Consider the following 57,671-nt stretch of genomic DNA (forward strand, 5'->3'; position numbering starts at 1 on the left):
CATCGATCCGTGGCTGGTCGGCGTCGGCGTCACCTACAAGTTCTGATTTTTTCAGTTCCTCCCAAGACTGTCATGGCGCCGGCATTCCCGGCGCCATTTTTTTTGGACTGTTTGCGGGTCGCGAAGCTCGGGCTCGGGCCTGTAAAACCGGCGTCGTCCCGGCCTTGAGCCGGGACCCATACGCCGCAGCGGGAGTGAGGAAAGACGCGCTGAGTTACAGCCAGCTTGAGCCGTCACGCAATCCTGTGGTTATGGGTCCCTGCGTTCGCAGGGACGGCACCGATGGTGGGGCAGTCGCGGGTGAATTGACCCGAGGACAGGAGGTGCCCGTCCTACTCTTCCTCGTCGTCCTGCTTCTTGCCGCCGATGGTCTTGAGCTTGGCGAACACGGCGTCGACGTTGAGATCGTCCTCATCGCGGCCCGCCGGCTCGTACTCGTCCTTGCGCGTGGTCTCGGAGGCCGGGAGCAGGGTGGCGCCGCTGTAATTGGCGTCGAGCGGCTTTTCCTTGGCGGCACGCTGGACCTCGAAGTCGAGCTCGATCTGCGAGCACAGGCCGAGCGTCACCGGATCCATCGGCGTCAGCGTCTGCGCGTTCCAATGGGTGCGGTCGCGCACGCTCGCGATCGTGGTCTTGGTGGTGCCGACCAGGCGCATGATCTGGGCGTCCTTGAGCTCGGGATGGTTCCGCACCAGCCAGAGAATGGCGCTCGGGCGCTCGTGGCGGCGCGACACCGGGGTGTAGCGGGGGCCCTTGCGCTTGGGCTGCGGCGGCAGCACCACCTTGCTCTCCTGCAGCCGGAGCCGGTAATTCGGGTCGCGCTCGGCCTTCTCGATCTCCTCGCGGGTGAGCTGCCCGGTCGAGATCGGATCCATGCCCTTGATGCCCTGGGCGGCGTCCCCGTCGGCAATGGCGCGCACCTCCAGCGGGTGCATCTTGGTGAAATCGGCGACCTGGTCGAAGGTCAAGGCGGTATTGTCGACCAGCCACACGGCAGTTGCCTTCGGCATCAGCGGGGCGTTGCTCATGGCAAATCTCCTTTGTGCTCCGCCCCGGCCCTGGAGGCGAAACCTGCGGTCATCGGCGATGACGGGAATTGGCCCTATATAAGCCGTCCCGGGGGCAGGGCGCAATGGCCTGGAGAAAACGGCCTTGACAGCGCTCGAAAGCAGTCCCAAGTCCTACCCAAACGAGTGTCAGACCCAAGTTCTTCGCGTATCGACCGCCCCCGCTTGCCGGCCCGGGGGTCCGTGGTCGCCGAAACCAGCCCGCATAGATCAGCTCAGACCAGCCCCATGGCAGCCAAACCAGACCTCAAAATCGTGCTCTGCTCGCCGCGCGGCTTCTGCGCCGGCGTGGTGCGCGCCATCGACACCGTGGAACGGGCGCTCGCCATCTATGGCGCCCCGGTCTATGTCCGACACGAGATCGTGCACAACAAATACGTCGTCGACAGCCTGAAGACCAAGGGCGCCATCTTCGTCGAGGAACTGGCGGAGATTCCCGACAGTACCAATGCACCGGTGGTGTTCTCGGCCCATGGCGTGCCGAAATCGGTTCCGGCCGAGGCCCAGGCGCGCAACTTCTTCTCCCTGGACGCGACCTGCCCGCTGGTGACCAAGGTCCACCGCGAGGCGGCGATCCACTTCAAGCGCGGCCGCGAGATCCTGCTGATCGGCCATTCGCACCATCCGGAGGTGGTCGGCACCGTCGGCCAGCTTCCGGCCGGCGCCGTGACGCTGATCGAGACCGCCGAGGACGCGGCGACCTTCACCCCGAAAGACCCCAACAACCTCGCTTTCGTCACCCAGACCACGCTGTCGATCGACGACACCAAGGATATCGTCGCGATCCTCAAGGGCCGTTTCCCGAACATCTCGGGCCCCCACAAGGAAGACATCTGCTACGCCACCACCAACCGCCAGCTGGCGGTCAAGAAGGTGGCCCCGGTGGTCGATGCGCTGATCGTGGTCGGTGCGCCGAACTCGTCGAACTCGCAGCGCCTGCGCGAGGTCGCCGAGCGCGAGGGCTGCCCGATTGCCGTGCTGGCGCAGCGCGCCTCGGACATCGACTGGGCGCGCTTCGAGGGCATCAAGAGCCTCGGCATCACAGCCGGCGCCTCGGCGCCGGAGGTGATCGTCGAGGAGATCATGGGCGCCTTTGCCGAGCGCTACGTGCTCCATGTCGAGACGGTCTCTGCGGCGGAAGAGAACGAATTCTTCCCGCTGCCGCGCTCGCTCCGGCCGGAAGCGGCAGCCGAGTAAGTCGGCCGGTTCTTTTCCGCCCTCGGCGGCCTCTCGGCCTTGAACGCGGCGCCCGCATGCGCGATGAAGGGCGCTACGGGCCTGTCCGGTGACGAAGTTCGCATCGGAGAGGCGGGGGCAGGCGAACTTCGATAACTGGGATAGCGCATGGCGGTCTATACCGACGTCGCCGCCGACGAGCTTGCGGATTTCATCAAGACCTACGACATCGGCGAGCTGCTCTCTTACAAGGGCATCGCCGAAGGGGTCGAAAACTCCAACTTCCTGCTCCACACCACCAAGGGCTCCTTCATCCTCACGCTGTACGAGAAGCGCGTGGCGGTGGATGACCTGCCGTATTTTCTGGGCCTGATGGCCCACCTCGCCGAGCGCGGCGTGAGCTGTCCGCAGCCCGCCCGCAACCGCGACGGGGCGGTGTATTCGAGCCTGTCCGGCCGGCCCGCGGCGATCATCAACTTCCTGGAAGGCATGTGGCCGCGCAAGCCGAACGTCACCCACTGCGCCGGCGTCGGCGCGGCGCTGGCGCAGATGCATCTGGCCGGACGCGACTTCCCGCTGGTGCGCAAGAATCCGCTCTCGGTCGCCGGCTGGCGGTCGTTGTTCGCGCAGGCCGCCGACCGCGCCGACACGGTGCAGGCCGGCCTCTCCGCGCTGCTCTCCGCCGAGCTCGATCATCTCGGGCGCTCCTGGCCGACGCATCTGCCGGAAGGCGTCATCCACGCCGACCTGTTCCCGGACAACGTGTTCTTCCTCGGCGACAAGCTCTCGGGGCTGATCGACTTCCCGTTCTCCTGCAACGACATTCTGGCGTATGACGTCGCGATCTGCCTCAACGCCTGGTGCTTCGAGGCCGATCATTCGCTGAACGTCACCAAGGCGCGCGCCTTCTTCAACGCCTATGGCCGCGTCCGGCCGCTGTCGGACGCCGAGCTGGAGGCGCTGCCGCTGCTGGCGCGCGGCGCCGCGATCCGCTTCCTGCTGACGCGGCTGGTGGACTGGCTCAACGTGCCTCCCGGCGCGCTGGTGAAGCCCAAGGATCCGCTCGAATATGTCCGCAAGCTGCGCTTCCACCAGGCGGTGACCAGCGTGCGCGACTATGGCATCGGCGGAGCATTGGCGTGAGCGAGCATCCGGTCGTCAGCATCTACACCGATGGCGCCTGCTCGGGGAATCCGGGGCCGGGCGGCTGGGGCGCGATCCTGCGCTTCGGCGACAACGAAAAAGAGCTGAAGGGCGGCGAGCCGCACACCACCAACAACCGCATGGAGCTGATGGCCGCGATCTCGGCGCTGGAGGCGCTGAAGAAGTCGTGCCAGGTCGAGCTCTACACCGACAGCCAATATGTCCGGCAGGGCATCACCGGATGGATCCACGGCTGGAAGCGCAATGGCTGGAAGACCGCCGACAAGAAGCCGGTCAAGAACGCCGAGCTGTGGCAGCGGCTCGACGCGGCGCTGAAGCCGCACAAGGTCAACTGGCACTGGGTCAAGGGCCACGCGGGCCACCCGGAGAACGAGCGTGCCGATCAGCTCGCACGCGATGGCGTGGCTATGGCCAGGATGCAGAAGAACGTGCGGGGCTGACGGGTTGGTTAACCGAATCATCGCCCCACACTCGACTTTCGTCGCCCGGCTCGAGACCGGGCGATCCAGTACTCACCACCGGTCGTGTTCAATCGGCGTACTGGATATGAATCAGGGCGGGCCCCTAATTTGCACCGCGCCGATGCCAGGTCTCAACTGCCGCTGCGAAGAGCCGCTTATGTTCCTCCGAGTCGAATGCTCGGCGCGGAATCAAGAGGGCATTTCCGTTCTTCCCGGTGATTGTGACTAGCTCAGGCGTCTCTTCGATCGTGGATATCTCTCTCCAGCTCCATGCACGGCTCTTGTTGCCGATCTTGGTGTAGAGGCCATCTTCGCTGGCTGTGAGCTCTCGGTGCTGCGGCTTGAACATCAGCTGTGGGAAAGCGACGAGAAACGCCACGAAAACGCCAGCGGCAAGCAGGCCATAAAGCAGTTTTGCGTAATCATGCGGTGGCCAATGGCCATCCCAAATGAGTGCGAGCGCAATGAAGAAAAGAGCGGAATATGCGTGCAGCACCCAGAGTTTCTTGCGCCAGGCGCGCCAATACCAATCCCAGACCTCAGCCCGAGTACTGGCGTATTTCAGCGTGACGGCCATCTGAACTTTCGACGCTGGCGAGAGGCGGGGCGGGCTGGCGCAGATGTTCGTCGGTGATATCGTCGATGAGCTGCACCGGCGCTCAATCTCACCCGTTAGTCTTATTATTCAACCGTCATCGCCCGGCTTGACCGGGCGATCTAGCACTCACCGGCCGTCGTGTTCTGGCGATAGGCCGAGGCTTACTGGATTCCCCGCTTTCGCGGGGAATGACACTGGTGAGTCGGGAGGCGGTGTGCCTCGTATCGGAGGCCGGCGCGGCTTTACAGCTGCCCGAGCAGCGTGTCGCCGCCGGAGACCTCGACCTTGCCCGGGGCGGCTTCGAGGTTCAGCTTGGTGACCTTGCCGTCCTCGACCAGCATCGAATAGCGCTTGGAGCGGATGCCGAGGCCGGCGCCGGACGCGTCGAGCTCCATGCCGATCGCCTTGGTGAACTCGGCATTGCCGTCGGCCAGGAACACGGCCTCGTCGCGCTGGTCGGTGTCGCGCTTCCAGGCGTTCATGACGAAGGCGTCGTTGACCGAGACGATCGCGATGGTGTCGACGCCCTTGTCCTTCATCGCATAGGCGTTGAGGAAGATGCTGGGCAGATGCATCTTGTGGCAGGTGCCGGTGTAGGCGCCGGGCACCGCGAACAGCGCGACCTTCTTGCCCTTGAAGATGTCGTCGGTGGTTTTGACCTGCGGGCCTTCGCCGGTCATGACGCGGAATTGGGCCTGCGGCAGCTTATCGCCAACCTGGATGGTCATTCGAGTTACTCCTTCCCCTGGATGTGTCTTGCGCGGTGCGCGCTACACTATTCGGCGGGCCGGAAACGGCAACGGCCCGCCGTGATCACGTATCCGTCATCGCACGTCCCTCATCGCGCGCCGGGGCTTGCGGCGCCAATGGACTCAGGCCGCTGCTGCCGGCTTCTTCTTCTCGTCGCGCAGCTCCCGGCGCAGGATCTTGCCGACATTGGTCTTCGGCAGCTCGGTCCTGAACTCGATCTGCTTCGGCACCTTGTAGTTCGTGAGCTGCTCGTGGCAGTGCTTGATGATGTCCTCGGACGTGAGGTTGGGGTCCTTCTTCACCACGAACGCCTTGACGACCTCGCCGGTCTTCTCGTCCGGCAGCCCGATCACGGCGGTCTCCAGCACGCCCGGATGGGTCGCGATGACCTCTTCGACCTCGTTCGGATAGACGTTGAAGCCGGAGACCAGGATCATGTCCTTCTTGCGGTCCACGATCTTGACCGAGCCGTCCGCGGCCATGACGCCGACGTCTCCGGTGCGGAAGAAGCCGTCCGCCGTCATCACCTTGGCGGTCTCGTCGGGACGATTCCAGTAGCCTGCCATCACCTGCGGGCCCTTGGCGCAGATCTCGCCGGGTTGTCCCAGCGGCACTTCGTTGCCGTCGTCGTCGCGGATCGAGAGCCAGGTCGACGGCAGCGGCAGGCCGATGGTGCCGGTGAATTCCGTCGAGGTCGGTACGTTGCAGGTCAGCACCGGTGCGGTCTCCGACAGGCCGTAGCCTTCGGCGATGCTGCAGCCCGTCACCTGCTTCCACTGCTCGGCCACCGGGCGCTGCACGGCCATGCCGCCGCCGTTGGAGACCTTCAGCTTGGAGAAATCGATCTTGCGGAAGTCAGGATGATGCAGCAGGCCGTTGTAGAGCGTGTTGACGGCCGGGAAGGTGGTGACCTGATACTTCATGAGCTCCTTGATGAAGCCGGGGATGTCGCGCGGATTGGGGATCAAGAGATTGGCGCCGCCCGCGCGCACCGCGAGCAGGAAGCAGCAGGTCAGCGCGAAGATGTGGTAGAGCGGCAGCGCACAGACGATCAGCAGCTGATCGACATGCGGCGGCTTGTCCATCACCGGCTGCAGCCACGCATCGTTCTGCAGCACATTGGCGACGACGTTGCGGTGGAGCAGCGTGGCGCCCTTGGAGACGCCGGTGGTGCCGCCGGTATATTGCAGGAAGGCGACGTCGTCTGGACCGATGGTGGGCTTCTGGAAGCGCTTGCCGCGGCCGGCGGCGAGCGCATCGTTGAAGGGGACCGCGCCCGGCAGCGAGAACGCCGGCACCATCTTCTTCAGGCGGCGGACGACGAGGTTGACGATCACGCCCTTGAAGCCGAGCAGGTCGCCCATGCTGGCGACGACGATGTGCTTGACCTGGGTGTGGCCGACCACCTGCTGCACCGTGTGGGCAAAGTTCTCCAGCACGATGATCGCCTCGGCGCCGGAATCCTTGAGCTGGTGCTCGAGCTCGCGCGGCGTGTACAGCGGGTTGACGTTGACGACCGCGTAGCCCGCGCGCAGCACCGCGGAGATCGCGATCGGATATTGCAGCACGTTCGGCATCATCAGCGCGACGCGCGCGCCCTTTGCCAGCCCCAGGCCCTGCAGATAGGCGCCCATCGCGACCGACATATCGTCGAGCTCGCGATAGCTGATCGCCTTGTCCATGCAGATGAAGGCGCGGCGATCGGCGAATTTCCTGAAGCTCTCTTCCAGCAGGTCGACGAGCGACGGGTATTTGCCCGGATCGATATCGGCGGGAACGCCGGCCGGATAGTGCTTGAGCCAGATGCGCTCCATGACCCTTCCTCTCTGATCGTCTCTTGTTCGTCTATCGGCAGCCGCCGGCCTCGCTCGGGCCGGCGGCGCCAATATCGAATTTCCGGCGGTTCAAGGCAAGCGGCCGGCGCGGCGACGAAAGGGGAGGGACGGGCGATCCGGGCCGAGGGCCCGTGCCAATTGCTGGCTGCGGCCGTATGCGCCGCGCGGGATCAGCCGTCCTTCGGCGCGGGCTTGCCGTCCGTCTTCGGCTTTGCGGCAGCCTTGGGTTTGGTGGGCTTGGGCGCGTCGGAGCCGGCTTTTTCCGCCGTTTTTCCGCCGGCTTCGTGCTTGGCGGCGACGTGGCGGGCCGCGCCCGGCTTGGCCTCAGCCGGCTTGGCCTGCGGCTTCGCAGCGGCCTTCGCATCCGCATCGGTCTTGGCGGCGGTCCGGGTCGCCGGCTTGGCGTCCTTCCGGGCGGCGGCATGCGCCTTCTTGCCGCGGTGCTTGGTCGCGGTCTGCGCGTCGGCATCGGCGGCGACGGCGGCGATCAGCGCCGCGCCGGTGCGCGTCGGGCCGGTGTAGACCAGCACCGGCTCGGACGGGGCGGGCGCCGCCGCCAGCAGCTCGGACGGCTTCATGGTCGGCGTCTGCAGGCCGGCGAGCAGGGTGCCGCCGGTCGCTTCGCCGTCCGCACCGGCAACGGTGTCCTCGTCGTCGTCGCTGGCTGGTCGGTGGCGGCGGCCGTTGCACATGTCGTCGCGCAGGTTGGGCGGCGTCGCGTCGACGGGGGCCAGCTGATCGACCGTGCCCAGCGGCGACTTCAGCCAGCTCAGCTGGTTGCCGTTGAAGCCGCGGTCCAGCATCTGGATCGCGCGCACGGCGCGCATCTGTCCCGAGGAGGCGCCGAGCACCACCGCGATCAGGCGCTTGCCGTTGCGGGTCGCCGACGCCACGAGATTGTAGCCGGAGGCGCAGATGAAGCCGGTCTTGAAACCGTCGGCGCCGGGATAGCGCCCGATCAGCTTGTTGAAGTTCTGCACCACGCGGCGGCCGTAGCGGATCGACGGGATGTGGACGAAATATTCGTACTCCGGAAGATCGCGGATGATGGCGCGCGCCAGGATCGCGAGATCACGCGCCGAGGTGATCTGGCCGTCGGCAGGCAGTCCGTTCGGATTCACGTAGCTGGTCTGCGTCATGCCGAGCTTGCGGGCGGTGTCGTTCATCATCGCCGAGAAGCCGTCGATGGAGCCGCCGACGCCCTCGGCCAAGACCACCGCCATGTCATTGGCGGACTTCACCAGCATCATCTTCAGTGCGTTGTCGACGGTGACCTGCGTGCCGGGCCGATAGCCCATCTTCGACGGCGACTGTGATGCCGCGGTCGGTGAGACCGTGAACAGCGTGTCGAGCGTGATCCTGCCGTCCTTGACCGCCTTCAAGGTGACATAGGCCGTCATCAGCTTGGTGACCGATGCAGGGTACCACGGATAGGTCGCGTTCTGCGCCTCCAGCACCTTGCCGGTGTCGGCTTCGACGAGCAGCAGCGCCTCGGCATGGGCCCAGCGCGGCGCGAGCACGAGAGCGGCAGCGAGAGCGATGATCTTGATCGGGGCGTAGCGGAACAACAGGCGAAGCGTCTGCACTGGTCTGGTCCGGTCCTTTGAGACCCGCCTCGCGCGGCGAGGTGGGCAAGCGGGCTTTCGGGTTTCAAGCGTGTCCGGCGCCGCTTTGGTTGCGGCAGGCCGCGAACCTATACCGGCTCGACGCTGGCGAACAGAGGCCAGCCATTCAATTCCACGATGAAAGCGTCCCGCGATCAGGTCTTGACGATGGTGCCGTCGCTCTCGGGCGCTGCGAGAGTCGCGCGCGCGCTCTCCTGCACCATGAACTGGGCCTTCGCGAGTTCCGCGAAGTGGCCGCCCTTGGCGACGAGTTCATCGAACGTTCCGCTTTCGATCACGCGTCCGTTCTCGAACACCAGGATTCGCGTCGCGTTGCGGATGGTCGAGAGCCGGTGTGCGATCACGAAGGTCGTGCGTCCCCTCATCACCTCGTCGAGCGCCGCGTTGAGCTTGGCCTCGGTGACGGCATCGAGCGCGGAGGTCGCCTCGTCGAGAATCAGGATCGGTGGATCCTTCAAGAGGGCACGCGCGATCGAGAGCCGCTGGCGCTCGCCACCGGACAGCATGCGGCCGCGCTCGCCCGCGTTGGTATCGAAACCCTGGTCGGCACGATCGATGAAGTCGAGCGCCTGGGCGCGCGCGGCGGCGGTGCGCAGCTCCTCGTCGGTCGCGTCGGGCTTGCCGACCAAAAGGTTCTCGCGGATCGAGCGGTTGAACAGGAGCGCCTCCTGGAACACGACGCCGATGTTCCGGCGCAGCGCCGCGAGCTTCAATCCGCGCACATCCATGCCGTCGATCTTGATGAAGCCCGACTGCGGGTCGAAGGCGCGATGCAGGAGCGCGATCGCCGTCGACTTGCCGGCGCCGGTCGGGCCGACCAGCGCGATAGTCTGGCCGGGCAGCGCGGTGAAAGTGAGGTCCTCCACCGCCGGCCGCTTGCCGTCGTAGGAGAACGACACATCGTTGAATTCGACCAGGCCCGAGAGTCGGCCGACCTCGATCGCGTCGGGGCGGTCGCGCACGGCCGGCACGGCATCGAGCACGGTGAAGAACTCGGCCAGCCGGGGCGCCTCCATGAACACGTTGTTGATGAAGGACACGACCTGCTCCAGCTTCTGGATCAGCATGGTCGCGAACGACACGAACATCACGATCTCGCCCACCGACGTCAGCCCGGCCTGATGCAGGGCGATGCCGAGCGTGAAGATCGCGAGCACGGTGATGGTGGTCGAGGCACGCGTGATGACCGTCACCAGCGCCCACCAGCCGAGCACCGGCATCTGCACCGACAGCAATTGTCCGGCGACGGTGCGCAGGCCCTGCACCTCGGCATCGATGCGCACGAAGCTCTGCACCAGCGCGACGTTGCCGAGCGCGTCGGAGGCACGCGCCGACAGGTCGCTGTAATGCTCCTCGACCTCGCTCTGCATGCCGTAGGTCTTGCGCACCACCAGCGTCGTCAGCACGGTGAACACGACGCACAGCACGAACAAGAGGATCGCGAGCCGCCAGTTCAGATAGAGCGACAGCGGCAGCAGCACCAGCACCGACATGATCGCGGCGAAGTGCTCGCGGAAGAACGACAGCCACAGCTTCCACAGCGCGTCGGTGCCGTTGATCATCACCTTCATCAGCCGGCCGGAATGGGTGCCGGAATGGAACGTCAGCGGCAGCTGCAAAATGTGCTCGAAATAGCTCGTCAGCACCGCATGGCGCTGCCGGTGCGCCAGCCGGTCGGCCTGCAGCGCGACCCAGGCGCTGGCCAGAATCGTGAACAGGCCGAATCCGGCCCAGGCCGCGAGCAGCGGCCAGGCGGTGCTGGCCGAGGCCTTGCCAGAGAGCGAGTCGACAATGCGTCCGAACAGCACCGGGTCGGCGAACTGCGCCACCGCCAGCGCCAGGTTGGCGATCGCGAGAAACCAGCCGAGCCGCGCCTCCTTTCCGAGCAGATGGAGCACGCGGGCATAGATGCGGAGCAGGGACATGGCGGGGCGCTTCGTGTCGGCAGTTGGAATCAGCGCTGGGCGCGCGGCACCATGTTAGCAAGGGAACGGCCGCCGCGGCGAGCGCTCAGTTGACGAGCCGGCTGTCGGCGGGCGGCAGGAAGCTGTCGTCGAAGATGTCGGCGGGTTGCGGACGCTTGTGGTGGAATTTGCCGTCCTCCGCGAGCTGGTCGAGGGCCCGCTCGAACCGGGCGGGCTCGATGCTGCCGATGCCATCGCGGCGGACGTCCGGCGTCAGCACGTTGTCGACGAGCACGCTCTGCAGTCGCTGCAGCTCGAGCTCGCGGGAGCCGTCATCCATCCGGCTCACCACGTCGGCGATCGCGCCGGCAGGGTCCTTGATGGCAAGCTGGAGCCCCGATGTCAGCGCGCGCAGGAAGCCCTTCACCGCCGCCGGCTGCTTGGCCGCAAAGCCGGGATTGACGATCACCGCATGGCCATAGGCCTCGCAGCCATAATCAGCGAAGCGCAGCACCGCGAGATCGGCGGCGGGCACGCCGCGGTCGCGCAGATTGATCGCCGAGAGATACGAGAAGCCGCTGACGGCATCGACCTGGCCGGCGGACAGGATCGGCTCGCGCACGGCCGCGCCAACGCGCGACAGCTTGATGGTCTCGGGCCTGAGATGGTTGTGCCTCACGACCGCCGGCCACAGCCGGATCGAGAGATCGCCCTCGGCGACGCCGAGCGTCTTGCCTTCGATGTCGCCGAGCCCGTTGATGCCGCGACTCCTGCGCGCGATGATCGCATAAGGCGCCCTGTTGAACAGCACGAACACGGCCTTGACCGGCTGGCTGTTCGACGCGTCGCGATAGCGGATCAGCTCGTTGATGTCGGCGAGCGCCATGTCGGTCTCGCCGGAGGCCACCCGCGCGATCGCATCGGGAGAGCCCTTGGCCGTGGTGATGGTGACGGTCACGCCCTCGGTGGCGAACAGCCCGCGGCTGGCGGCGAGGACCAGTGGCGCCATGCTGCCATCGAGCGGCCGATCCAGCGCGAACATGACGGCGACCGGACGTTTCGGCTCCTCCGCTGCGGCTTCCTCTCTCGACAGGCATGAGGGCACGACGAAGGCGGCGAGGAGCGCCAAGGCAAGCAGGGTGACGGGTCGTCGCATGCGCATCATGTCACGCCGGTATTCGCAGGCCGTACCGGTCTTGTCACGCCGGTATTCTAATCAGTTCGCCGGCCATCGCGGGATCGAGATGTCAATTTCGTGACAGCGTCGCGGTGTCGCTGCCGCTCGGGGCCGGCGGTGCCTGATCATGTCGGATCGAATGTGAACGGTCCATGAGCAAGGCCTGCGGCGATTTGCGGCTTCGACTCCGGGTTTCGCGAGGGGAACTGTGGGCGCAGTTCGCGAGTTGGTACCCGAGATTAGATCGTACGGAGGATCCACATGATCGCACAGCGCGGAAGTTTTTCACGCTTTGGCCGTGCTACCGTCCTGGCGACGGTGGCCGCGGTGACTTTGACGGCCGTGCAGCCGACACTCGCCTTTGCCGGCTCCGCGCCGGCCGAGAAGGGCGTCGTCGCCAAGACGGCCAATGATGGCGGCCTGACCGATGTCAGCGCGCGCCGGCGCCACTATCGCGGCAATGGTGGCGCGGCGGCTGCGGCGGCGTTCGCCGGGATCGTCGGCACCGGACTTGCCATCGCGGCGACGCAGAACCGCCGCTCCTACTACGAGGACAACTATTACTATGGCCGGCCGGCCTATTATGGCTACGGACCGCGCTATCAGTATTACGGCGGCGGCCCCTATTACGGTGGCGGCTATTACCATCACCCGCATTGGTGATGTGAGATCGGACGAAACGATCCGCCGGCCGCCGTGCCGGCGGATTTTTTCTTGCCTGCCGCGAACGTTAATATGCGGACCATCGAATTTAACTATTGTGGCCAGATGACTGATTCGATCGATCGGCTCTATCGCGCTGTCCTGGCGGCCAGGGATCTCGACCCCGCGCGATCGCGCACGGCCAAGCTGATGCAGCAGGGCACGGCCAAGATGGCCAAGAAGCTCGCCGAGGAGGCGATCGAGGTTGCGATCGATGCCGTCGGCGGCGACGCCCAGGCCGTGGTGCGCGAAAGCGCCGACCTGATCTACAATCTGGCCGTGCTGTGGGCCGAGCTCGATGTCCAGCCCGAGGACGTCTGGCGCGAGATGGAACGGCGCGAGCTGATGCTCGGCATCGCCGAGAAGCTGCCGAAATCGCCGGTGAAGGTCGCCAAGGCCGCGCCCGGACGGGTGGCGGGGCGACCGATCGTCGCGGCCGAAAGCCGGACCATCCGCAAGCGGCACTAGTGTGGCGGTCCGATTCGGGTCGACATATGGACCATGGACAAATCCTGCCCGGTTTGCTTCATCGCCAGCATGCTCAGACGGATCTACGACTGGTGTATCGACGCCGCCCACAAGCCGCATGCCATGTGGATCATGGCCGCGGTTGCCTTCGCCGAAAGCTCGTTCTTTCCGGTGCCACCGGATGTGATGCTGATCCCGATGTCGCTGGCGAAGCCGCAGCGGGCGTGGCTGTTCGCCGGCGTCTGCACCGCGGCCTCGGTGGCGGGCGGCCTGGTCGGTTATGCCATCGGCGCGCTGCTCTACGACTCCCTCGGCCATTGGCTGATCCAGCTCTACGGCCTCGGCGACAAGGTCGAGGCGTTCCGTGCCTCCTACGCCGAGTGGGGCGCCGTCATCATCCTGGTGAAGGGATTGACGCCGATCCCCTACAAGCTGGTCACGATCACGTCGGGCTTCGCCGGCTACAATCTCTTTCTGTTCGTCGTCTGCTCGATCATCGCGCGCGGCGGCCGCTTTTTCATCGCCGCGATATTGCTCAACCGCTATGGCGAATGGATCAGGGTGCGCATCGAGAAGCATCTCGGCCTGTGGGTGGCGATCGGCGCGGCCGTGCTGGTGGCCGGATTCGTCATCGCCGTGAAGCTGATCTGATGCGGCCGCTGCGCCCGGGGCTGGGGGCAGGCGCGGCGCTGCTCGCCGTCGTCTCGGTTCTCTCCGCCGCCGCGGCATGGGCGCAAACGACGCCTTCCTTGGGGCTGCGAGAAGCGCCGCAACAGCCACCGCAGCAGGCGCGTGCCGTCCAGCCTGCGCCGCCTTCCAGTCCGGGTCTGGTGGAGGAGCTCGGCAAGCTGTTCGAGAAGATGTCGATCATTCCGCTGAAGCCTTCGGGCGATGCCCGCGCCGAGCCGCCGGCGGCCGGCAGCGATCCCACCGGCGCTGCCGCGGATCAGCCCGCTGCGACACCGGTGCAGCCCGGTGGCCCGGTCGCGCCGAAGGGCGGCGCCGACGTGCTGAAGGAGACCGGCGAGACCTTGTCGCGCCTCGCCCAGCCCTCGAGCATGATCTCCGGCCGCTCGGTCTGCCCGATCGCCGCCAACGGCACGCCGGATTGCAAGCTCGGCGCCGACCGGTTGTGCCAGGGCAAGGGTTACAAGGAAGGCAAGAGCCTCAACACCGATTCTGCGGAGACCTGCTCGGCGCGGGTGCTGATCCCCGGTCGCGAGCGCAAGCCGGGCGATTGCCGGACGGACACCTACGTGACCTCGGCGCTCTGCCAATGACGCCGGCACGCCAGCGTCTCAACGCAAGACCCTGGTCCGGCTTTTCCGGTCCCTCTGCGAGCGAATTGCCATCACGGCATGATGTCGGGCATGCTCGCGATCACGAGTGTTTCCGCATTTCAACGCAAGAGGAATTCCCATCCATGTCCATGCCCGCCTTGTTCAAGGGCCGCCTGACGATCCCGGTGATCGGCTCGCCGCTGTTCATCATCTCCGTGCCCGACCTGGTGATCGCGCAGTGCAAGGCCGGCGTGGTCGGTTCGTTTCCGGCGCTCAACGCGCGGCCGGCCGCGCTGCTCGACGAATGGCTGGCGCGCATCACGGAGGAGCTCGCTGCCTATGACCGGGCGCATCCGGAACGCCCGTCGGCGCCGTTCGCCGTCAACCAGATCGTGCATCGTTCCAACAACCGGCTCGAGCAGGATCTCGCGCTGTGCGAGAAGTACAAGGTGCCGATGATGATCACCTCGCTCGGCGCGCGCGAGGAGCTGAACCAGGCGGCGCACGGCTGGGGCGGCATCGTCTTCCACGACGTCATCAACCAGACCTTCGCGCACAAGGCGATCGAGAAGGGCGCCGACGGCTTGATCCTGGTCGCGGCGGGCGCCGGTGGACATGCCGGCACGATCTCGCCGTTTGCCTTCGTGGCGGAGACGCGGAGCTGGTTCGATGGCCCGATCGCGCTGTCGGGCGCGATCGGGAACGGCCGCGCCATCCGTGCCGCGCGCGTGCTCGGCGCCGACTTCGCCTATATCGGCTCGGCCTTCATCGCCACCAAGGAGGCGAATGCGGTCGAAGGCTACAAGCAGATGATCACCAGCTCGGGCGCCGACGACATCGTCTATTCGAACCTGTTCACCGGCGTGCACGGCAACTATTTGAAGCCGTCGATCGTCGCAGCCGGCCTCGATCCGGACAATCTCCCGACCTCCGATCCGTCGAAGATGAGCTTCGGCACCGACGCCTCGGGCGAGCGCGCCAAGCCGAAGGCATGGAAGGAGATCTGGGGCTCAGGGCAGGGCATCGGCGCCATCAAGGACGTGCTGCCCGCCGCCGAGCTGATCGCGCGCTTCAAGAAGGAATATGACGAGGCAATCGATCCGCCGCTCTAAGCGGCTCCGCGACGGACAAAAGAAAAGCGCGGCAGCCAGGGCTGTCGCGCTTTTTTGTTGAGGTCGCAACAAGCGGGCGGGCTATTCCAGCTCGATCGCCTGGAACTTGCCGCGCTCGTCGAGCGCCGTGCCCCAGATCTTATGCGAGGCCTGGTGTTCGGCGCGGCCGAAGCCGAGCTTGGCGCCGAGACCGAGATCGATGTCACGCATGTTTTCCAGCGTGTCGATCAGCGCCTCGGTGTCGAGCTGCGGGCCAACCCGGCGCAGCGCCTGGACCAGCACGTTGGCCGAGACGTAGCCTTCGAACGACACGTAGGACGGTGCCTCGCCCGGGAAGTACTTCTCGAGCGCGCTCTTGTATTCGAGCACGGCGCTCGAATAGCCGCCGACGGCCGGCACCACCTGGGTGACGATGACGCCGCTGGCATAGCGCGGGCCGAGCAGCATCAGCTCGTCCGAGAGCTCGGTCGAGCCCACGAAGGAGACGTTGGTGTAGATCATGTGCGGGAACAGATCGCGCGTCTTCTCGATGAACTTCGCGGCGGCGCGATAGGTTGCGACCATGACGATCGCCTTGGGCGGGTTCTTCAACGCCCGCAGCTGGTTGACCGCGTCGTCCACGTCGACCGTGTTGCGCTTGTAGTTGAGGCGCAAGATGGACGTGTCGGCAAGGCCGAGCGAGCGGAAGGCCTTGGCCACACCGGAGAAGCCGGCATCACCATAGGCGTCCTGCTGCGCGAACACGGCGATGTCCTTGGCCGGCAGGCGGCGCAGCTTGACCAGATAGCGAACGACGGTGTCGGTCTCTTCGGCGTAGCTGGCGCGATAGTTGAACACGTAGCGATCCGGCGGATCGTTGCGCAGGAGGTTGGCGCCGGTGAACGCGCCGTAGAACAGCACGCGGCGCTGCAGGGCGTAGGGCATCGCCACGGCAGACGTCGGGGTACCGACATTGCCGACGAAGCCGAACACCTTGTCCTTCTCGTAGAGCTGCTTCATCGCGTCCAGCGTCCGCGACGGCTCGTAGCCGTCGTCGGCCGAATAGAGCCGCAGCGAGCGCCCGGCGATGCCGCCGGCGTCGTTGGCGCGGTTGAAGGCGGCCTCGATGCCCATCTTCATCTGCCGGCCGAGCTCCTTGGCAGCGCCCGAGAACGGAGCGGCGATGCCGAAGCGGATCTCGTTGGCGGTGACGCCCTGGACGTTGGAGGTGGACGCCGGCGGCAGCGTCGCGGTCGGTGCCGTCGCAGCCACGGCCGCGGACGGGGCGATCACCCCGGCGAGGCTGGTGGCGGTCTGGCTCGGCGCGCTTTGCCCGAGCGAGCGCTCGAGCTCGGCGAGCTGGCGGCCCGCGGAGTTACAGTCGGTCTGAGCCGCCCCGACGCGGTTGCGTCCATCGGCGACGTAGCCGTTGAAGACGCGGGTGAGCTCGTCACGATCCGAGCCGCCGGTGGAGGCCTCCCGGATCACCTCGCGAAACTTGTCGACAATGGCCTGAACGCGGCCCTGGTCGATCGCCTGACAGGCGGATGCTGCTCCCACGATCGGCCCGACCCGGCTCGCAAGATTACGCACCACATCCGCATTGGTGCCCGCCGCGCTGGCGGGCGTTGCGAGCAATGCCGCAACCAAGAACACGCTACAACGAAAGTTCATTGCCACTATCCCACTTTGGACCCCATCCAGGTCTTCCGCCTGGTGAATTGACGCCGTGTCTGCGACGGAGAAGACATAAGACCGTCACCATGCACAGACCAGCCTTTCCTAAGAGCATGACCATTTCGGTAACCCGACACGCCTTTTTCCGATCATACTTTAGGACCTGCTAACGAAACGTCTTCACCAGTTCTTCCCCTTAGAAGCTAATTCTACTCAAGTTCGATTGCCTGATACGTGCCGGTTTCGTCGAGGGCGGTACCCCAGATCTTGTGTGAGGCCTGGTGCTCCGCGCGTCCAAATGCGAGCGTCGTGCCGAGGCCGAGATCGAGGCTGCGCATCGATTCGAGCGTGTCGACCAGTCGCTCGGTGTCGAGCGGATTGGTCTGCTTCAGCGCCTGGATCAAAATCGTCGCCGCGATATAGCCTTCGAGAGACGTATAGTCCGGCGCCTCGCCGGGAGCGTATTTGGCCAGGGCGTTCTTGTAGTCGAGCACGAGGCTCGAATAGCCAGAAACCGCCGGCACGCCCTGCGTCACGATGACGCCGTTGGTGAAGCGCGGGCCGAGCAGCTTGAGCTCGGCCGCGAGCGAGGTCGAGCCGACGGCGGACACGTTGGCGTAGATCAGGCCCGGCACCGCGTCGCGCGTCTTCTCGATGAACTTCGCGGCGGCGCGATCGGTCGCTACCATGATGACCGCCTTGAGTCCCGGCTTGTGCGCCTTGACCTGATTGACCGCCTCTTCCACGTCCATCGTCGCGCGCGGATAGTTGATGCGCGTTACGGCGTCGCCGATGTTCAACTGCCGGTAGGCCTTCGCGACACCGGCGAAACCGTCGTCGCCGAATGGGTCCTGCTGGGTGAACACGGCGATCTGCCTGGGCGAGACGCGCTTCATGTTGATCAGGTAGCGCACCAGCGCGGCCGTCTCCTCGGCGTAACTCGCCCGATAGTTGAAGACGTAGCGATCCGGCGGATCGCGTCGCACCACTGCTGCGCCGGTGTTCGGCGCAAAGAACAGCGTGCGCCGCTCCAGCGCATAGGGGATCGCCACCTGCGAGTTGGCGGTGCCGACGTTGCCGATGAAGCCGAACACCTGCTCCCTGTCGTAGAGCTGCGTCATCGCCGCCAGCGTGCGGCCCGGATCGTAGCCGTCGTCCGCCGCCACGAGACGGAGCATGCGCCCGTTGACGCCGCCGGCGTCGTTGGTGCGTGCGAACGCGGCCTCGATGCCCTGGCGCATCTGACGCCCGGTCTCCTTGCGGATGCCGGAGAACGGCAGGACCATGCCGAAGCGGATCTCGCGGTCGGTGATGCCGCGCACGGGGCTCGCGGTGACGGCGCCAGTCGTCGTTTCGGCCTTGACCGGTGTGATCGGGGCCGTCGCCGCAGCCGGCTGGTCGAGCGAGCGTTCGAGCTCCGTCAGTTGCCGCTCCGCGGCGGCGCAGGTCGCCTGCGAGGCGCCCGTACGACTACGGCCCTCGGCGATGTAGCCATTGAAGCTGCGGGTCAGCTGATCGCGCTCGCCGTCATTGCTCGTCGCCTGGCGGATGGCTTCGCGGAATTTGTCGACGATGCTCTGGACCCGGCCCTGCGCGATGTCGGGGCAGGCGGACGCCTGTCCCACGATCGGTCCAACCCGGCCGCCAAGCTCCCTGACGACGTCGGGAGCCGCCGCCAAAGCGGGGCTGAAGGGAGCTACGAAAACACTCCCGATGATCAACGCGGACCAACGCACGGCCATCGAACCTTCCACCTGCTCAGCTTGTTTCAAATCCTCTTCGTTCTACTATTCGTGGCATTTCGAATTAATGTCGGGTTTCTCTGTCGCTCTTTTGTCCTGGTAGTTGAGGCCGTCGCGCCTCTAGCGGTATCCTATTCAAGTTCGACGGGTTGGTAGGTGCCGCTGTCGTCCAGTGCCGTGCCCCAGATCTTGTGCGAAGCCTGGTGTTCGGCGCGGCCGAAGCCGAGCTGCGTGCCGAGGCCGAGATCGATGTTGCGCATGTTCTCGAGCGTTTCGACCAGTTGCTCGGTATCGAAGTTCGGACCGGCGCGCTTCAGTCCCTCGATCAGGATGCTCGCGGCGATGTAGCCCTCGAGCGAGGTGTAGTCGGCCGGCTCGCCCGGGGCATATTTCGCAAGTGCGGTCTTGTATTCGAGCACCAGGCTCGAATAGCCGGAAACGCCGGGCACGGTCTGGCTGACGATCACGCCCTCGGCGTAGCGCGGTCCGAGCAGCATCAGCTCGCTGGCGAGCGCCGAGCCAGCAACCGCGGAGATGTTGGCGAAGATGACGCCCGGAAATACGCCCTGGGCCTTCTCGATGAACTTGGCTGCGGCGCGCGTCGTCGCCAGCATCACCACCGCCTTGACCGGGGTCTTCAGCAGCTTCAGCTGATTGATGGCGTCGTCGACCTCGACCGTGTTGCGCGGATAGTTGACCCGCACGATCGAATTGTCGCCGACGCCGAGCGTGCGGAACGCCCTGGCCACCCCGGCGAAGCCGGCGTCGCCGAAGGCATCGTTCTGCGCGAACACGACGATCTGGCGCGGATGCAGCCTTCGCATCTTCACGAGATAATGGACCAGCGCGTCGGTCTCCTCGGCATAGCTCGGCCGGTAGTTGAAGACATAGCGGTCGGGCGGATCGTGGCGCACGACGTTGGCGCCGGTATAGGGCGCGAAGAACAGCGTGCGGCGCTCGAGCGCGTAGGGGATGGCGACCGCGGCGGTGGCCGAGCCGAAATTGCTGATATAGCCGAACACCTGCTCCTTCTCGTAGAGCAGCTTCATTGCATCCAGCGTGCGCGCGGGATCGTAGCCGTCATCGGCGGTGACGAGCTTCAGCATGCGGCCGTTGACGCCGCCGGCCTCGTTGGCGCGATTGAACGCCGTCTCGACGCCGATCTTGAGCAGTCGCCCGCTCTCCTTCACCGGTCCGCTGTAGGGAATGACCATGCCGAGCTTGATCTCGCTCTGCGTCACCCCGCGCACGTTGCCGGCCGGCGGCAGCAGTTGCGCCGGTACAGTCGCGGCCTGCGCCGTTGCAGGTCCGATGCTCACGGCAGACAGGTTCGCGCGCGCCGGAGGCGGCGCTGCGATGGATTGTTCGAGATCGGCAAGCTGCCGATTGGCGCCGCCGCAATCCAGCCGGCCTGACGTGACGAGGCTGCGACCTTCGGCGACATAGCGGTCCAGCAGGCGCGTCAGCTCGTCACGGTCGGCCTCGCTGGCGGCGGCCTCGCGGATGACGAGCTGGAATTTCTCGATGATGGCCTGGATGCGCGGCCGGGCGATGTCGCGGCACGCGAGCGCGGCGCCAATGATCGGGCCGACGCGGCTGCCGAGCTGGCGCGCCACGCTCACACTCTCGCCGGGCGCAGCAGCGGCCTCGCCGGCCACGAGGGACGCGAGCAGGATGGCTGCCATACGGGCGTGAGCCAGCGGACGGCGTGCTGCCGCTTTCTGCGGTAGGACGTCGATCATCGTCGCCTGTGATGTGTTGGAAGTCGGATCAGTCGTGCAGAGGGTTAGCGAACCCGCTCCATCTGACCCGTCTTCTGGTTCCACTGCATGAACTGCTGCAGCATGGGCTTTTCTGGAGTGTCGGTCTCTGCCGTCGGCGCCGGAGCGTCCGCGAGCAGCGATTTGAACTGCGACAGCGCCGGAGCCTGCGGCTCGACCCGCTCGGGCAGCGCGCTGGTCTGGTCCGCCTTGGCGTCCTGGACGTCGGCGGCGACCGGCGGCAGCGTCTTCATCGACTGCACGGCGGCGACGAAGGACGAGCTGGCGTCGGGCTGGCGCCACACCGGCACGATGTTGACGAAGAACAGCGCGACGACGGCGGCGACGCCGGTTGCGGCGGCGAAGCGGCCGGCCACCTTGAACACGACCGACCGGCGGTCGCGCTCGCGCTCCAGATCCGGCGGCTCGCGCATGACTTGCGGATTCAGCGACTGGCGAAGGGATTCGAACACGGCGGTCTCCAGGCGAGCATCGAGCGGTCCTTGCTGTCCCGAAGCGGGACGCTCGGCCGCCTCCGCTGCCTTGGCATTGTCACCGACGAGAGATAGACGCGCGGCTTCCGGACGTTCGCGCAGCCACCGCGGCGCATAGTGCAGCGGGTCCTGCGGGTTCATCGGATTCTGTTCACTCAACGAACTCATACGCTACTCCTCTGACGCTCGATTCCGGTAAACTGATACGCTTCTGCCACGGTCGTATGAGAGCTAGTTTCAAACGAAGAGCGGGAGCTGGTCTGCCACTTCAGAGTATACGGAATCACTTGCAGAATCAGACGTTTCGCGTCGATCAGCGATCGCACGCCAGCGGTCCCTTCCTGCAAGGCGCCGTGGCACGTTTGCCGTGCCTTGGGCGCCTCTATCGATCCCATGCCCCGCCCCCTGACGAGTGTCAATCGATCGGAACCTCTTAAAGTCGTCGGTTCCGAATTATATGTACGTTAAAGTTATCATCATGATGTGATTAAAATGAGGCGTGACGGGTCTTGACGCAGATGCTCATGAATTGCGTCTCATTGATGCCAAGATTGCGCCTTGATTCGATCATCATCGAACTATGTCGGGCGGGCCGCTGTCGATTTTTGAGCGGCTTAGCGTCGATTTAACTATCCGTTAACCATCTGGCGCCGACAGTTAACCAATCACTAAGAAGGGTTGGGTCGGATGGTCATGAGTGCCAGCGCTGAAACGGTGCGTCCTGTTATTCGTCTGCGCGGGCGCTCCTACGTCGCCTTCGTGTTTTCGCCGGTTGTGCCGATTGCCGATTGGCTGGCTGAGCTCGATGCAACGCTCGCGGGCTCGCCCGGCTTCTTCGTCGGCAAGCCGATCGTGCTCGATCTCTCAGCGCTGGATCTGAGCCCGCTCGCCATCACCCATCTCATCAAGAGCATCGAGTCGCGCAACATCCGCGTGCTCGGTCTCGAAGGCGTCGAGCAGGGGCGGCTGTCGCTCGGCATGCCTCCCTTGTTGTCGGGCGGCCGTCACTGCGCCGTGCAGGAGATCGAGCCGGAGAAGCCGTCGCTGCAGCAGCCGACCTCGCTGCTGCTCGACCAGCCCGTACGCTCGGGCCAGTCGATCGTGTTTCCCGATGGCGACGTCACCGTGCTCGGCGCGGTGTCGTCGGGCGCCGAGATCGTCGCCGGCGGCTCGATCCACGTCTACGGCACGCTGCGCGGCCGCGCGATGGCCGGCATCAACGGCAACGCGGCGGCGCGCATCTATTGCCAGAAGATCGAGGCCGAGCTGGTCGCGATCGACGGCTACTACCAGACCGCCGAGCAGATCGACGCCGCGTTGCGCGGCCGGGCCGTGCAGGCGCGGCTCGAAGGTCATTCCATGAAGATCGTTGCATTGAACTGAGTAGCAGGAGGATCCGTGACATGTCGAAAGTACTCGTAGTGACGTCGGGCAAGGGTGGCGTCGGCAAGACCACCACGACGGCGGCGATGGGCGCGGCGCTGGCGCAGGCCGGCGAGAAGGTCGTCGTCGTCGATTTCGACGTCGGCCTGCGCAACCTCGATCTGGTGATGGGCGCGGAACGCCGCGTGGTGTTCGATCTCATCAACGTGGTCCATGGCGTCGCCAAGCTGCCGCAGGCTCTGATCCGCGACAAGCGGCTGGAGAATCTCTGGCTGCTGCCGGCGTCGCAGACCAAGGACAAGGACGCGCTGACCGAGGACGGCGTCGGCCGCGTCATCGCTGAGCTGCGCAAGACCTTCGACTGGGTGATCTGCGACAGCCCGGCCGGCATCGAGCGCGGCGCCATGCTGGCGATGCGCTATGCCGACGAGGCTCTCATCGTCACCAATCCGGAAGTGTCGTCGGTGCGCGATTCCGACCGCATCATCGGCATGCTCGACTCCAAGACCGTGCGCGCCGAAAACGGCGAGCGCGTCGAGAAGCACATTCTCATCACCCGGTACGATGCCGGCCGCGCCGCGCGCGGCGAGATGCTGTCGATCGATGACGTGCTGGAAATCCTGGCGACGCCGTTGCTCGGCATCGTGCCAGAGAGCCAGGACGTGTTGCGCGCCTCCAATGTCGGCTGCCCGGTGACGCTCAACAGCCCGGCGAGCGCCCCCGCACGCGCCTATCACGATGCGATGCGCCGGCTGCTCGGCGAGGAGGTCGAGATGCAGATCCCGACCGAGCGCAAGGGCCTGATGAACCTGCTCTTGGGACGGAGGGCTGCATGAGTGTGCTGCGGCTCTTTACGGGGCGTGCAGCCTCCGCGCCCGTCGCGCGGGAACGGCTGCAGATCCTGCTCGCGCACGAGCGCAGTCTGCGTGGACAGCCCGATCTCCTGATGCAGCTGCGCGAGGAAATCCTCGCCGTGGTTTCGCGCCATGTGGTACTTGATCCGGACAAGGTCATCGTTCGCATGGACCGGGGAAAGCATGTCTCGACGCTCGAGGTCGACATCGAACTGCCCAATGGCGCCGACCGCGCCTTTGCCAGCGCCGGCTGAGACGTGGCGAGGCGCGCGCTGATGCGGCCGATCTTCCGCATCGCGGACAATCGGGTCGCCGTCGGCTCCGATGCTGCGGGACCCTGGGATCCGACCATGCAACATGGGTCTGCGCCATCGGCGCTGGCCGTGTGGGCGGCCGAGCGCATTCCGACGAAGTCGCCGATGCGCATCGCCCGCGTCACCATCGACCTGATGCGCCCGGTGCCGCTCGCAGAGCTCCTCATCGAGACCGAGGTGCTGCGCGAGGGGCGCAAGATCCAGCTCTGCGCCGTGCGCTTGCGCGCCGGCGACACGGTGGTCGTCACGGCGACGGTGCTCAAGATCAGGCAGGACGCGGTGCCGCTGCCGGACGATGTCCGCGAGCTGCCGGTCGATCTGGTCGGCCCTGACGAGGCCCTGCCGGAGCCTGCGGATTTCTCGACCAGCCCCTTCGTGCGTGGCATGACGCTGCGCGCTGCGCGCGGCCGGTTCGGCGTCAAGGGTCCCGGCGCGATCTGGTATCGCGTCGACTGGCCGCTGGTCGAAGGCCACGCCGTGTCGCAGGCGATGCGCGCCGTGGTCGCGAGCGACTTCTGCAACGGCACCTCCGCCGCGCTCGACTTCCACAGCTATACGTTCCTCAATGCCGACCTCACCGTGAACATGGCCCGCGAGCCGGTCGGCGACTGGATCCTGCTCGACGCCGAAAGCTGGATCGGCCCGGACGGCGCGGGTCTGGCGATGGCGCGGCTGGGCGATGTCAGGGGCTATTTCGGCCGGGTGGTGCAGAGCCTGGTGATCGAAAAGCGGTGAGGGGGCGGTCAGCCGTCCGGATTGCGTTCACGGCGAGTTGGCGAACTGATCACCGCACCGGCGCTGCCTCGTTTCCAACGGCGTGCTGCGGCGAGGTGTTATTAAGTTGGGCCGGTGATCGGCAGTTGCCTGCTTCGTTTCCGGTGAACCGATCAACCCCGCGCCAAGCTCCGCTGTGCCCTCTCCCCCGCTTGCGGGGGAGAGTTGGAGAGGGGGCGCCACGCACACCGCCGCTGGAGCGGCCCCCTCCCTAGCCCTCCCCCGCAAGCGGGAGAGGGAACAAACTGCCGTTGTCGCGAGTGAACGAGTTCAACGACGAACGATTTCGCTCTTGCGCCGCCCGCACCGTGTTCAAGAATCGTCCCACGTCCAGCTTCAGCCGGTTGCTGTCCTGTGACAGCGACTGCGCCGCCGACAGCACCTGGGACGAGGCCGAGCCGGTTTCGCTGGCGTCGTGCTGCACCTCGGTGATGTTGGACGACACCTCGTTGGTGCACTGTGCCGCTTGGCCGTGGAGTTATCAATATTGCTATAAACTTGAGCAGGCCAAGATGGTCGTATAACTACGACGCGGACTACACGCAGGTGGAACGACAAGCAGGTGGATGGGAACAAGCGTCATGGCGAAACCAACGAAGGCTACGAGCGTCGGCGAGGGGAACCAGTCTCCGTCGGAGCTGATCGACGCCCGGATCAAGGAGCTCGGGGATTGGCGCGGCGTCACGCTCAGCTACGTCCGCGATCTCATCAAACGGGCCGATCCCGATATCGTCGAAGAGTGGAAGTGGCGCGGCGTTCCCGTATGGTCGCATGCCGGCATCGTCTGCACCGGCGAGACCTACAAGGCCGCGGTGAAGCTGACCTTCGCCAAAGGAGCCTCGCTGCCGGACCCTTCCGGCCTGTTCAACGTCAGCCTCGACGGCAACACCCGCCGCGCCATCGACCTTCATGAAGGCGACGTGATCGATGAGACTGCGTTCATGGCGCTGATCCGAGCCGCGGTGGCGCTGAACATGACGAAGGGGAAGCGGTAGGGCTGGTGCATCGCTCCGCGCAGTCAGTATCAACGATCCAGGTCGCTGCTCACTCACCACGTCGTCGCGAGCGCAGCGAAGCAATCCAGGGCCAAGTCGAATCATCTGTCTGGAAGGCCTGGATCGCCTCGTCGTTTCGGGGGCTCGCGACGGCGGTGTGCCGGTCGCCGACAACCTTTCGCAAGGATGACCCGTGTGCATCGAGGTGGGAGGAGGTGGCGGCCAAGGTTGCGCTCTGCCGAGAAACACGCTAGTTCAGCGCATCCCAACTTCAACGCAGGAGGCGACGATGTTCAGACTCACGCGCTTCCCGGGCTCGCTGCGCGATCATTGACGCGGCCGACCGGGATGATTGTCCCGGCCATGATTTGACCCTTTCGCATCTCATCGAAAAGCCCGCGGCCCTCGTGGCCTGCGCTTGAACCGTCGTGTCATGACATCAAATCTCTTGCTGACTCCCAGCCGGGAGCCGGAGCGTTCCGACCTGCGCGAGCGCCGGCTGCGGCGCTATTCGTCTCGTCTGCAATCCCGCGTGCGCGCATGCGCGATGCGACATCCTCATCTCGCCGACCTCGCGTTGAGCTTTCCGGCGCTGCTGTTCGCGCTGGCAGTGCCGCGCCCGGATGTCGATCCGGAGCGGGCGATCGCGTGCGTGATCGCGGGGCGTCCGCTGGCCGAGGCGGCGGCCGCGGCCGGTCTGCCGCTCTGGCTGCGCAAGCTGCCACCGGAGGCGTTCGTCCGTCCGATCCCACCATTGCCAGACGGCGAGCTGTTCCGGCGGCAGATCGGCAACCATTTGCCGCGCTCGCCGAAGCTGATGCCGACCTGGCTGCAGCTCGTGGCGGAGATGGCGGCGCTGGCGCATGAGCCGGCCGCGGTGTGGATCGCCCGTGAGTATCTGCGGGCGCCGCTGGTGCTGAAGCGCGACCGCATGCATCTGCTCGGTCTGTGGATCTGGTTCTCGGGGCAGCCCGCCGGCTTCGGCCGCGAGCTCGTCGAAAGGCCGTGGACGCCAGCCATGAAGCTCGATGCCGCAATGACGGCTGCCCTCGCTTGGCGAGGGAAAGTCTCGCTGCATCTCAATCTCGGTCAACGGCCAATCCGCGACATGTGGCTCCATCCCGGTCGCGTCGGGGACTATGAGTTTCGGCCGCTGGATGACATCCCGGATCTGGTCGACGAAGCGATGACTATGCGCAATTGTGTCCGCACCTATGGCTCCGACATCGCCCACAATCGCTCTCGGCTGTGGAGCGTCCGGCACCTGGGCGAACGCGTCGCGACGCTGGAGGTCGCCGTCCGTTTTCCTGATCCGTTGTTGGGCATCGTCCAGCTCAAGGGACGGGGGAATGCTGACGTCGCCCGCGAGCTCTGGTGGATCGCGCGGCGCTGGCTGCACCTGCACGATCTGTCGCAGATCGAGACCGGTCGAATGAAATGGCGCCAGGCCCCTGTGGATCTCAACACATGGCGAATGCTGTGGCGGCCGTATTGGCTCGCCAAGCGCCGCATCCCGGACTGGTTGCCGCTCGCACCGTCGCGCGCTGCGTTCGCGGCGTTGTGAGATGGTTGTCGTGTCTGGACGCTCGTCCGACAAAATCAATGTCGTCCCGGCGAACGCCGGGACCCATAACCCAGGGCCATATTCGAGGCACGCGCATTGATGCATCCGGGCTCGCCACGTCCTGTGGTCTCGGTCCTGGGTCGCGCGAACGCGACGATGCCTGCACATCGTCCGGCTTCGCTTGTTCGGCACGACAGCGGGTCGGAGTGCAGACCGGCTTTTCGTTGGGCCCTCTGTCGCGCGTCGCCTGGGATTCGTTGTGCCGCAGCGAGGTTGATTTGGCCGACGAGCAGGCTTGCTTCCCCATCGATACTTTCCGGCGCAGGTCGGGCGTCCGCAGCGGCGCGCGCAAAGACGAAATTCGCTCGCGCGATCAAGCTGATTTGGGCTGTCCAGATGCGGAGCGAAAAATATTCGAATTTGCATTTTCAGAAATCCATGGTCTCTTCTCCGCATCCCGCTTCACTGACGAGGGGCGCTTCGCGAACGTCACGATGCGTTGGGGTGGGATGCGGTGGCCGCGATGGGGCGCAGCATGCTTTGGGCATGCCGACGTACGCCACGTCGCGGACGGTGAAGTCGCAGGGTCCTGGCCTCCCGAAGCTGAGGTCCGCGCAACGCGTGAAACGCGTTGTCGCCACGGTGGCAAACAAGCCGGTCACCGAGGAGACTGCGTATAAATCGTAAAGCCATCGCGCAGGGAAGGCCGGGTCTATCCGGCCGAACCTGTGGTTCTGCCGCGTGCTTTTTTGCTGCACGCGGACCGCAGGCCTCGGTCGAGGCCTGGCCTTCCCTGCACCCTCCGTGAGTTGGAGGGGAACGACACCAGCAAGACTCGGACGCAGATGCGCCGCGAGGCAGCAATGTCATGTCTGCAATGGGGGCAGCGCATTCAGTGTTGTTTGGATACAGCGGATCGCGTGGCGAGTATCGCGCCACACAAAGGCTGTCGTCCCGGCGAACGCCGGGACCCATGATCATAAGACGACGGTCGAGGCACGCGGGTCGCTACGTCAGCGCTTACGACGCTGCCCTGTGGTTATGGATCCCGGGTCGCGCTTCACTTGCCCGGGACGACAGCGGAGCGCGGCGGCTACGGGCGAGAGCTTCCATCGGCATTGCAAAGCCGCGAGTCTGGATTGCCGTCGTTGCGAGCGGAGCGAAGCAATCCAGGGCCTCATCCGCGGCCCTGGATTGCTTCGGCGCAAGAGCGCATCGCAATGACGGTGGCGATCGAGGGAGCTGATGATGCCGCTACCCCACCATCCGCCCGCGGCCCTCCCAGAACCGTGCGCGCAGCACCTTCTTGTCGACCTTGCCGACGCCGGTCATCGGCAGCTCCTTGACGAACGAGATGCTCTTGGGCGCATGGGCCGAGCCCTTGCGCGCCTTCACGAGCTCGATCAGCTCGGCAGCGTCGATCTGCGCGCCGGCGCGGGGCACCACGATCGCGGTGACAGCCTCGCCCCATTTGTCGTCGGGCACGCCCACCACCGCGCACATCGCGACGTCGGCGTGCTGCGTCAGCACGTCCTCGATCTCGCGCGGGAAGATGTTGAAGCCGCCGGAGACGATCATGTCCTTCTTGCGGTCGAGGATGTACATGTAGCCGCGCTCGTCGCGGCGGGCGATGTCGCCGGTGTGCAGCCAGCCGTTCTTCAAGGTCTCGGCGGTGATGTCCGGCCGCTGCCAATACTCCGCCATCACATGCGGTGCGCGCACGCAGATCTCGCCGGCCTCGCCCAGCGCGACCTCCTGATCATGGTCATCGAGGATCTTGACCTCGCAGGCCGCGATCGGGAAGCCGCAGGACAGGAACAGCTCCGGCTGCTTCGGATCATGATCGGCCTTCCGCAGTACCGAGACGGGATAGCATTCGGTCTGGCCATAGAGCTGCGAGAACACCGGGCCGATGCGCTCGATGCCTTCGACCAGCCGTGTCGGCGACATCGCCGAGGCGCCGTACAGCACGAGCTCGAGCGAGGAGAGATCTGTCTTAGCTAACGCGGGATGATCGAGCAGCACGTAGATCATCGTCGGCACGAACAGCGTGAAGTTGATGCGCTCGCGCGCGATGGTCGCGAGCACGGCCTCAGGATCAAATCCCTTCAGCATGTGCACGGTGCCGCCCCGCATCAGGGTCGGCAGCACCTTGGTGCCGGCGACATGGCTGATCGGGGCGACCGTCAGATAGCGGGCGCGCTCCGGGATCTCGAAATCGGCGAGGATCGCGGTGGCGAAGCCGCCATATTCCCGGTGATGGCGCAGCGCGCCCTTCGACTTTCCGGTGGTGCCGCCGGTGTAGTTCAAGGTCGCGATGTCCTCGGGCGTGGCGAAGTTGCGCGCGCTGGCGTGGCCTGACTGCTCGATCGCGGCGAGGAGGTCGACGCCATAGCCGGCTGCGCCCAGCGTGAACACGTGGCGCAGGCCGCCCGAGCGCGCGGCCAGTTCGCCGCCGCGGTCGTGGAACGCGGCGGCATCGATCACCAGCACCTGCGATTCGGAATCGGCGAGCTGGAACAGCTGATCGTCGAGCGAGCCCAGCGGATGCAGCCAGGTGATGGCGAGCCGCGACAGCTGCGCCGCCGTGCCGGCGCACCAGGCATCGGCGCGGTTCGCGCTGAGGAACGCGACGCGTGTTCCCGGCGGCAGGCCGAGCCGCATGAACACGTTCTGCATGCGGCCGATCAGGTCGATCGCGCCCTGATAGGTCAGCGATCCGTCCGGCCAGCTGAAGGCGGTGCGCGACGGATGACGCGACAGCGTGAGCAGGGTCTGTTCGCAGACGACCGGAAACGAATGAAGCTGTAGGCTCATGGACGATCCTCCCGAGATGCCGCGATCGTTATGGCGTCGCGGGGCTTGTTGCCGACGCTATCAGAAAGCCCATCGCGCTCAAGGCGCGCTTGTCGTCCTCGGAACATCGCTGCGCGCGCCGCGTTGCCCGGCCGAACAATAGCGGAGCAAGGCCATGCGCACCTCGACAGCTTTTTTTGCGGGAGCCGGAACGGTCGCCATCGCCGTCGCGGCCGGTCTCGGCGGCGGGCTCATGATCGCGGAGGGCATGCATCCGAGTTCGCAGGTGTTCGAGCAGGCCAAGCTCGCGCGTTCCGTGCCGGAGACGCCGTCGCCAAGTCCGACGACCACCTCGTATCTTGCGGCAACGCAGGCGGCCGCGACCACGCCGATCAAGGTGGCGCCCGCAGCAGCGGAGACGGGGCCGGCGACGCCGGTATCGCCCAATCCCTCGCCCTCGCCGCAGGCTGCCGTGCCGGACGCGACGGCTGTGCCCGCCGCCTCTTCGGCGCCGGCCAGCACGCAGGCCGGTACCGCCGAGGACGTTCAGGAGAAGGGACAGGACAAGGCCGCAGCGAAGGCCGAGGACGCGGATCTCAAGGCGCGCGGGGCGGAGCGCAAGCGCGTCGCGGAGCAGCGCCGCACCGAGCGGCACCGGCAATATGTCGAGCGCCGGCGCCAGCGCCGCGAGCAGGATCTGCGCGCGGTCGAGCAGGCCGTGCGTGAGGATACGACGCCGCGTGCCTATGCGGCGCAGCCGGTCGGCATGGAGGGGCCGCGCTTCAGCTTCTTCGGCGACGATTGATCGCACGCGGCGGCGCCGTTATCCCTGAGCCCAACAAGGATCGGGGAGGGACGCGCCGTGCAGGACACTCGATGGGACGGGCTGCGGGCGCGGCTGCGCCTGCCGCTGATCGCAGCGCCGATGTTCCTGGTGTCGGGAATCGAGCTGGTGAGCACGGCCTGCACCAACGGCGTGATCGGCGCGTTCCCGACGGTCAATTGTCGAACCCCCGACGAGCTCGACGCCTGGCTGCTCCAGATTGCCGATCGGCTTGCGCGCAGCAGCGATGCGAGCGGGGCGGCGGCCGCGCCGGTCTGCCCGAATCTGATCGTGCATCACTCCAACGCGCGGCTGCAGGACGATCTCGCGGTGCTGTTGCGGCGCCGCCCGGAGATCGTGATTACCTCGGTCGGCTCGCCGGCAAAGGTTGTTGCGCCCTTGCATGATGCGGGCGCGCTGGTGTTCGCTGACGTCGCCTCGATCCGTCATGCAGAGCGCGCGGTCGAGGCCGGCGCAGATGGCCTGGTGCTGCTCACGGCCGGGGCGGGCGGCCAGACCGGCTGGCTCAATCCATTCGCCTTCGTGCGCGCGATCAGGGCGTTCTTCGCCGGGCCGATCGTGCTCGCCGGCGGCATCAGCGACGGCGTGGCGTTGCGGGCGGCCGAGGTGCTCGGCTGCGATCTCGCCTACATGGGCACGAAGTTCATCGCCACGCGCGAAAGCCTTGCCGATGACCGGTACAAGTCGATGCTGGTCGCGAGCTCGGCCGACGACGTGCTGCTCACCTCGGCCTTCACCGGCCTGCCGACCAGCATGCTCCGGCCGTCGATCGTCGCGGCCGGGCTCGATCCCGAAGCCTTGCCGGCGCGCGGCGCGATCGAGATCGGCAGTGACATCGACATCGCTGCGCGCGAGGCGCGGCCGAAACGCTGGCGCGACATCTGGAGCGCCGGGCACGCGACCTCGGGGGTCACCGACATCCCGTCGGTCGCCGTGCTGGTGGCGCGCACGGCTGATGAGTACGGCGGCGCGGGTGGCCTCCGGCCATGAGAAAACGTGATGTGTGTCCTTAAGGCACCATTAACCATCGGGTCCCACAATCCGCGGAGCTTGAACTTGGCGGAATCGTGCGATGGGCATCGGGCTACGGCAGGACAAAGAGCGGGTGACGCTCGAGGAGATCCGGATCCGCGTCGGGCATGCTCTGCAGCGGCATCCGCTATGCCGCAACGTCCAGTTCGACATCATGAGCGTTCCCCGCACCGCCCGCGGCGGGAACTGGACCATCAGCTTGCATTCGGTGGAACCGGCCGCGCTTTGGGAAGCCTCCGACATCGTTGCCGACATCCAGGCCGCGTACGATCTGCTGATGCCGGCCGAGCTGTCTTCGGCGGCGTGAAAAAAAATGTCCGTCATGTTCACAGGGCAGAATGGTGGCCTCTGTGTTTCTGTGGCATCGTAAAGCCTTAATTAACTCCCACTTTTCGGCAAAGTGCGGCTTTCCGCCGGGATACGGAGAATTGCGTGACGAAGTCGATCGCTTTTGTCGCTTTGCTGGGCGTGCTGATTGCAGGCGCGGCCGTGACGAGCGTCCTGATGCAGGACAGCGTGCCTTCGGCCGGTGCGATGATGCCGCCGGTGGTGGCGAAGAGCCCGCTCTCCAATCGTGAAGCCAAGGGCGACCGCCTGGCGATGGTCACACTTGCGACCCCCGAGGTGCAGCAGCCGAGTGCCCCGTCGAAGGCGACGCTGCGTCAGGCCTATGCCTATGCGCCGTCCGAGCCGGAGATGGCAAAGGCGTCGGCTGCCGCGGTCGTCGCTGCCGAGCCGATGGTGCCGAAGTCCAAGATTCTCGCCAGGAGCGAGCCGGCCCCGGCGCCGCTGAAGCCGGAGGTGCAGAAGGCCTATTCGTTGCTGTCGGACGGCCAGATCGCAGGCATCAAGGAGCGGCTGCGGCTCTCGTCGAGCCAGGAATATTATTGGCCGGCGGTCGAGACGGCGCTGCGCGCCGTCGCCCGCAAGATCCACGCCGGACGCCAGGGCGCGGCGAAGCCGGGCGCGGTGGCGCTCGATCCGGATTCGGATGAGGTGCAACAGCTGAAGTCAGCCGCGATGCCGCTGCTATGGCAGTTGCGCGAGGATCAGAAGGACGAAGTGCGGCGGCTTGCGCGCACCATCGGCCTCGACAAGGTCGCAGCCGCGATCTGATCGGGGGGGGGGGGGGGATCCTCCCGGCGTGAACATCAAACTTGGAGTGAACATCAAGAAGGCCGCGCATTGCGCGGCCTTCTTGCTTTCGAGAGGCGCTTTTTCACCTCGCCGGGGGATTGGCCTCCGGATGCCCGCCGCTCTCGGGGCCGGCTCCCGTCGGCGACGATGCGGGCGCGGTACGCAGGTCCGGGCCGGGCCGTGCCGGCTGGGTCATGGTCGGGGCTTCCGGCGGGGTGATCGCGGCGCCGGCGCCGACCGTGGTGCCGCGGTCGGTGTTGGTCGGCGCTGACGGCACTGGCGTCGGCTTGTCGCCGCCGGCGAAGCGCGTCGCGCCGCCGCTCTGATAGCCGGCAACCAGCAGGCCGGCGACCACCAGCGCGAGCACGAACAGGCCGCCGAGCTCGGGCAGGGCGCCTGACGGGGCCACGCCGCGGCCCCGGCCGTCTCCCTCGAGCGCCACCGCCGCGATCTCTCGGTTGTGCCGCGACCGCAGGAAGGCCAGGAACGCGCCGGCGGCGATGATGATCGCGGCCGCGAGCGTGAAGAACATCAGCCAGCTGATGGGTTGATCGCCTTGCATGTCGAACATCCTTTGATCCGTGAGGGCTGCGCGACGTGCAGCCGCGTCAAACCCGCATGACAATCTCTGTTCGCTGCAATCGTCAGTGGCGTGAAAGGTTTCCCGCCCGGCGGCGGAAATCTCGCGTCAGCGCCCTTCGCCGGCGGCCCATAGCGCCTCGAGCCCGGCGCGATAGGTCGGGTAGGCGAAGCCGACGCCGAGCTCCTGCCTGGCGCGGATATTCCGGATGCGCCGGTTGCTGGCATAGAAGCTGCGCGCCATCGGCGACAGCTCGGCGCGGTCGAACGGAAGTTCCGGCGGCGGGGCGATGCCCATCAACGCAGCGGCATAGGCGATGACGTCCTGCGGCGGCGCAGGCTCGTCGTCGACGATGTTCCAGGCGCCGCCTGACCCGCGCTGGATCGCGCCCATGATCGCGCTGGCCGCGTCATCGACATGGATACGGTTGAACACCTGTCCCGGCTTGACGATGCGCCGCGCCCGCCCGGCCCGCAGCTCGACCAGCGCGTTGCGGCCCGGCCCGTAGATGCCGCCGAGCCGGAGCACCGCGAGCCGGTCACCGATCCGCGCGCGCCAGTCCTGCTCGACGCGGACCCGGGCCTGCACCCGGTCGTGCTCGGGCGCCAGCGGCGTGTCCTCATCGATCCAGCCGCCCTGATGGTCGCCATAGACGCCGACGGTCGAGAGGTAGACCACGTGCCGCGCGCGCCCCGCCGTGATGGCGTCGCCGAATGCGGCCAGCGCCGGGTCGCCGCCTCCTCCAGGCGGCACCGAGATCAGCACGACGTCGGCCTGCGCCGCCTTCGCCAGCGTCGCGGCCGCGGGGGCCGTGCCGTCGAACAGGTCGATGTCATCATGCGCCAGTCGCGCGCGCTTGTCGGCGCTGCGGACCGTGCCGCCGATGCGGGCGAACGCGCCACGGTGCAGCTCGACGAAGCGCTGGGCGGTGTAGCCGAAGCCGATGATGAAGAGGTTCATGGATGCCGTTCACCTGGACTTGCGCGAAGGAGCGAGCCTTCGAGTTACCCGGCACCGGGTGGCCCGCGCAATTCAAATGACGCGCGCGGAGTCACCCTGCGGACGGGGCGGTGCTGACCTGCCGCGCTTGTTATGGCTCCCGTCATGGTCCATGTCGTATGATCAGGCGACAGGAGATGGACTGCCACGATGAATTTCCATTCGATCTACCGCCACGGCTTTGCCCGCGTCGCTGCCTGCGTCACCGCCTCGAGCGTCGCCAACCCGACCGCCAATGCGGCGGCGATCCTGGCCGCGGCGCGCGCCTGCCATGACCAGGGCGCGGCGGTCGCGGTGTTTCCGGAGCTCTGTCTGTCCGGCTACGCGATCGAGGACCTCGTCAAGCAGGACCCGCTGCTCGACGCCGTCCAGCGCGGGCTGCTCACCCTCGTCGAAGCCTCGCACGACCTGATGCCCGTCCTGATCGTCGGTGCGCCGCTGCGCTTTGCGCATCGTGTCTATAATTGCGCCGTCGTGATCCACCGCGGCGAGGTGCTCGGCGTTATTCCCAAGAGCTACCTGCCGACCTATCGCGAATTCTACGAAGGCCGCCACTTCGCCTCCGGCGCCGGCATCCGCGGCGAGATGATCGAGGTCGCCGAGACCATGGCGCCGTTCGGCACCGACCTTCTGTTCGCCGCCGCGGATGTCGCCGGCCTCGTCATCGGCGTCGAGATCTGCGAGGACATGTGGATCCCGGTGACGCCGGCGTCCGAGCTCGCGCTCGCCGGCGCCACCGTGCTCGCCAATCTCTCGGGCAGCCCGATCACGGTCGGCCGTGCCGAGTCCCGCTCACTGTTGTGCCGCTCGACCTCGGCGCGCTGCCTCGCGGCCTATGTCTATGCGGCGGCGGGCGTCGGCGAATCCACCACGGATCTTGCCTGGGACGGCCAGACCTCGATCTTCGAGAATGGCGTGCTGCTCGCCGAGAGCGAGCGCTTCCGCCAGACCGGACAGACCATCTTCGCCGACGTCGATCTCGATCTGCTGCGCCAGGAGCGGGCGCTGATGGGCACGTTCGACGACAATGCGCGCGCGCAAGGCGCCGGCATGCACTGGCGCCGCATCGGCTTCGAGCTGCAGCCGGCCGAGGGCGACATCGGCTTCATGCGCAGCATCGAGCGCTTTCCGTTCGTGCCGAGCGATGCCGCGCGGCTCGATCAGGACTGCTACGAGGCCTACAACATCCAGGTCGCCGGCCTGACGCAGCGGCTGCGCGCCACCGGCACCAAGCGCATCGTGATGGGCGTCTCCGGCGGGCTCGATTCCACGCATGCGCTGATCGTCGCGGCGAAGGCGATCGACCTGCTCGGCCTTCCCCGCACCAACATCCTGGCCTATACGATGCCCGGCTTCGCCACGGGCGCGCAGAGCAAGTCCTACGCGCATGCGCTGATGTCGTCGCTTCAAGTCAGCGCCGCCGAACTCGACATCCGCCCCGCGGCGACGCAGATGCTGAAGGACATCGGCCATCCCTTCGGCCGCGGCGAACAGGTCTACGACGTCACCTTCGAGAACGTGCAGGCCGGGCTGCGCACCGACTATCTGTTCCGCCTCGCCAACGACCGCGGCGGCCTCGTGCTCGGCACCGGCGATCTCTCCGAGCTGGCGCTGGGCTGGTGCACCTATGGCGTCGGCGATCAGATGGCGCACTACAACGTCAATGCCGGCGTGCCGAAGACCCTGATCCAGCATCTCATCCGCTGGGTCATCGCCTCGCATCAGTTCTCGGCCGATGTCGACCGCACGCTCGAGGCAGTGCTGTCGGCCGAGATTTCGCCGGAGCTGGTCCCGGTGAAGGAGGGCGAGACGCCGCAGAGCACCCAGGCCACGATCGGCCCCTATGAGCTGCAGGACTTCAATTTGTTCTACACGCTGCGCTACGGCATGCGCCCGTCGAAGATCGCCTTCATGGCGCATCACGCCTGGAAGAATGTCGGCGACGGCGCCTGGCCGCCGCATTTCCCTGCCGACAAGCGCCACGCCTATACACTTCCCGAGATCAGGAAGTGGCTGGAGGTGTTCCTCAAGCGCTTCTTCGCTTTCAGCCAGTTCAAGCGTTCGGCGATGCCGAACGGCCCGAAGGTGGTGGCCGGCGGCGCCCTGTCGCCGCGCGGCGACTGGCGCGCCCCGTCCGACGGCAACGCCACCGCGTGGCTGGAGGACCTGGAGCGCAACGTGCCGAAGTGACGACCATCTTGCTCCGCCGCCGCGCTTGCCATATCCGAGACGTGCGCGTCCGCCTTTGCGGCGTCGTCATCGACATCGTTGAACGGAGCAGATCATGAGCGTGACCGCCGCCGGCATTTCCTCGATGGCGACGAGGCAGATCCTCGCTGAGCTCGCCGCCGCCTATGAGGAGGCGACCGGCGAGGTGATCACGATCGAATCCGTCGGCGGCGTCGATGCCGCCAAGCGCATCCGCGCCGGCGAAGCGTTCGACTTCGCCGTGCTCGCCTCCGATGCGCTGCAGAAGCTTGAAAGCGACGGCCATCTCGTTCCCGGCAGCATCATCGAAATCGCGGAATCGCCGATGGCGATGGCGGTGCGCGCCGGCAGCCCCAAGCCCGATCCGCTCGACGAGGCCGCCGTGCGCAGGGTGATGGAGAACGCCAGGGCGATCGGCATCTCCACCGGCCCGAGCGGCACGTATGTGCAGAAGCTCGCCCGCGACTGGGGCCTGGAGAGCGAGGGCACTTCGCGCCTGGTCCAGGCCAAGCCCGGCATTCCCGTCGCCAGGCTGCTCGCCGATGGCGAGGTCGACGTCGGCTTCCAGCAGCTCAGCGAGATGCTCGGCGCGCCCGGCATCGATATCGTCGGCCTGCTGCCCGCGTCGCTGCAGCCCGGCACCGTGTTCGCGGCGGCGTTGTGCAAGGCCGGCGCGCATACCGAGGCGGCGCGGGCCTTCATCGAATATCTGGTCTCGGAGGAGACCGCCGAGACCAAGCGCCAGCACGGCATGACGCCGGTGTGAGGCGCCGGCTCCACAGCCCGCGAAAAATCCGATCGCCGCGTGTCGTCTCGGCCTTGTCCCGATCGTCTTCCAACCGAACAATCGGGAAGGAGACGGCGGATGAGCACATCGTACTATCGCTGGGTGATCGTGGCGGCCGGGGGCGTGCTCGGCTGCGTCGCCGTCGGCGGCCTGTTCTCGCTGCCGGTGTTCCTCAAGCCGATGGCCGCCGAGACCGGATGGTCGGTCGCGGGGATCTCCACCGCGATGACGATCGGCTTCCTGGCGATGGCCGTCACCAGCATGGGCTGGGGCACGCTGTCCGACCGCATCGGCCCGCGTCCCGTGCTGCTGATCGGATCGATCCTGCTCGCCGTCAGCCTGCTGCTGGCAAGCCTGACATCCTCGCTGTTGGCGTTCCAACTGCTGTTCGGCCTGATCGCAGGCATCGCGACGGCGGCGATCTTCCCGCCGGTCATGGCGACCGTCACCGGCTGGTTCGACACCCATCGCAGCCTCGCGGTGTCGCTGGTCTCGGCCGGCATGGGCGTGGCGCCGATGACGATGTCGCCGCTCGCGGCCTGGCTCGTCTCCAGCTACGACTGGCGGACCGCGATGCAGTGCATCGCCGCGATCGTGGCCGCCATCATGATTCCCACGTCGCTGCTCGTGGGCCGTCCGCCATCGTCCGCGCCCGGCGACGCCGTCGCGTCGGGTCCCGCCGCCGGGCCGGCCGAGATGACGCGATCGGCAGCGCTGCGCTCGCCGCAGTTCCTGATCCTGCTCGCCACCAACTTCTTCTGCTGCGCCACGCATTCCGGCCCCATCATCCACACCGTGAGCTACGCCGTCACCTGCGGCATCCCGCTGATGGCGGCGGTGACGATCTACAGCATCGAGGGGCTCGCCGGGCTCGGCGGCCGCATCGCCTTCGGCCTGCTCGGCGACCGCTTCGGCGCCAAGCGCGTGCTCGTTCTCGGCCTGCTCGCGCAGGCGTTCGGCGCGCTCTCCTACGTGGTCGTGCGCGACCTCGCCGCGTTCTATGCGGTTGCGGCCACCTTCGGCTTCCTCTATGCCGGCACCATGCCGCTCTACGCCGCGATCGCGCGTGACAATTTTCCGCAAGGCATCATGGGCACGGTGATCGGCGGCACGGCGATGGCCGGCAGCCTCGGCATGGCGACCGGCCCGCTGGCCGGCGGCCTGATCTACGACAGCTTTGCGAGCTACACTTGGCTCTATGTCGGCTCGTGGGTGATGGGCCTCGGCGCTGTCATGATGATGATGACCTTCCGGCCGTTTCCCAAGCCTGTGTCGCAGCCTGGCGCCGTGCCCATGCAAGCGCCGGCCTGACGCTGCTGCATCGCACCTTCACGCGCGCCGTCGGAATCGAACAACAACGCTTGATCCCCCGGCAGGAACTGTGATGTCGCAGCCGGGTTGGGCGGCGTGGAGTTCAACCGGATGGAGATCGGATCCATGAAGAAGACCCAGCTTGCCATTGCCACCCTCGTCGCCGCCACCCTCGCCGCCGTCCCGCTCGCCGCGCAAGCGAAGCACCACAAGAAGCACAACGCCGCGACGTCGACCACCTCGTCGCAGACCACCGGCAGCAACATGAAGTCCGGCCGCGATTCCACCTCGTCGAGCCAGGGCAATGTCGGCCCGGGCACGAACCAGGCGGGAAGCATGGGGAAGTAACAAGCCGGGCACTTTCGTTCAGCGACGGGAAAGCAGCGCTGGCCTTCCCGTCGCCGCTGGACAGCATTCTTTTCCAGACGGCGTGTTGCAGACCTTGCTGCCATCGTTGGCGCTTGATGCTAAACGAACGTTCAGTGACGTCAGCGATCGCCGTGTTGCGAATTCGTGCGGTGGAGGTGCATCGTCGATGTTGGCGAGGGGGCGAGATTATTATCTCGGGCTGAGACGCCGCTATGAGCCGGACGTCGCCAAGCTTGTCATCGTCGCGGAATCGCCGCCGGCCTCAGGAAAATACTTCTATGACTCGGCCGGCTCGATCAGCGAGCCGTTGTTCACGGCCCTCATGCGCCAGATGGGAGCCACCCCTGCGACGAAAGAAGAGGGGCTGCGACAATTTCAGCGCAAGGGATGGGTGCTGGTCGATGCGACCTACCAGCAAGTGGACAAGCTGCCGAAAGACGCGAGTCAGGATAGGAATGCGTTGATCGAAGACGATTACCCGCTGCTCGTCGCGGACCTATCCAGCCTTGTGTCGGATCGCGGCGTTCCCCTGATCTTGATCAAGGCAAACGTCTGCCGGATTCTGGAGCCTCGACTGACAAAGGACGGCTTCAACGTGATCAACGCCGGCCGCCCGGTCTATTTTCCGAGCACGGGACAGCAGAAAAGGTTCGAGCAGCAGTTCGCCGACGTCCTGAGGTCGGCTGACTGAGGTTTGACGGTCAAGGGCGAGGCACTGGTCGGCGATGTGCCGTCAGTCTCGGTCAGCATCCCCCATCTTGCGTGGGTCCAGCAGGTGACGGCAACGTGCGATGCACGCTGCCGATCATTTCGACGCCTCCTTGATCTTGTGCTCCAGATGCCCGGTGCCGTGATCCCTACGCAGCTGGCTCAGCGAGGTCTCGTTGAGCTGCAGCAGCACGTCGCTGAGTTTGGTCGAATCCGGATAACCGGCCGCGAACGACTTTCCGTAGATCTTGCGCAACGTGCCGACCAGCGTGTTGCCATGCTTCCTGCTGATCTCGCCATCCTTGTCGCGGTGGCGGCCGTCGAGGCCCGGTTCCTTCATGCGTCTCTCCCCTGATGCGGCTGGTGCCGTAATGCGACTTGCGCGCTTAGGAAGGGGAGCCTGCGCTCAATCGATGAGATTGGCAATGCTGCGGCGTGATACACGGGGTTCACGCGCGGTGCACCAAGAGAATCTGCGAATGAGTTGCTTGTCATACCGGGCTCCGTCCTTCCTGCGCGGCCGCAACCGCCTCGACTCGGCGAAGGCTCGGGCATGCACGTCGTTCAATCATGTTGGTCGAAGTGAATGGCCGGGACGGAGCCAGGCTATGACGGTGGAAAGATATCTGGGCGGAAACCCGGGTTCTTGGATGCGATCGCCGGGCCGCTCGACGCTGGCCAAAAATCCCTCGTTCTTTTTATCGGAAATCATGCTTTACTCCGTTCATCCCGCCTCATGCAGAGGGCGTACGCGTCGTCACGATACGTGGAGGTGGGCTGCGATGGACGTGGATGCTGCGCCAGACGAGCGCTTGCGTCGCGGACGGCGAAGTCGTGTGGTCCCGGCCTCCCGATGCTGAGGTCAAGCCTGCTGTTGATGCGCAAGCGTCACGCGGGCGATGGGGGCAAGAAAGCCCGGTCCCCAAGGAGAGCACGAAGGACACCGTTAAAACTGATCGCGCAGGGAGGGCCGGGTCGTCCGGCTGGACCTGTGGTACCTGCCGCCTGCATTTTTTTTCGCAGGCGGGCCACGGGCCTCAGTCGAGGTCCGGTTCTCCCTGCGCCTCTCGTGTTTCGAGACGCGCGCGACCAACGCATTCCTCGGACTCATCGAGCCGCGAGACCGCGCGCGCACGCCTGAACCGACCGCAAGTGGCTGTTTGACATCTGAGTGACGTGACGATGCCTGTCGGCGCCCGTGACAACGCCGAGCAGCGTCGGGCCGAACCCATGGATAGGAGACGCGGTCAGTCGCAGTGCGTCTCAAGAGGCGTGACGCGGTCAGAAACCGGGTCACGCATCGGTCTCGTACCCCCGCGGGGACAGCGACGAACCCAGCGCCTTCCAATCGCTTCTCATCGGAAACCACGGAGCGTTCGTGTTCATCTGTGAACGATGACAACGAGATGCTCTACGCCGCCGGCATATGCAGCAGGATTGGCCCCAGTGATGGAGAGCTCCACTCGGCAAACGACGATTGCAGAAGGATATCGAAACAGTATCACGTTGAGGTTGTATTGAGAAGGCTTGGGTGTACAATCTTCGTGATGCCAGATTTCCGATGGGAACGACGGGCTTCCCAATAGTTCTGCTGGCTGAGAGAGGGTTGTGCCGGCATGCCTCTCATCGTCTATCCGCATTGCGACATGCACGTCGCGCTGAAGAAGCCCGCGACCAAGGTGCTGCCGTTCCGCGTGTTCGACCAGGATCTGCCGAACGGCTCGACGACCTACACGCTGACCGACGTCACCGCGGACTGCAATTTTCGAATCCTGGCGCCGTACAACCCGGTCGGGTCCCGGCTGACCAGCTTCGTGACGATCGATCCTGCGGCGCGCACCATCACCGGCGACGACGTCGGCACCAACCTCGTGGTGATCGAATACGGCCCCGGCTACATCGTCGCGCGTATCCAGGTGCACGACGATGTGCTCGGCTGGTGGTTCGGCAACTCCTCGATCACCACGGCGCTGCATCCGACGGTCGCCCACAGCCAGCCGACGCTGTGCGCGCTGTTCAGCGACGATCCGACCGGGACCGATCTCGTCGGCGACATCACCGGGCACGGCTTCGTCACGCTCAACTCGGCAAGTCCCGGCACCTTCGTGGTGGCAAATACGAACAATGAGGGACGGTTGAGGGGCGTGAGCGAGGGGGCAGCCCAGCTCGACGGCAGCTTCCTCGGTGTCAACCAGAGCCTGCCGGTGAAGGTGGTCGACTACGCCAAGATCCGCGACAACATCTCAACGGTGCGCGCCGGCGACCTCGCCAATGCCGCCGAGATGCACAACATCCTGTTCCTCGCCGAAGGCTTTCGCGCGTCCGAGAAGGACAAGTTCGACAAGATCGTGCAGGAAGCGGCGGACGGTCTGTTCTCGCAGAAGCGCCACGAGCCCTACGGCACGCTCGCGGGCAGTTTCAACGTATTCAAGGCGTTCCAGGCGTCGGAAGAGCAGGCGGTGACCTGCGGCTGGCGCGTCAACGACGAGGAGACCTCGGAGCTTAGCAGGGGCGGACCGATTCCGTGGAATTACAGCGTTTCGGACGACAAGAGCATCTACGAGGTCGACGAGCTCGTGGCCCGCGTCGGCCTGCCGCTCCGCAACGAGACTGCGACGCCGGCGCAATTGAAGGCGCGCTGGGCGGGTCAGTCGCTGCCCAACTACGATGCGGCGAAGGTCAACGACACCCTGATCGAAGCGTGGAGGAAGCAGAAATCGCTCGGCATCCTGGAGGCACGTGACACTTTCTACGGCCTGATGCTCGGCTCCCGCTGGGGCGACCGGTCGGCGAAGTCCGGGGCCGCTTTGACGATGCCGGCGGCGGATGCGGCGGGCGATGCCAACCTCGCGCCACTGATCGCCCGCGCCTATCAGTTCTTCAAGCCGGCCAGCGTCACCCGGCACCTTGCCCCGGATCCGCGCCGGCATCCGCCGGAGCTCGCTCGGAACGGCCGCGCGAACGTTGCGGCGCCGATCATGGCCTACCTGTCCGGACTGCGGCTCGGGTCGTCGCCGCATACCGCGCTCGGCGCCGAGTGGATACCGGACGGCACCTTCAAGCGCAGCCGCGGCCTGATCGCCATGATCACCAACGAGGACATGATCGGCGGCACCAATTTCAACCAGTCGACCGTGACCGCCAATTCGTTGCAGAGCCTGAAGACGCTCGACTTCGAATATCCGGCGACCAACACGGCGACGAAGAAGGTGATGCGGCGCAAGCCTGCCAGCGACATCGACGCCGACCTCACCGATATCATCGACACGGTCGCGCACGAATTCGGCCATTCCTTCAATCTCGGCGACGAATACGAGACGAGCGCCGAAGACAATGCGACCGCTTCGAGCGAGCAGGACAACATCGTCGCGCTCGCCGACATCTTTCAGGATCCGAGCTACGCCGCCAATCACTCCCGTCTGGTCGATCCGTCCAAGGTGAAATGGTTCGAACTTCTCAGGGTCCAGCTTTCGGCCAGGCTGACCCAGGCTTCGACCCAGCAGGGTGGCTCGATCGAGGTCAGGATCGACCCGCGCCAGATCCCGCGCTGGGTGCAGGCGAAGGCGGCCGGCCGCCAGGCGTTTCTCCGCCGCATCCAGATCACGGCGATCGGCCGGCAACTGCCGCTCACGTTCACCGATTCCGATTATCTCGTCAGACTCGACATCGGCGACATCGACCAGAACCTCGGCTCGATCCGGCTCGGCGGGCTGGAATTGCCGCCGGCGCCGTTTCCCGTGTTTCCGAAAGGCTCGCTGCTGTTCGTGCCGCGCCGCGACGATGCGGACGCGCTGGTCTATGTGGTGGAAAAGAAGGTGCGCGACTTCATCGCAGGCAACCATCTGCCGCTCAACAAGGATCCCGACTTCGCTCATGTGAACGACGAGGGCGACGACCCGAAGGACATCCCGAATTTCAAGCCGCCATGCAAGGCGCAGCGGCTGGTCGGCCTGTACGAAGGCGCATACAACTTCACCGGGCTGGTCTATCGTCCGGCTGGCGACTGCAAGATGCGGAACAACAGCGGCACCTTTTGCCATGTCTGCAAATGGCTGATCACCAACCGCGTCGATCCCGCGCTGCACGACGTCGTCGACCGCGAATTCTATCCGGAGGCCAAGAAAAATGGCTGAACCGGGTGCCCTCGAAACGATCGTCGCCGAGATCGGCAAGCTGCTGCTGCCGCTGCGGGCGGCGGTGGAGTCGCCGGCCGCGTTCCAGGGCCTGCTGCTCAAGCTGGGCTGGGATTCCGACGTGATTCCGAAGCCGATCGCCGATCTCGCGGTCGACTTGCAGCTGCTGTTCGATCGGCTCCAGGCGCTGGTCGGCGGCGGGCTGTCGCTCGACGGCGAAGTGGCGTCCGACGGCGAGGCGACGGTCGTGTCCGGCTCGCTCGAAGACGCCTTCAAGACCATCGAGGCGATCGCCGGCGTCGTGCAGGCGATCGACGACCTCGTCTCGGCGCCCGGCGGTGCATTTTCGGCGACGCTGAACGCCGATAATTTCAAGGGCGAGTTTCCGGGGCAGCTCGTCGGCTATCTCTTCATCACCTATCTGCGCAACCATCATCCGGGCATCGGTTTCGCGCTGCAGGCGCTCGGCGTCATCCGCACCCGCTATACCGCGCCCGCCGGTAACCGCCCGGACTACATCGACTACAGGTTCAGCTTCCCGGACCTGCCGAAGATCGTCTCCGACCCGGTGACACTGTTCGAGAACGCCTTCGGCTGGGGCACCGACAGCTTCGACTTCTCCAGCTTCGCGCGGCAGATCGACAGCCTCGCGGCCGGGCTCGGGCTCGACGTCCGGATGGTGGAGGTGCCGGATCGGGTCGCGCGCGCGCTCGAAGGCGGCCCTCCGATCGGGCGTGCCGCCGTGCGCAAGCGGCTCCGCTTGGTGTTCTTCGAGCGGGCGCGCGACGCGGGACGGCTATCGGCCGAGCTCGGACTGTTCCCGCTGCCAAAGTCCGGGAGCAAGAAGCCGGGCTTCGCGCTGCTGCCGTCGTTCAGCGGGCTGCTGTCGGTGCGGATGCAGCTCGGTCCGACGATCGCGGTGACGATCTCGAGCGACCTCGATCTCACCGGCGGTGTCGGCCTGATGGTGCGGCCGGGCAGCGGCATCGACATGGTGATCGGCTTCGCAGGCAGCGGCGCGCCGACGTCGGCCAAGGGCACCGCGCGCGTCGAAGTGGAATACTCCGCCATCTCCGGCAGCCCGACCATCGTTCTTGGCACCGGCGAGGGCACGCGGCTCGAATACCAATCGGTGAGCGGTGCCGGCGGTTTCACACTGGTGGCGGGCAAGGACGTCGAGGTGTTCGCCGAGGCGGACCTCAAGGGCCTCGCTTTCGTCCTCGACGCGTCCGGCTCGGACGGCTTCATCTCGACCATCCTGTCGGGCATCTCGACGCGGTTCGAGTTCGATCTCGGCCTCGGCGTCGCCTATCCGCGCGGCGTGTATTTCCGCGGCACCTCGCATCTCGAGATCCAGATCCCAGCGCATATCGACCTCGGTCCGATCCAGGTGCAGGGACTGACGCTCGCGGTGACACCGTCGGCTGACGGCCTCCCGATCGATATCGGCGCGACGCTGAAGGCGGCGCTCGGTCCGCTGGTCGCGGTGGTGGAAAACATCGGGCTGCGGACCGATCTCGCTTTTCCGGGGAGCGGCGGCAACCTCGGCCCGATCGATCTATCCTTCGGCTTCAAGCCACCGAACGGCGTCGGGCTGTCGATCGATGCCGGGGCGGTGAAGGGCGGCGGCTATCTCTTCATCGATCCGGACCGCGGCGAATATGCCGGCGCGCTGGAACTGAAGATCCTCGACTTCCTCTCGGTGACGGCAATTGGCGTCATCACCACCAAGATGCCGGACGGGTCAAAGGGCTTTTCCTTCATCGCCATCATCACGGTCGAGTTCAATCCCGGATTGCAGCTCGGTTTCGGCTTCACCCTGCTGGGAGTCGGCGGACTGGTCGGGCTCAACCGCTCGATGGACCTCGACGCGCTAGTCAACGGCGTGCGCGCCGGCTCGCTGGACTCGGTGCTGTTCCCGCACGACGTCGTCGCCAACGCGCACCGGATCATCTCCGACCTCCGCACCTTCTTCCCGCCAGAGCAGGGGACCTTCCTCATCGGCCCGATGGCGAAGTTCGGCTGGGGCACGCCGACGCTGATCAGCCTGTCGCTCGGGATCATCATCGAGATTCCCGGCAACATAGCCATCATCGGCAAGCTGACGGTGGCGATCCCGGACGAGCGGCTGCCGCTCATCATCATCCAGGTCGCCTTCATGGGCGCCATCGAATTCGACAAGAAGCGCGGCTGGTTCTTCGCCATCCTGTACGAATCCCGCGTGATCTTCATGCCGCTCGACGGCGGCATGGGCGTGCTCGCGTCGTTCGGCGGCGACGCCACTTTCATCGTCTCCGTCGGCGGCTTCCACCCGGCCTACAATCCACCGGCGCTGCCGTTCCCGCCGATCCCCCGGATCGCGATCAACATTCTCAACACGCCGGTGGCCCGCATCCGGGTCGACGCCTATTTCGCGGTGACGTCGAACACCGTGCAGTTCGGCGCACATGCGGAGCTGTATTTCGGCGTCTCGATCGCCAACATCGAGGGCCATCTCGCCTTCGACGCGCTGTTCCAGTTCTCGCCGTTCTATTTCATCATCACGATCTCTGCCTCGCTGTCGGTGAAGCTGTTCGGCGCGGGGCTGTTCAGTATCCGCTTCCGCGGCTCGCTCGAAGGCACATCGCCCTGGCACGTCGAGGGCACCGGGAGCATCTCGCTGCTGTTCTGGGACGTCGACGTCGACTTCTCCCACACCTGGGGCGACAAGGAGGACACCAGCCTGCCGCCGGTCTCCGTGCTGCCCCTGCTGGTGGCGGAATACTCGAAGGCGGAGAATTGGACTGCCGCGCTGCAGAACAGCAGCAGGCTGTTGGTGACGCTCAAGACCGTGGACGCGGGCTCCGATCTTGTCCTGCATCCGGTCGGGTCGCTCAAGATCACCCAGCGTGCGATCCCGCTCGGCATCACCCTCGACAAGATCGGCGCGCAGCGCCCGGACGACGCCAATTACTTCTCGGTCGCGACCGCGACGTCGGGCATCGAGAAGCGCGCCACCATCCGGGAGTCGTTCGCGATCGCCCAGTTCAAGGACCTCAAGGACGGCGAGAAGCTCAGCGCGTCCGACTACGAGGCCGAGGAGGCGGGGCTGGAGCTGTCGGTCACTGGCAACCAGGCAAAGACCAGCTATGTCACCAAGCGCATCGCCCGCTACGAAGAGATCATCGTCGACAACAATTTCAAGCGGGCCCGCCGGCGCTTCGTCACGCTCATCTCCGGGCTGTTCACGCACTTCCTGGCCAACAACGCCGTGGCGCGGTCCGAGATCTCGGCGAAGTCGCGCGATCTGAAGCACGTATTCGACGACAAGATCTCGGTCGATCAGGCGTCCTATGTGGTGGTGAGCCTGGCCGACAATTCGCCGATCGCCGGCGCGCCTGCGTCGTTCCAATCGCGCGCCAGCGCCGGCGAATTCATGGCGGCGGAGACGCGGCGCAATCCGAACTTCGCCAGCGAGGTCCATATCGTGCGCCCGCACGAGATGAAGCGCGCGGCGTAGCGGAGGCACGATGATGGCGGGCGATCCGGCGAGGCGGCGGGGAGGAGCGGGATGAGCGACACGATCGGCACCTATTCCTTCCTGCCCTGGCTGCGGCTCGGCGTGGCGAACAGCATCACGGCGGCCGACAACGACAACTCGGTGGCGCTGCGCGCGACGATCAAGGTCGACTTGTCGCTGGCCGGGCGGCCGGTCCAGGGCGACACGGATCTGACGGCGACGATTTCGCGCGATGTCGCGCTCTATGGTCCCGGGGACGTCGTCGGCATCGATCCGATGGCGGTGGTGAAGGTGGAGCCGCGTGACTGGATCACCAATTTCGAGCCGAACTACCTGCCCTTCGTTGAGTTCTACGACGAGGATTTTCCGTGGCGCTACACGCCAGCGGCGCCGGACGAGTCGCGCCACCGGCTGCGCCCGTGGCTCGCACTCCTGGTGCTCGAGGTGGAGGAGTTCAAGGAAGTCGCGGTGTCGTCGGCGCGGCCGCTGCCGGCGATCGAGGTGACGGGCGATCCGGCCTCGGTATTTCCGCCCGCCGACCAGCTTTGGGCCTGGGCGCACGTCCACGTCAACCGCGACCTGATCCAGCAGGACGGCGTGGTGGAATCGACCAATGCGGACCAGGCGAGGGCGCGACTGGAGAGCCTGCTGGCCAGCAATCCGGACTACGCCTATTCGCGCGTCCTGTCGCCACGTCAGTTGAAGCCGAACACGTCCTACCATGCGTTCGTGGTGCCGACCTTCGAGAGCGGCCGTCTCGCCGGCCTCGGAATCGCGCCGGCGGCGAATCCCGCGCTCTTCGCCACCCTGTCGGCCTGGGCGGACTATACCGACCGGCCGTTCCCGACGCTGCATCCGGTGTACAAGCGGTGGTACTTCAAGACTGGGACGGTGGGCGATTTCGAGTACCTCGTCCGCCTGTTGAAGCCGCGTCCGCCGGACTCGCGGCTCGGCCGCCGCGACATGGACACGCAGACGCCCGGCTCCGGGATGCCGCCCATCGCGGTCGCCGGGCTCCACGGGGTGCTGCGGCTCGGCGGCGCGCTCAAGGTGCCGGACGAGGCGCTGACCGGCGCGCAGGAGGCGGAAGCCGCGGCCTATGAGGGCTGGGACGAACCCTACGCGCACGAATTCGAGAAGGCGCTGGCGGGCTTCGTCAACCTGACCGACGACTATGCCCGCGAAGGCGCGCCCGACCCGGTGATCACGCCGCCGCTGTACGGCCGCTGGCACGCGGTCACCGAACGGCTGCTTGAGGAGGCAGACGGCAGCGACGCGCCGCAGCCGCGCAACTGGGTGCACGAGCTCAATCTGGACCCGCGGTTTCGCGTTCCCGCCGCGTTCGGCACGGCGGTCGTGCAGAAGAATCAGGAGGCCTATATGGACGCCGCCTGGGACCAGGTCGGCGACATCCTTGCGGCGAACCGGCGGATCAGGCTGGCGCAATTCGCCAAGGCCGCAGCCGCGATCTGGCATGCGCGCCATCTCGGGCCGCTGAAGGATCTCAGTGCGGAACGCGGGCTGACAATGATGGCGCCGGTGCAGCGCCGGGTGATCGCCGACGGCTTCACGCTGCGCCATCGGCTCAAGGAAAGCACGGTGCCCCGCGCGGCGCTGTCCGCGCCGTTCCGGCGCGCGGTCCGGCCGCGCGACCAGCTCGCGGCGACGCTCGGCTTCGACTCGCCGAAAGGCGCCGAAGAGCTGCTGGAGAAGGTCAATCGCGGCGAGGTCAGCGCGGCGCCGCCGCGGGTCACCCCGGAAGCCTTGCCGGTGGTGGAGGATGTCGCCGCGCAGCTTCAGCCGAAGTCGCTGCCCGCGGAGCTGACCAACTGGCTCACCAAGCACCGCTGGGCGAAGTGGGTCCTACTGGTCGTTCTGCTGTTGCTCGCCGTGCTGCTGCTGGCCGTCGCCGTCCCGCTCGCGATCGTGGTCGCGGCAGCGGCGCTGGCGCTGTTCCGATGGCTGGTGCGGCTGGAGAAGCAGGCCGGCATCGCGACCGGCGTGTTGCCGCAAGGGGCTTCGCCCGAGATCATCGACGCGCTGCCGGGCTTTCCGTCGTTCACCATCCGCGATCCCGATCCCGCCGCGCCTGAGCCCGTCGGCGGCGCTTCGTCCGCCGACAGCCCGGAGGCGGCGCGCTTCAAACTGGCCCTCAAGGATCTCAACCGGCTGCTCACGGTCAGCGCCGATCTCGGCAAGCCGCCGTTGCGCAAGCCGATCGACATCGCCGCGCTCGGAGCGTCGACTTTCGCTGCGATTGATCCCGACAAGACGGTGCCCGCCTTCACCTTCTCCTCGATCACCATTCCGCCGCGAGTGCTGGCCATCAACGGGATCGCGACGCTGCTGCAGCCGGAAGTGTTCAAGCCTGTGATGGCATATCCGGAAATCGACCTGCCGATGTACAAGCCGCTTCTCGGTCTGTCCGACGAGCACTTCCTGCCGAACATCGACAAGATTCCGCAGAACACGATCACGCTGCTCGAGACCAATCAGCGTTTCATCGAGGCCTACATGGTCGGCCTCAACCATGAATTCGCCCGCGAGCTGCTGTGGCGCGAATATCCCACCGACCAGCGCGGCAGCTGCTTCCGCCAGTTCTGGGACCCGAGCGGCGTGATCGACCGGGAGGGCCTGTCGAAGGACGAACTGCGCGAAAAGCTCCGCGATATTCCGCCGCTCCACACCTGGTCGCTGTTCTCCAAGCTCGGCGATCACGACCATCGCGAGAAGCCGGGCGAGAACGAGGAGGAAGTCGTCCTCGTCATCCGCGGCGAGCTGCTGAAGAAATATCCCACCGCGGTGATCTACGCCCAGAAGGCGCGCTGGCAGCGCGACGACGGCGGCGCGATCAATCCCCGCGTCGAGCGGGTGCTGGAGACCGACGGTCCGGTGGAAGACCGCCTGCGCACGCCGCTCTACGAAGCCAAGGTCGATCCCGACATCACCTTCATTGGCTTCGACCTGACCTCGAAGGAGGCAAAGGGAGGCACTGGCCGCGGCAATTCGACGGCGCCGGGCTGGTTCTTCGTCATCAAGGAGCGGCCCGGCGAGCCGCGCTTCGGCCTCGATATTTCTCGCGACGGGCCGCTCAACGTCTGGAACGACCTCGCCTGGCCTGACGTGCTGTCCGACGCCGACAAGGGCTTTCTGCAGATCAGGCCGGGCGGGCCGACCCTCACCCTGGACGATCCGGTGGCGCCGGAGCTGCAGGAGAAGAAACAACAGTACGACGAGGACAAGGCGCTACGCTGGCATCCGGACAGCAACTCCGCGGAGCTCGCCTACATCCTCTACCAGGTTCCCGTGCTGGTCGCGGTGCACGGCAGCGAGATGCTGCCGAACTGATCGCGCAGCGGACACGACAGGGGGCGGCGGAGGCGAAATGTCCGAGTTCGATGATATCCGCAAGGAGCTGGAAGCGTCGCGCGCCGCGGCCGATGCGACGTCGCGCGAGATCGGCCGGCTTCGCCACACCCGCGCGCGGCTGATCCGCGACCGCGCACGGGCCGAGCGCGTCAGCAAGGGCGCCGATGATCCGGCGCTGGCGGCGATCGACAAGGAGACCAAGGCGGCGGCCTCCGAGATCGAGCGGCTGGGCGGCGCGCTGAAGGCGGCGAAGGACGAAGTGGTCCGCAATAGCGGGCTGTTCGCGAACTTCACCGACCCACGCCGCAACATCGGCCTGCTGTCCGATCAGACGCCGATCCTGCTGATGCCGCTGCGGATCGAAACGCGCTTCAAGCAGGCGGCGGAATTCGGCGGCGACCGCGACGAGCTGTGGGTCCGGGTTTATCCGGACGACATCGCGGTCGACAGCTTCGAGGAGGCGTTGTCGGAAGACGAGGTGAAGCGCGCCCAGGCCTATTGGGCCGACGTCTGGCGGGCGAACCACGACCCCGCCGGGGAGCGGGCCGCCTGGCGAACGCTCGTGAGCGGACAGGGCTCGGGGCGGTCCTACTACGTGACCCAGACTCATCGCCCGCTCAACGAGGCGGCGCGACCGGCCAGGGTGGAAGGCGTGCCGACCGTGATCCTGACGGTGGTGACCAGCGCGCCGCTGGCCGATCCCGAGCGAGGTGCGGTCAGCGCATTCTGGACCGCGCTGTGGCGCGCCGGCACGGATGTGGCCGCGCAGACGGACGCGATCGCCGCGCTCGATAACGCGCTCGGGGCCGAGCGCGCCGCGGCGGTCCGTGAGGCGTACCGGCCGCGGAATCTCGCCGACGCGCCGCCCGAGGGCGCGGACCGCGCGACCACCACGGTCATCGCCGCGTATCTGGAGTTTCCCGCCGCGGACGCCACGCCGATGCGCGAGACCGGTTGGTCGCAGCCGGCGACCGCGCGGACCTTGCCTGATCGCCTCGTCCTGCTCGGCTACAACGGCGGAACGCTCGAACTCGAGCAACTCGGAAAACCGATTCGGTCGCCGCTGCCGGTCACGCCGTCGCCGACCGGAACGGACGACGCGTCGGTCGCGCACGACGGCGACGACATCACGTTCGGTCCGGAGCTCGAATGGGTGCGCAACTTCGACCGCGCCGTCGAGATCGGCATGGGATTCCGGGTGCCGCTAACGCCGCCCGCCTTCCGCCGCGGCTTCGATCAGTTGATGGTGCTCGGTGTGCGGCTCGGGGCCGATGCAGACGCCGGCCGGGTCGCGCTGGAGCAGTTGTTCACCCATCATCATCAGTCGAAGGCGGGGTTCTCGATCCTGCCGCAGGGCCAGCCGACCAACAACGTCGAGGGCGAGGGCGCCGCCTACAGCTGGCGCGAGGAGTCCGACGTCAGCTTCGATCACTACTTCGGCACTCCGCCCCTGGACCCCGACGGATGGTTCGAGCGGACAGACGGACGCTGCCTCGCCGCCACGCTCGGTCTCGATCCGGCCGCGCTGGCGGCGATCCCCTTCTATCATCGCCACGACGTCAACGACGCCCGCGCCATGAACACGGCGCTGTGGCCGGCCACGCTCGGCTACTTCATGGAGAGCATGCTTCATCCGGTCTTCGACGATTCGACGGCGGAGCGGACCCGCGACTTCTTCGTCCGGCACGTGTCGGCACGCGGGCCGATGCCCACGATCCGCGTCGGTCGTCAGCCCTACGGCATCCTGCCGGCGACGCCGCGCTCGCGCATCCAGTGGATCTTCGCGGGGTCGAACGTCGCGGTCGGGGCCGCGCACGCGCCGGACGATCCGGAATTGCGGTTCCTGACGCGGTTGTATCAGTTGCTGCGCAAGGTCGAGGCCGATCTCGAGCCGCTGATGTCGCGGGTGTCCTACATCGGCAAGCCGGGCGGCGACCGTCATCAGATATTGCTCGATGTCCTCGGCCTGCACGCCGGATCGGTGGAATTCCAGCAGCGCTTCGCCGAAAGCTTCAAGGAACTGTACAACCGCCTCGCGATGCAGGGGGCGGGCGGCGCCTTGGTCGCGCTCCTGCTCGCCGCGGGCTATGTCGGAAGCGGGCTCGATCTGCTGAAGCAGCTCGGCTACACGCCGCCCGAGGGGATCGAGGTGCCGGACATCCTCGAGAAACTCTTTCTCAATGCGCCCAACCAGCTCAAGGGCCCGCTGATCGACGACCGTCCGTTGTCGGAGACCGAGCAGATCCGCGCCTACACCGCCGGCGGCGACAACTACATCGGCTGGCTGATCAAGGCTGCGGCGACCTCACACGATGCGCTGCGGCTGCAGCAGGGCTTCACCCAGCGCCCGAACGCGCTGCTGTATCTCATGCTGCATCACGCGCTCGACCTGAGCTTCGTCGAGACCAGCATCCGCCTGTTCTTCAATGCCGGGCTGATCGGCGAGACCGAGTTGAAGGCGGCGCGGCGCGAGCCGAAGTTCTTTCAGGTCGAGGAGGCGAGCCTCGCCGTGCCGGCTGCGGCCGGCGGCAGCCGCTGGCGCTACCTCCACCGCAGCGACGCCGCGGTCACCGGAACGGGACTGAGGACGGTCGGCGAGTTCATCCCGACGGTGCTGACCTCGATGGTCGCCACCGCGTATCTCAAGCGCCAGCTCGATGCGCTCGAACGGCTGAAGAGGTCCCCGACAGCGGTTCTGGAACGGGTGTTCGCCGAGCATCTCGACCTCTGCACCTACCGGTTCGACGCCTGGTACGGCGGCATCATGAGCCGCCAATTGGAACGGATGCGCTATCCGCACGGTGCCGGCCGGGGGACCGCTCAGCCGGGCGCACCGGCCGGCGAGGCGAAGACCGGAATCTATCTCGGCGCCTATGGCTGGCTCGAGAACGTCAAGCCGGAGTTCAAGAAGCTGACGGCGGTCGAACTGCCGGCAAACCTCGCGGCGATCTTCGCCGATCCGGATGCGCCGCCGCTGATGCGCGACCGCAGCAACCAGGGCTACATCCACGCGCCGTCGCTGAACCAAGCGGTGACCGCCGCGGTGCTGCGCAACGGCTATCTGTCCAACGCCACGCCCGACAATCCCGGCAGCCTCGCCGTCAATCTCAGCTCGGAACGAGTCCGCATCGCGCTGTCGATCATCGAGGGAATGAAGGGCGAGCAGAGCCTCGGCGCGCTGCTCGGCTACCAGTTCGAGCGCGGCCTGCACGATCGCCACGACGTCGAAGTGGACGGGTTCATCTACGACCTCCGCAAGGTGTTCCCGCTGGTCGGCGACCGGCTGGCTCCGACGCTTACCGGCCGGCTCGACGCGTTCGGTCGGCGACTGCGGATCAACCGGGTGGAGGCGCGCAACGTCATCGACGGCCTTGCTTTGGTCGAACACATCAAGACCAGCGGCGTGAGCAGCTACCCGTTCGGCCACGATGCCGACCTGCCGGCGGCGAGCCCGCAGCAGGCCGCAGCGATCACCGCCGAGGCCGCGCGGATTGCCGACATCGCCGACGCGGTCGCCGACCTCGCGATGGCAGAGAGCGTGCATCAGGTGGTGCAGGGCAATTACGACCGCGCCGGCGCCGTGCTCGACACCTACTCCAAGGGAAAATTCCCGGCGACCCCCGACGTGGTGCGCACGCCGCGGTCGGGGGTGACGCTGACCCATCGGGTGGCGCTGCATCTCAAGGCCGGGCTCGACCCGAACGACGGCGCGCTGACATCGCCGCGGGCGAAGGCGGAGCCCGCGCTCAACGCCTGGCTCGCGGGCATTCTGCCGCCGCCGGCAGCGGTCGCCTGCTCGGTGACGGTCACCGACCCGCTCGATCTCTCCTCCGTCACCTACAACGTGACGCAGGCCGATCTCGGCCTGCTGCCGATCGACCTGCTGTATCTGCTCGATCCGGACAACGATCCAGCCGCCAAGGCGCTCGACGATCTGATCGAAGCGCATGTGATCGCCGTCCATGCACCGCGCCCGGACGCAATGCTGACGATCGCCTACCGCGAGAGGATTGAGGCGATCGCCGGGCATGTGCCGCTGTTCGAACTGTCGGCGTTGGTGCGGCATCTCAGAAGCCTGCTACTGCGTTCACGTCCGCTCAAGGCGAGCGACATGGCGATGGCCGGCGAGGCGAACGAGGCGGTCGATCTCGACGCGGCGCTCGCGCGCGAGCGGGCAACGCTGCCGCGCGATCTGCTCGCCGCGCGGCTTGCGGATCTCGACGCCTTCCGTACGGCGCTGCAGGCCCGCCTCGACGCCAAGCAGGAGGCCCAGATCGCCACGGAGATCGAGCAGACGATCACCGGCTTCGTATCGGTGATGCAGGGTCTCGGTCCATTCGCGGCGTTGCAGACCGGTACCGGTGCCGTCTACGCCGACCGGCGGCGGATCTTCTCCCAGTTGCACGCCGTACTCGCCGGCTACATCGCTCGATGGACCAGGCAACTCGCCGAGTTCGACGCACGCATACTCGCCTACGACGCTGATTCCGGCGCGCCGGACGCGGCGAAGTTCCTGGCGCTGCGGGTGGCCGAAAAGCTGATCGCGACCACGGCGACCGACCCTCTACCGGCGCAGCCGGACGATTTCCGCGACGATCTCATGAGCGGCAAGCGCGCCGCCTTCGTTGGACAGCGCGCCGTTCTGATCATGCTCTACGACAATGCGTCCGATCTCGCCGCCCTGCATGACGGCATCGAGGCGTCGAAGGCTGCGAACGCCGCGTTCGACGCGGCGGCGATCGACATCGCGGCACAGCGCACGGCGATCGTCGCCCTCGCAGAGGACATGGCGAAGCGCACCGCCGCGCTCGCGCTCGAACTGACGACGCGGCTGCCGGCGATCCAGGCCCGGCTCGATCAATACGATGCCGCGGCGGAGGCGAAGAACAAGATCGAGGCATTGACCGCCGCGGCGAAGCTGCTGTTCGGCGAAGATTTCAAGATCGTTCCGGATTTCGGTCTGCCAGCGGCGCAGGCCGGCGAATGGAGCAACGCCTGGGGCGCGGGGGCGCAGGCGGACGAGGCCATTCTCGGGTTCCTCAAGACGACGATCGGACGCCGCTTTCCGCTCGACGACTGGTTCACGGGTGTCGCGCGGGTGCGGTCGAAGCTGCACGATCTGGAAGCTTCGCAGCATCTCGCCGACGCGTTCACGGGGGCGGGCGTCGCGCTGCAGGCGCTGCAATTTCCGCATCGCCCCGAGTTGCCGTGGCTCGGACTCGAATTCCCGGAGACCGATGCCGACGGAAAGCCGTTCGTGATCGACGAGGACAAGCTGCTCTATACCGCGCATTTCGCCGAAAGCTTCGACCCGGCGCGGCGGCAACTCGGGCTGTTGCTCGACGAGTGGACCGAAGTGATCCCGCGCCCGACCGAGGATACCGGTCTGGCGTTCCACTTCGACCGGCCAAACGCCGAACCGCCGCAGACTCTGCTGCTGGCGTTGCCGCCGAAATTTGTCGGCTCGTGGCAGTGGCAGGATCTCGTCGACACGGTACGCGAGACGATGGACCTCGCCAAGAAGCGCGCGATCGAGCCCGACCACGTCGACACGACCGCCTATGCCCGCTTCCTGCCGGCGCTGGTGTCCGCCGTGGCCTTCCATCCGATCACGGCCTCGCTCAACTTCGCTTTCAACAACAACCTCGCCGCGGTGCTGGCCGAGACGGAGACGGGCAATGGCTGACTATGTCGCGGTTCAGAACCTCTCCGCCGTGTTCTCCGGCAAGGTGAAGCTGCCCACCATCACGTTGTGGAACAGGCTCGAGGGCCGTCCACGCACGCACGATTTCGACCGCGCGCTCAAGGCCGAGGTCCGTGATCCGCTGTGGCTGCTGACGAAGCAGTGGCAGATGGGCGAGTTTCAGGGTGACGACGCCGGCTCGCCCGTCGTCGCCAAGGTGCACATCGAGACCACCGAACTGACGAAATACCGCGCGGCCGGCAATCCGCCGGAAGCGTTCGCCGACGACGTGCCGCTCGAAGCCAAGGTCGAGCGGCGGCCGATCCCGTTCCGTCTCGCCGGCCAGAAGATCGCGTTCGATCTCCGCATCGCCCTGGGCCGGCGCTGGCTGAAGCTCGTCGCCGGCATCGAGCCGGGGCTTGCCCAGCAATTCATCGCGGCGCTGCCGGTCGCCATGCCAGATCCGGCGCTCAAGGCCGATGCGCCGGTCGCCGCCCATCGCGAAGCCTGGCAGACGATGGCGGCGCTGGCCGGCCGGTCGATGGACGGCTACGACCTCGTCGAGCATCTGACGGCCGCGCCCGGCAATCACGCGCACGACCTCGTCGTGCTCGGCAATCCGGCCAGCACTGCTGCGATCGAGACGGCGGAGGCGGAATTCCTTGGGTGGTACCGGGAGGCGTTCTACCAGCCCGCCGCGGGTGCCGCCGATGCCTGGCTGCCCGATCGCCTCGAATACGCCTTTGCAGCGTCGGCGCCCAAGGCGGGCGGCGAGAAGCTCGTGGTCGCCGACGAATACTTCCAGGGGCATCTCGACTGGTACAACTTCGACGTCGACGCCTCCGGCGCAGGACTCGGTGACCTCGCGGACGCGCCGCCGCCGGCCGCCGTCGAGACGACCTTTACGGCGTCGTTCATCCCGGCGCCGATCCAGTTCGACGGGATGCCGAACACACGCTGGTGGACCTTTGAGGAGGGACGAACGAATTTCGGCGACATCGATCCGGAGACGACGGACGTCAACAAGCTGCTGCTGATCGAATTCGGCCTCGTCTACGCCAACGATTGGTTCCTGATGCCGTTCACCGTGCCGGCCGGGGCGGTCACCCGGGTCGCCGGCATGAGCGTGACCAACGTCTTCGGCGAGCGGATCTGGGTTGAAGCCGCGGGCAAGGGCACGGACGCCGATTGGCAACGCTGGTCGATGTTTACACTGGCGACGAAGGGGAGCGACGACATTCCCGCCGATCTCAGCCTGTTCATCGTGCCCAGCGTGCCGAAGATCCAGGAGAGCGAGCCGCTGGAGTCGGTGGAACTGTTCCGCGACGAGATGGCCAACATGGTGTGGGGTGTCGAGTCGC

The 57,671-nt window shown here is 66.4% G+C and carries 44 protein-coding genes and 1 pseudogene (2 of these 45 only partly in view); 29 read left to right on the forward strand and 16 right to left on the reverse strand.

Features of this window, described 5'->3' with window-relative positions; translation table 11 throughout:
• A protein-coding gene (locus ACQR0U_RS13385; RefSeq protein ID WP_315751420.1) for an OmpW/AlkL family protein crosses the window boundary here: on the forward strand, positions 1-46 show its 3' end. It extends 686 nt beyond the left edge of the window; the window shows 46 of its 732 coding nt (coding positions 687-732); its start codon lies beyond the left edge, outside the window; the stop codon is at positions 44-46.
• 286 nt (positions 47-332) lie between these two features.
• Here ACQR0U_RS13385 and ACQR0U_RS13390 read toward each other — a convergent pair whose 3' ends face one another.
• Entirely contained in the window at positions 333-1,028 is a 696-nt protein-coding gene (locus ACQR0U_RS13390) for a DUF1013 domain-containing protein (RefSeq protein WP_315716303.1), read from the reverse strand.
• 267 nt (positions 1,029-1,295) lie between these two features.
• Here ACQR0U_RS13390 and ispH point away from each other — a divergent pair, with 267 nt between their 5' ends.
• The 3 genes from ispH to rnhA all read left to right on the forward strand — a co-directional run bounded on the left by ispH (position 1,296) and on the right by rnhA (position 3,847).
• On the forward strand, positions 1,296-2,264 hold the full coding sequence (gene ispH, locus ACQR0U_RS13395; RefSeq protein WP_315716301.1) for a 4-hydroxy-3-methylbut-2-enyl diphosphate reductase: 969 nt from the start codon (positions 1,296-1,298) through the stop codon (positions 2,262-2,264).
• Positions 2,265-2,411: 147 nt separating this feature from the next.
• Complete coding sequence (locus tag ACQR0U_RS13400; RefSeq protein WP_315751421.1) at positions 2,412-3,386, forward strand: homoserine kinase; 975 nt, start codon at positions 2,412-2,414, stop codon at positions 3,384-3,386.
• Positions 3,383-3,847, forward strand: a complete 465-nt coding sequence (rnhA, locus tag ACQR0U_RS13405; protein ID WP_315826554.1) for a ribonuclease HI — start codon at positions 3,383-3,385, stop codon at positions 3,845-3,847. Before ACQR0U_RS13400 ends, rnhA begins: the two co-directional genes overlap by 4 nt.
• Before the next feature lie 124 nt (positions 3,848-3,971).
• Here the strand turns inward: rnhA and ACQR0U_RS13410 are convergent, their stop codons facing one another.
• The 6 genes from ACQR0U_RS13410 to ACQR0U_RS13435 form a co-directional block, all read right to left on the reverse strand.
• Positions 3,972-4,445, reverse strand: a complete 474-nt coding sequence (locus ACQR0U_RS13410; protein WP_315826555.1) for a YcxB family protein — start codon at positions 4,443-4,445, stop codon at positions 3,972-3,974.
• Between the two features lie 263 nt (positions 4,446-4,708).
• The gene (locus ACQR0U_RS13415) at positions 4,709-5,194 is read right to left on the reverse strand and encodes a peroxiredoxin (RefSeq protein WP_315826556.1); all 486 of its coding nucleotides are present in this window, start codon (positions 5,192-5,194) and stop codon (positions 4,709-4,711) included.
• A 144-nt stretch (positions 5,195-5,338) separates the two neighbouring features.
• Positions 5,339-7,030: a long-chain fatty acid--CoA ligase gene (locus tag ACQR0U_RS13420; protein ID WP_316170782.1), complete on the reverse strand. Its 1,692-nt coding sequence runs from the start codon at positions 7,028-7,030 to the stop codon at positions 5,339-5,341.
• 191 nt (positions 7,031-7,221) lie between these two features.
• On the reverse strand, positions 7,222-8,637 hold the full coding sequence (locus tag ACQR0U_RS13425; protein ID WP_434843262.1) for a D-alanyl-D-alanine carboxypeptidase family protein: 1,416 nt from the start codon (positions 8,635-8,637) through the stop codon (positions 7,222-7,224).
• 173 nt (positions 8,638-8,810) lie between these two features.
• Entirely contained in the window at positions 8,811-10,601 is a 1,791-nt protein-coding gene (locus ACQR0U_RS13430) for a glucan ABC transporter ATP-binding protein/ permease (protein WP_315751427.1), read from the reverse strand.
• An 85-nt stretch (positions 10,602-10,686) separates the two neighbouring features.
• Entirely contained in the window at positions 10,687-11,742 is a 1,056-nt protein-coding gene (locus tag ACQR0U_RS13435) for an ABC transporter substrate-binding protein (protein ID WP_315751428.1), read from the reverse strand.
• A gap of 276 nt (positions 11,743-12,018) precedes the next feature.
• Between ACQR0U_RS13435 and ACQR0U_RS13440 the strand changes: the two genes are divergently transcribed.
• The 5 genes from ACQR0U_RS13440 (at position 12,019) to ACQR0U_RS13460 (ending at position 15,319) form a co-directional block, all read left to right on the forward strand.
• The gene (locus tag ACQR0U_RS13440) at positions 12,019-12,420 is read left to right on the forward strand and encodes a hypothetical protein (protein WP_315716292.1); all 402 of its coding nucleotides are present in this window, start codon (positions 12,019-12,021) and stop codon (positions 12,418-12,420) included.
• A 105-nt stretch (positions 12,421-12,525) separates the two neighbouring features.
• Positions 12,526-12,927 (forward strand): phosphoribosyl-ATP diphosphatase, encoded by a 402-nt coding sequence (gene hisE / locus ACQR0U_RS13445; protein ID WP_315716291.1) that lies wholly within the window; start codon positions 12,526-12,528, stop codon positions 12,925-12,927.
• A gap of 69 nt (positions 12,928-12,996) precedes the next feature.
• On the forward strand, positions 12,997-13,578 hold the full coding sequence (locus tag ACQR0U_RS13450) for a YqaA family protein (RefSeq protein WP_315716459.1): 582 nt from the start codon (positions 12,997-12,999) through the stop codon (positions 13,576-13,578).
• Positions 13,578-14,207 carry a hypothetical protein gene (locus tag ACQR0U_RS13455; RefSeq protein WP_316170785.1) on the forward strand — a complete coding sequence of 210 codons (630 nt, stop codon included), beginning with the start codon at positions 13,578-13,580 and terminating at the stop codon, positions 14,205-14,207. The genes ACQR0U_RS13450 and ACQR0U_RS13455 overlap by 1 nt, the downstream gene beginning before the upstream one ends.
• 143 nt (positions 14,208-14,350) lie before the next feature.
• Positions 14,351-15,319, forward strand: a complete 969-nt coding sequence (locus ACQR0U_RS13460; protein WP_315826559.1) for an NAD(P)H-dependent flavin oxidoreductase — start codon at positions 14,351-14,353, stop codon at positions 15,317-15,319.
• Between the two features lie 81 nt (positions 15,320-15,400).
• Here the strand turns inward: ACQR0U_RS13460 and ACQR0U_RS13465 are convergent, their stop codons facing one another.
• The 4 genes from ACQR0U_RS13465 to ACQR0U_RS13480 all read right to left on the reverse strand — a co-directional run bounded on the left by ACQR0U_RS13465 (position 15,401) and on the right by ACQR0U_RS13480 (position 21,139).
• Complete coding sequence (locus ACQR0U_RS13465) at positions 15,401-16,972, reverse strand: ABC transporter substrate-binding protein (protein WP_315716288.1); 1,572 nt, start codon at positions 16,970-16,972, stop codon at positions 15,401-15,403.
• A gap of 212 nt (positions 16,973-17,184) precedes the next feature.
• Positions 17,185-18,717, reverse strand: coding sequence for an ABC transporter substrate-binding protein (locus tag ACQR0U_RS13470; protein WP_434843261.1), 1,533 nt, complete (start codon positions 18,715-18,717; stop codon positions 17,185-17,187).
• Positions 18,718-18,848: 131 nt separating this feature from the next.
• Positions 18,849-20,459, reverse strand: a complete 1,611-nt coding sequence (locus tag ACQR0U_RS13475; RefSeq protein ID WP_316185451.1) for an ABC transporter substrate-binding protein — start codon at positions 20,457-20,459, stop codon at positions 18,849-18,851.
• Between the two features lie 44 nt (positions 20,460-20,503).
• On the reverse strand, positions 20,504-21,139 hold the full coding sequence (locus tag ACQR0U_RS13480) for a hypothetical protein (protein WP_315716285.1): 636 nt from the start codon (positions 21,137-21,139) through the stop codon (positions 20,504-20,506).
• Positions 21,140-21,658: 519 nt separating this feature from the next.
• Here ACQR0U_RS13480 and minC point away from each other — a divergent pair.
• From minC to ACQR0U_RS13500, 4 genes are read left to right on the forward strand one after another with little or no spacing between them, the layout of a single operon-like run.
• Positions 21,659-22,354: a septum site-determining protein MinC gene (minC, locus tag ACQR0U_RS13485; RefSeq protein WP_315826563.1), complete on the forward strand. Its 696-nt coding sequence runs from the start codon at positions 21,659-21,661 to the stop codon at positions 22,352-22,354.
• 20 nt (positions 22,355-22,374) lie between these two features.
• Positions 22,375-23,190, forward strand: coding sequence for a septum site-determining protein MinD (gene minD, locus ACQR0U_RS13490; protein WP_315716283.1), 816 nt, complete (start codon positions 22,375-22,377; stop codon positions 23,188-23,190).
• The gene (minE, locus tag ACQR0U_RS13495) at positions 23,187-23,462 is read left to right on the forward strand and encodes a cell division topological specificity factor MinE (RefSeq protein WP_315716282.1); all 276 of its coding nucleotides are present in this window, start codon (positions 23,187-23,189) and stop codon (positions 23,460-23,462) included. The genes minD and minE overlap by 4 nt, the downstream gene beginning before the upstream one ends.
• A 21-nt stretch (positions 23,463-23,483) precedes the next feature.
• Positions 23,484-24,257, forward strand: a complete 774-nt coding sequence (locus tag ACQR0U_RS13500) for a thioesterase family protein (RefSeq protein ID WP_315716281.1) — start codon at positions 23,484-23,486, stop codon at positions 24,255-24,257.
• Positions 24,258-24,591: 334 nt separating this feature from the next.
• Here the strand turns inward: ACQR0U_RS13500 and ACQR0U_RS13505 are convergent.
• A pseudogene (locus ACQR0U_RS13505) lies at positions 24,592-24,765 on the reverse strand (methyl-accepting chemotaxis protein); the annotation flags it as partial.
• Positions 24,766-24,877: 112 nt separating this feature from the next.
• On the opposite strand from ACQR0U_RS13505, the gene ACQR0U_RS13510 reads away from it, so the two are divergent.
• Together ACQR0U_RS13510 and ACQR0U_RS13515 are read left to right on the forward strand one after the other, a co-directional pair.
• Complete coding sequence (locus ACQR0U_RS13510; protein WP_315826565.1) at positions 24,878-25,291, forward strand: DUF1801 domain-containing protein; 414 nt, start codon at positions 24,878-24,880, stop codon at positions 25,289-25,291.
• Positions 25,292-25,838: 547 nt separating this feature from the next.
• Positions 25,839-26,855, forward strand: coding sequence for a hypothetical protein (locus ACQR0U_RS13515; RefSeq protein WP_434872167.1), 1,017 nt, complete (start codon positions 25,839-25,841; stop codon positions 26,853-26,855).
• Positions 26,856-28,109: 1,254 nt separating this feature from the next.
• Here the strand turns inward: ACQR0U_RS13515 and ACQR0U_RS13520 are convergent.
• Complete coding sequence (locus ACQR0U_RS13520) at positions 28,110-29,672, reverse strand: AMP-binding protein (protein WP_434843260.1); 1,563 nt, start codon at positions 29,670-29,672, stop codon at positions 28,110-28,112.
• A gap of 154 nt (positions 29,673-29,826) precedes the next feature.
• Between ACQR0U_RS13520 and ACQR0U_RS13525 the strand changes: the two genes are divergently transcribed.
• The 4 genes from ACQR0U_RS13525 to ACQR0U_RS13540 all read left to right on the forward strand — a co-directional run bounded on the left by ACQR0U_RS13525 (position 29,827) and on the right by ACQR0U_RS13540 (position 32,643).
• Positions 29,827-30,456 (forward strand): hypothetical protein, encoded by a 630-nt coding sequence (locus ACQR0U_RS13525; RefSeq protein ID WP_315751442.1) that lies wholly within the window; start codon positions 29,827-29,829, stop codon positions 30,454-30,456.
• A 57-nt stretch (positions 30,457-30,513) separates the two neighbouring features.
• Entirely contained in the window at positions 30,514-31,485 is a 972-nt protein-coding gene (locus ACQR0U_RS13530; protein ID WP_315716275.1) for an NAD(P)H-dependent flavin oxidoreductase, read from the forward strand.
• A gap of 82 nt (positions 31,486-31,567) precedes the next feature.
• Complete coding sequence (locus tag ACQR0U_RS13535) at positions 31,568-31,834, forward strand: hypothetical protein (protein WP_315716274.1); 267 nt, start codon at positions 31,568-31,570, stop codon at positions 31,832-31,834.
• A 182-nt stretch (positions 31,835-32,016) separates the two neighbouring features.
• Positions 32,017-32,643, forward strand: a complete 627-nt coding sequence (locus ACQR0U_RS13540) for a hypothetical protein (RefSeq protein ID WP_315716458.1) — start codon at positions 32,017-32,019, stop codon at positions 32,641-32,643.
• Between the two features lie 103 nt (positions 32,644-32,746).
• Here ACQR0U_RS13540 and ACQR0U_RS13545 read toward each other — a convergent pair whose 3' ends face one another.
• Positions 32,747-33,226: a hypothetical protein gene (locus ACQR0U_RS13545; protein WP_315716457.1), complete on the reverse strand. Its 480-nt coding sequence runs from the start codon at positions 33,224-33,226 to the stop codon at positions 32,747-32,749.
• Positions 33,227-33,352: 126 nt separating this feature from the next.
• Positions 33,353-34,204 (reverse strand): NAD-dependent epimerase/dehydratase family protein, encoded by an 852-nt coding sequence (locus tag ACQR0U_RS13550; RefSeq protein WP_315716273.1) that lies wholly within the window; start codon positions 34,202-34,204, stop codon positions 33,353-33,355.
• Between the two features lie 189 nt (positions 34,205-34,393).
• On the opposite strand from ACQR0U_RS13550, the gene ACQR0U_RS13555 reads away from it, so the two are divergent.
• The 5 genes from ACQR0U_RS13555 to ACQR0U_RS13575 all read left to right on the forward strand — a co-directional run bounded on the left by ACQR0U_RS13555 (position 34,394) and on the right by ACQR0U_RS13575 (position 39,609).
• Positions 34,394-36,433 carry an NAD(+) synthase gene (locus ACQR0U_RS13555; RefSeq protein ID WP_315751448.1) on the forward strand — a complete coding sequence of 680 codons (2,040 nt, stop codon included), beginning with the start codon at positions 34,394-34,396 and terminating at the stop codon, positions 36,431-36,433.
• A 94-nt stretch (positions 36,434-36,527) separates the two neighbouring features.
• Positions 36,528-37,217 (forward strand): substrate-binding domain-containing protein, encoded by a 690-nt coding sequence (locus tag ACQR0U_RS13560; RefSeq protein ID WP_315716271.1) that lies wholly within the window; start codon positions 36,528-36,530, stop codon positions 37,215-37,217.
• Between the two features lie 99 nt (positions 37,218-37,316).
• Positions 37,317-38,549, forward strand: coding sequence for an MFS transporter (locus tag ACQR0U_RS13565; RefSeq protein WP_315716270.1), 1,233 nt, complete (start codon positions 37,317-37,319; stop codon positions 38,547-38,549).
• A 126-nt stretch (positions 38,550-38,675) separates the two neighbouring features.
• Entirely contained in the window at positions 38,676-38,897 is a 222-nt protein-coding gene (locus ACQR0U_RS13570) for a hypothetical protein (RefSeq protein ID WP_315716269.1), read from the forward strand.
• 85 nt (positions 38,898-38,982) lie between these two features.
• A complete protein-coding gene (locus ACQR0U_RS13575; protein WP_315716268.1) occupies positions 38,983-39,609 on the forward strand; it encodes a hypothetical protein in 627 nt (208 codons plus the stop codon).
• A 114-nt stretch (positions 39,610-39,723) separates the two neighbouring features.
• On the opposite strand, the gene ACQR0U_RS13580 is transcribed toward ACQR0U_RS13575, so the two are convergent.
• Entirely contained in the window at positions 39,724-39,966 is a 243-nt protein-coding gene (locus ACQR0U_RS13580) for a hypothetical protein (RefSeq protein ID WP_315716267.1), read from the reverse strand.
• 1,276 nt (positions 39,967-41,242) lie between these two features.
• On the opposite strand from ACQR0U_RS13580, the gene ACQR0U_RS13585 reads away from it, so the two are divergent.
• The 5 genes in view from ACQR0U_RS13585 to ACQR0U_RS13605 are tightly spaced (at most 51 nt apart) and all read left to right on the forward strand, a layout consistent with a single transcriptional unit that may run on beyond the window.
• On the forward strand, positions 41,243-43,759 hold the full coding sequence (locus tag ACQR0U_RS13585) for a M64 family metallopeptidase (RefSeq protein ID WP_315751450.1): 2,517 nt from the start codon (positions 41,243-41,245) through the stop codon (positions 43,757-43,759).
• Positions 43,752-47,258: a DUF6603 domain-containing protein gene (locus ACQR0U_RS13590; protein WP_434843259.1), complete on the forward strand. Its 3,507-nt coding sequence runs from the start codon at positions 43,752-43,754 to the stop codon at positions 47,256-47,258. The genes ACQR0U_RS13585 and ACQR0U_RS13590 overlap by 8 nt, the downstream gene beginning before the upstream one ends.
• Before the next feature lie 51 nt (positions 47,259-47,309).
• Positions 47,310-50,606 carry a hypothetical protein gene (locus ACQR0U_RS13595; RefSeq protein WP_434843258.1) on the forward strand — a complete coding sequence of 1,099 codons (3,297 nt, stop codon included), beginning with the start codon at positions 47,310-47,312 and terminating at the stop codon, positions 50,604-50,606.
• Between the two features lie 37 nt (positions 50,607-50,643).
• Entirely contained in the window at positions 50,644-56,313 is a 5,670-nt protein-coding gene (locus tag ACQR0U_RS13600) for a hypothetical protein (protein ID WP_434872168.1), read from the forward strand.
• Positions 56,306-57,671, forward strand: the 5' portion of a protein-coding gene (locus tag ACQR0U_RS13605; protein WP_434843256.1) for a hypothetical protein. 518 nt of this gene lie beyond the right edge of the window; 1,366 of the gene's 1,884 nt are visible here — the first part of the coding sequence; it begins with the start codon at positions 56,306-56,308; its stop codon lies off the right edge, out of view. The genes ACQR0U_RS13600 and ACQR0U_RS13605 overlap by 8 nt, the downstream gene beginning before the upstream one ends.

The sequence above is a fragment of the Bradyrhizobium sp. HKCCYLRH3097 genome, from assembly GCF_051167875.1.
In the GTDB taxonomy this organism is placed as follows: domain Bacteria; phylum Pseudomonadota; class Alphaproteobacteria; order Rhizobiales; family Xanthobacteraceae; genus Bradyrhizobium.

Coding starts and splice junctions, on each gene's coding strand:
- ACQR0U_RS13390 (WP_315716303.1), bottom strand. CDS start 1,028: ATGAGCAACGCCCCGCTGATGCCGAAGGCAACTGCCGTGTGGCTGGTC.
- ACQR0U_RS13500 (WP_315716281.1), top strand. CDS start 23,484: ATGCGGCCGATCTTCCGCATCGCGGACAATCGGGTCGCCGTCGGCTCC.
- ACQR0U_RS13440 (WP_315716292.1), top strand. CDS start 12,019: ATGATCGCACAGCGCGGAAGTTTTTCACGCTTTGGCCGTGCTACCGTC.
- minC (WP_315826563.1), top strand. CDS start 21,659: ATGGTCATGAGTGCCAGCGCTGAAACGGTGCGTCCTGTTATTCGTCTG.
- ACQR0U_RS13595 (WP_434843258.1), top strand. CDS start 47,310: ATGAGCGACACGATCGGCACCTATTCCTTCCTGCCCTGGCTGCGGCTC.
- ACQR0U_RS13535 (WP_315716274.1), top strand. CDS start 31,568: ATGGGCATCGGGCTACGGCAGGACAAAGAGCGGGTGACGCTCGAGGAG.
- ACQR0U_RS13590 (WP_434843259.1), top strand. CDS start 43,752: ATGGCTGAACCGGGTGCCCTCGAAACGATCGTCGCCGAGATCGGCAAG.
- ACQR0U_RS13525 (WP_315751442.1), top strand. CDS start 29,827: ATGCGCACCTCGACAGCTTTTTTTGCGGGAGCCGGAACGGTCGCCATC.
- ACQR0U_RS13510 (WP_315826565.1), top strand. CDS start 24,878: ATGGCGAAACCAACGAAGGCTACGAGCGTCGGCGAGGGGAACCAGTCT.
- ACQR0U_RS13460 (WP_315826559.1), top strand. CDS start 14,351: ATGTCCATGCCCGCCTTGTTCAAGGGCCGCCTGACGATCCCGGTGATC.
- ACQR0U_RS13555 (WP_315751448.1), top strand. CDS start 34,394: ATGAATTTCCATTCGATCTACCGCCACGGCTTTGCCCGCGTCGCTGCC.
- ACQR0U_RS13410 (WP_315826555.1), bottom strand. CDS start 4,445: ATGGCCGTCACGCTGAAATACGCCAGTACTCGGGCTGAGGTCTGGGAT.
- ACQR0U_RS13465 (WP_315716288.1), bottom strand. CDS start 16,972: ATGAACTTTCGTTGTAGCGTGTTCTTGGTTGCGGCATTGCTCGCAACG.
- ACQR0U_RS13580 (WP_315716267.1), bottom strand. CDS start 39,966: ATGAAGGAACCGGGCCTCGACGGCCGCCACCGCGACAAGGATGGCGAG.
- hisE (WP_315716291.1), top strand. CDS start 12,526: ATGACTGATTCGATCGATCGGCTCTATCGCGCTGTCCTGGCGGCCAGG.
- ACQR0U_RS13600 (WP_434872168.1), top strand. CDS start 50,644: ATGTCCGAGTTCGATGATATCCGCAAGGAGCTGGAAGCGTCGCGCGCC.
- ACQR0U_RS13585 (WP_315751450.1), top strand. CDS start 41,243: ATGCCTCTCATCGTCTATCCGCATTGCGACATGCACGTCGCGCTGAAG.
- ACQR0U_RS13420 (WP_316170782.1), bottom strand. CDS start 7,030: ATGGAGCGCATCTGGCTCAAGCACTATCCGGCCGGCGTTCCCGCCGAT.
- ispH (WP_315716301.1), top strand. CDS start 1,296: ATGGCAGCCAAACCAGACCTCAAAATCGTGCTCTGCTCGCCGCGCGGC.
- ACQR0U_RS13430 (WP_315751427.1), bottom strand. CDS start 10,601: ATGTCCCTGCTCCGCATCTATGCCCGCGTGCTCCATCTGCTCGGAAAG.
- ACQR0U_RS13435 (WP_315751428.1), bottom strand. CDS start 11,742: ATGCGCATGCGACGACCCGTCACCCTGCTTGCCTTGGCGCTCCTCGCC.
- minE (WP_315716282.1), top strand. CDS start 23,187: ATGAGTGTGCTGCGGCTCTTTACGGGGCGTGCAGCCTCCGCGCCCGTC.
- ACQR0U_RS13515 (WP_434872167.1), top strand. CDS start 25,839: ATGCGACATCCTCATCTCGCCGACCTCGCGTTGAGCTTTCCGGCGCTG.
- ACQR0U_RS13455 (WP_316170785.1), top strand. CDS start 13,578: ATGCGGCCGCTGCGCCCGGGGCTGGGGGCAGGCGCGGCGCTGCTCGCC.
- minD (WP_315716283.1), top strand. CDS start 22,375: ATGTCGAAAGTACTCGTAGTGACGTCGGGCAAGGGTGGCGTCGGCAAG.
- ACQR0U_RS13450 (WP_315716459.1), top strand. CDS start 12,997: ATGCTCAGACGGATCTACGACTGGTGTATCGACGCCGCCCACAAGCCG.
- ACQR0U_RS13415 (WP_315826556.1), bottom strand. CDS start 5,194: ATGACCATCCAGGTTGGCGATAAGCTGCCGCAGGCCCAATTCCGCGTC.
- ACQR0U_RS13475 (WP_316185451.1), bottom strand. CDS start 20,459: ATGATCGACGTCCTACCGCAGAAAGCGGCAGCACGCCGTCCGCTGGCT.
- ACQR0U_RS13565 (WP_315716270.1), top strand. CDS start 37,317: ATGAGCACATCGTACTATCGCTGGGTGATCGTGGCGGCCGGGGGCGTG.
- ACQR0U_RS13470 (WP_434843261.1), bottom strand. CDS start 18,717: ATGGCCGTGCGTTGGTCCGCGTTGATCATCGGGAGTGTTTTCGTAGCT.
- ACQR0U_RS13560 (WP_315716271.1), top strand. CDS start 36,528: ATGAGCGTGACCGCCGCCGGCATTTCCTCGATGGCGACGAGGCAGATC.
- ACQR0U_RS13545 (WP_315716457.1), bottom strand. CDS start 33,226: ATGCAAGGCGATCAACCCATCAGCTGGCTGATGTTCTTCACGCTCGCG.
- ACQR0U_RS13520 (WP_434843260.1), bottom strand. CDS start 29,672: ATGAGCCTACAGCTTCATTCGTTTCCGGTCGTCTGCGAACAGACCCTG.
- ACQR0U_RS13400 (WP_315751421.1), top strand. CDS start 2,412: ATGGCGGTCTATACCGACGTCGCCGCCGACGAGCTTGCGGATTTCATC.
- ACQR0U_RS13550 (WP_315716273.1), bottom strand. CDS start 34,204: ATGAACCTCTTCATCATCGGCTTCGGCTACACCGCCCAGCGCTTCGTC.
- ACQR0U_RS13480 (WP_315716285.1), bottom strand. CDS start 21,139: ATGAGTTCGTTGAGTGAACAGAATCCGATGAACCCGCAGGACCCGCTG.
- ACQR0U_RS13570 (WP_315716269.1), top strand. CDS start 38,676: ATGAAGAAGACCCAGCTTGCCATTGCCACCCTCGTCGCCGCCACCCTC.